Source organism: Mesorhizobium sp. M0496, assembly GCF_040321205.1.
Classification (GTDB): domain Bacteria; phylum Pseudomonadota; class Alphaproteobacteria; order Rhizobiales; family Rhizobiaceae; genus Mesorhizobium.
This window is the reverse complement of record NZ_JAMYRC010000029.1, coordinates 1-57548: the sequence shown is the minus strand read 5'-3', so window position 1 is coordinate 57548 and position 57548 is coordinate 1. Positions and strand designations below refer to the sequence as shown.

At 59.0% G+C, this 57548-nt stretch carries 48 protein-coding genes and 11 pseudogenes (1 of these 59 running past the window's edge); 39 read left to right on the top strand and 20 right to left on the bottom strand.

All coding sequences use genetic code 11. The annotated features are described in order from the left end of the window. The 5 genes and pseudogenes from NKI73_RS22490 to NKI73_RS22470 all read left to right on the top strand — a co-directional run. A pseudogene (locus tag NKI73_RS22490) lies at positions 1-213 on the top strand (transposase); its annotated part reaches 42 nt to the left of the window's first position; the annotation flags it as partial. 235 nt (positions 214-448) lie between these two features. After that, positions 449-1816 carry an IS110 family RNA-guided transposase gene (locus NKI73_RS22485; protein WP_352633031.1) on the top strand — a complete coding sequence of 456 codons (1368 nt, stop codon included), beginning with the start codon at positions 449-451 and terminating at the stop codon, positions 1814-1816. Continuing rightward, a pseudogene (locus NKI73_RS22480) lies at positions 1817-2437 on the top strand (IS3 family transposase); the annotation flags it as partial. It lies immediately after the preceding gene. A 46-nt stretch (positions 2438-2483) separates the two neighbouring features. After that, positions 2484-3857, top strand: coding sequence for an IS30 family transposase (locus NKI73_RS22475; protein WP_352633030.1), 1374 nt, complete (start codon positions 2484-2486; stop codon positions 3855-3857). 34 nt (positions 3858-3891) lie between these two features. Further along, a pseudogene (locus tag NKI73_RS22470) lies at positions 3892-4173 on the top strand (IS3 family transposase); the annotation flags it as partial. Here the strand turns inward: NKI73_RS22470 and NKI73_RS22465 are convergent. Next, entirely contained in the window at positions 4170-5210 is a 1041-nt protein-coding gene (locus NKI73_RS22465) for a hypothetical protein (RefSeq protein ID WP_023785135.1), read from the bottom strand. The pseudogene NKI73_RS22470 and the gene NKI73_RS22465 overlap by 4 nt on opposite strands. Before the next feature lie 34 nt (positions 5211-5244). Further along, a complete protein-coding gene (locus NKI73_RS22460; RefSeq protein WP_352633029.1) occupies positions 5245-6435 on the bottom strand; it encodes a DNA-methyltransferase in 1191 nt (396 codons plus the stop codon). Positions 6436-6502: 67 nt separating this feature from the next. On the opposite strand from NKI73_RS22460, the gene NKI73_RS22455 reads away from it, so the two are divergent. After that, positions 6503-6751 carry a hypothetical protein gene (locus NKI73_RS22455; protein WP_023775552.1) on the top strand — a complete coding sequence of 83 codons (249 nt, stop codon included), beginning with the start codon at positions 6503-6505 and terminating at the stop codon, positions 6749-6751. Between the two features lie 102 nt (positions 6752-6853). On the opposite strand, the pseudogene NKI73_RS22450 reads toward NKI73_RS22455, so the two are convergent. Next, a pseudogene (locus NKI73_RS22450) lies at positions 6854-8044 on the bottom strand (DUF2130 domain-containing protein). Between NKI73_RS22450 and NKI73_RS22445 the strand changes: the two are divergent. Then, a complete protein-coding gene (locus tag NKI73_RS22445; RefSeq protein WP_156942073.1) occupies positions 7947-8459 on the top strand; it encodes a hypothetical protein in 513 nt (170 codons plus the stop codon). The pseudogene NKI73_RS22450 and the gene NKI73_RS22445 overlap by 98 nt on opposite strands. A gap of 92 nt (positions 8460-8551) precedes the next feature. On the opposite strand, the gene NKI73_RS22440 is transcribed toward NKI73_RS22445, so the two are convergent. From NKI73_RS22440 to NKI73_RS22430, 3 genes are read right to left on the bottom strand one after another with little or no spacing between them, the layout of a single operon-like run. Further along, entirely contained in the window at positions 8552-9097 is a 546-nt protein-coding gene (locus tag NKI73_RS22440) for an ImmA/IrrE family metallo-endopeptidase (protein ID WP_352633028.1), read from the bottom strand. A gap of 32 nt (positions 9098-9129) precedes the next feature. Continuing rightward, entirely contained in the window at positions 9130-9360 is a 231-nt protein-coding gene (locus NKI73_RS22435; protein WP_352633027.1) for a hypothetical protein, read from the bottom strand. 2 nt (positions 9361-9362) lie between these two features. After that, positions 9363-9683: a helix-turn-helix domain-containing protein gene (locus NKI73_RS22430; RefSeq protein WP_023785140.1), complete on the bottom strand. Its 321-nt coding sequence runs from the start codon at positions 9681-9683 to the stop codon at positions 9363-9365. Between the two features lie 87 nt (positions 9684-9770). Between NKI73_RS22430 and NKI73_RS22425 the strand changes: the two genes are divergently transcribed. The 5 genes from NKI73_RS22425 to NKI73_RS22405 all read left to right on the top strand — a co-directional run bounded on the left by NKI73_RS22425 (position 9771) and on the right by NKI73_RS22405 (position 11992). After that, entirely contained in the window at positions 9771-10052 is a 282-nt protein-coding gene (locus tag NKI73_RS22425) for a DUF2188 domain-containing protein (RefSeq protein WP_502909586.1), read from the top strand. Positions 10053-10072: 20 nt separating this feature from the next. Beyond that, positions 10073-10375, top strand: a complete 303-nt coding sequence (locus tag NKI73_RS22420) for a multiubiquitin domain-containing protein (RefSeq protein WP_023785142.1) — start codon at positions 10073-10075, stop codon at positions 10373-10375. A gap of 347 nt (positions 10376-10722) precedes the next feature. Next, positions 10723-11256 (top strand): HesA/MoeB/ThiF family protein, encoded by a 534-nt coding sequence (locus NKI73_RS22415; RefSeq protein ID WP_352633026.1) that lies wholly within the window; start codon positions 10723-10725, stop codon positions 11254-11256. A gap of 59 nt (positions 11257-11315) precedes the next feature. Beyond that, on the top strand, positions 11316-11642 hold the full coding sequence (locus NKI73_RS22410; RefSeq protein WP_352633025.1) for a hypothetical protein: 327 nt from the start codon (positions 11316-11318) through the stop codon (positions 11640-11642). Next, a complete protein-coding gene (locus tag NKI73_RS22405; protein WP_084567619.1) occupies positions 11642-11992 on the top strand; it encodes a ubiquitination-like system serine protease family protein in 351 nt (116 codons plus the stop codon). Before NKI73_RS22410 ends, NKI73_RS22405 begins: the two co-directional genes overlap by 1 nt. A 140-nt stretch (positions 11993-12132) precedes the next feature. On the opposite strand, the gene NKI73_RS22400 is transcribed toward NKI73_RS22405, so the two are convergent. Continuing rightward, a complete protein-coding gene (locus tag NKI73_RS22400; protein ID WP_023785144.1) occupies positions 12133-13125 on the bottom strand; it encodes an IS5 family transposase in 993 nt (330 codons plus the stop codon). A 32-nt stretch (positions 13126-13157) separates the two neighbouring features. Between NKI73_RS22400 and NKI73_RS22395 the strand changes: the two genes are divergently transcribed. Together NKI73_RS22395 and NKI73_RS22390 are read left to right on the top strand one after the other, a co-directional pair. After that, complete coding sequence (locus NKI73_RS22395) at positions 13158-13550, top strand: group II intron maturase-specific domain-containing protein (RefSeq protein WP_245275662.1); 393 nt, start codon at positions 13158-13160, stop codon at positions 13548-13550. Positions 13551-13694: 144 nt separating this feature from the next. Further along, positions 13695-14012, top strand: coding sequence for a transposase (locus NKI73_RS22390; RefSeq protein WP_352633024.1), 318 nt, complete (start codon positions 13695-13697; stop codon positions 14010-14012). A gap of 198 nt (positions 14013-14210) precedes the next feature. Here the strand turns inward: NKI73_RS22390 and NKI73_RS22385 are convergent, their stop codons facing one another. Next, a complete protein-coding gene (locus NKI73_RS22385) occupies positions 14211-15221 on the bottom strand; it encodes an IS110 family RNA-guided transposase (RefSeq protein WP_023832783.1) in 1011 nt (336 codons plus the stop codon). A 66-nt stretch (positions 15222-15287) separates the two neighbouring features. On the opposite strand from NKI73_RS22385, the pseudogene NKI73_RS22380 reads away from it, so the two are divergent. Further along, positions 15288-15458 (top strand): annotated as a pseudogene (locus NKI73_RS22380) (IS630 family transposase); the annotation flags it as partial. A gap of 100 nt (positions 15459-15558) precedes the next feature. Here the strand turns inward: NKI73_RS22380 and NKI73_RS22375 are convergent. The 6 genes from NKI73_RS22375 to NKI73_RS22350 form a co-directional block, all read right to left on the bottom strand. After that, on the bottom strand, positions 15559-16572 hold the full coding sequence (locus NKI73_RS22375) for an ABC transporter ATP-binding protein (RefSeq protein ID WP_023783277.1): 1014 nt from the start codon (positions 16570-16572) through the stop codon (positions 15559-15561). Continuing rightward, entirely contained in the window at positions 16569-17576 is a 1008-nt protein-coding gene (locus NKI73_RS22370) for an ABC transporter ATP-binding protein (RefSeq protein ID WP_023783278.1), read from the bottom strand. The genes NKI73_RS22375 and NKI73_RS22370 overlap by 4 nt, the downstream gene beginning before the upstream one ends. 1 nt (position 17577) lies before the next feature. Next, on the bottom strand, positions 17578-18459 hold the full coding sequence (locus tag NKI73_RS22365) for an ABC transporter permease (protein WP_023783279.1): 882 nt from the start codon (positions 18457-18459) through the stop codon (positions 17578-17580). Between the two features lie 3 nt (positions 18460-18462). Further along, entirely contained in the window at positions 18463-19404 is a 942-nt protein-coding gene (locus tag NKI73_RS22360; protein ID WP_023783280.1) for an ABC transporter permease, read from the bottom strand. A 3-nt stretch (positions 19405-19407) separates the two neighbouring features. Beyond that, a complete protein-coding gene (locus NKI73_RS22355) occupies positions 19408-21012 on the bottom strand; it encodes an ABC transporter substrate-binding protein (RefSeq protein WP_031240973.1) in 1605 nt (534 codons plus the stop codon). Between the two features lie 74 nt (positions 21013-21086). Continuing rightward, entirely contained in the window at positions 21087-22868 is a 1782-nt protein-coding gene (locus tag NKI73_RS22350; protein ID WP_023783282.1) for a CocE/NonD family hydrolase, read from the bottom strand. Between the two features lie 130 nt (positions 22869-22998). Between NKI73_RS22350 and NKI73_RS22345 the strand changes: the two genes are divergently transcribed. The 5 genes and pseudogenes from NKI73_RS22345 to NKI73_RS22325 form a co-directional block, all read left to right on the top strand. Then, entirely contained in the window at positions 22999-23199 is a 201-nt protein-coding gene (locus NKI73_RS22345; RefSeq protein WP_084567515.1) for a helix-turn-helix domain-containing protein, read from the top strand. 663 nt (positions 23200-23862) lie between these two features. Next, positions 23863-24012, top strand: a pseudogene (tnpB, locus tag NKI73_RS22340) (IS66 family insertion sequence element accessory protein TnpB); the annotation flags it as partial. A 104-nt stretch (positions 24013-24116) separates the two neighbouring features. Then, a pseudogene (locus NKI73_RS22335) lies at positions 24117-24401 on the top strand (IS66 family transposase); the annotation flags it as partial. 122 nt (positions 24402-24523) lie between these two features. Then, positions 24524-25079, top strand: a pseudogene (locus NKI73_RS22330) (IS110 family transposase); the annotation flags it as partial. A gap of 234 nt (positions 25080-25313) precedes the next feature. Further along, a pseudogene (locus tag NKI73_RS22325) lies at positions 25314-26426 on the top strand (IS110 family RNA-guided transposase); the annotation flags it as partial. A 122-nt stretch (positions 26427-26548) separates the two neighbouring features. Here NKI73_RS22325 and NKI73_RS22320 read toward each other — a convergent pair. After that, on the bottom strand, positions 26549-27781 hold the full coding sequence (locus NKI73_RS22320) for an ATP-grasp domain-containing protein (RefSeq protein WP_352633023.1): 1233 nt from the start codon (positions 27779-27781) through the stop codon (positions 26549-26551). 1506 nt (positions 27782-29287) lie between these two features. Between NKI73_RS22320 and NKI73_RS33695 the strand changes: the two are divergent. From NKI73_RS33695 to NKI73_RS22305, 3 genes and pseudogenes are all read left to right on the top strand, one after another. Then, positions 29288-30670: pseudogene (locus tag NKI73_RS33695) on the top strand (condensation domain-containing protein); the annotation flags it as partial. Positions 30671-30910: 240 nt separating this feature from the next. Continuing rightward, positions 30911-31963 carry a lysine 2,3-aminomutase gene (locus tag NKI73_RS33690; protein ID WP_031240974.1) on the top strand — a complete coding sequence of 351 codons (1053 nt, stop codon included), beginning with the start codon at positions 30911-30913 and terminating at the stop codon, positions 31961-31963. A gap of 141 nt (positions 31964-32104) precedes the next feature. Continuing rightward, positions 32105-33046: a methyltransferase domain-containing protein gene (locus NKI73_RS22305; RefSeq protein ID WP_023783289.1), complete on the top strand. Its 942-nt coding sequence runs from the start codon at positions 32105-32107 to the stop codon at positions 33044-33046. A 172-nt stretch (positions 33047-33218) separates the two neighbouring features. On the opposite strand, the gene NKI73_RS22300 is transcribed toward NKI73_RS22305, so the two are convergent. The 3 genes from NKI73_RS22300 to NKI73_RS22290 all read right to left on the bottom strand — a co-directional run bounded on the left by NKI73_RS22300 (position 33219) and on the right by NKI73_RS22290 (position 36464). Then, positions 33219-34208: a D-alanine--D-alanine ligase family protein gene (locus NKI73_RS22300; RefSeq protein ID WP_023783290.1), complete on the bottom strand. Its 990-nt coding sequence runs from the start codon at positions 34206-34208 to the stop codon at positions 33219-33221. A gap of 273 nt (positions 34209-34481) precedes the next feature. Next, positions 34482-35030 carry a GNAT family N-acetyltransferase gene (locus NKI73_RS22295; protein WP_352633021.1) on the bottom strand — a complete coding sequence of 183 codons (549 nt, stop codon included), beginning with the start codon at positions 35028-35030 and terminating at the stop codon, positions 34482-34484. A gap of 186 nt (positions 35031-35216) precedes the next feature. Further along, the gene (locus NKI73_RS22290) at positions 35217-36464 is read right to left on the bottom strand and encodes an ATP-grasp domain-containing protein (RefSeq protein ID WP_352633020.1); all 1248 of its coding nucleotides are present in this window, start codon (positions 36462-36464) and stop codon (positions 35217-35219) included. A 610-nt stretch (positions 36465-37074) separates the two neighbouring features. Between NKI73_RS22290 and NKI73_RS22285 the strand changes: the two genes are divergently transcribed. The 9 genes from NKI73_RS22285 to NKI73_RS22245 all read left to right on the top strand — a co-directional run bounded on the left by NKI73_RS22285 (position 37075) and on the right by NKI73_RS22245 (position 46563). Continuing rightward, positions 37075-37368, top strand: coding sequence for a LysR family transcriptional regulator (locus NKI73_RS22285; RefSeq protein WP_023783293.1), 294 nt, complete (start codon positions 37075-37077; stop codon positions 37366-37368). A 687-nt stretch (positions 37369-38055) separates the two neighbouring features. Next, a complete protein-coding gene (locus tag NKI73_RS22280) occupies positions 38056-39156 on the top strand; it encodes an ABC transporter ATP-binding protein (RefSeq protein ID WP_023783294.1) in 1101 nt (366 codons plus the stop codon). A 35-nt stretch (positions 39157-39191) separates the two neighbouring features. After that, positions 39192-40229: an extracellular solute-binding protein gene (locus NKI73_RS22275; RefSeq protein WP_023783295.1), complete on the top strand. Its 1038-nt coding sequence runs from the start codon at positions 39192-39194 to the stop codon at positions 40227-40229. 82 nt (positions 40230-40311) lie between these two features. Further along, positions 40312-41136, top strand: a complete 825-nt coding sequence (locus NKI73_RS22270) for an ABC transporter permease (RefSeq protein WP_352633019.1) — start codon at positions 40312-40314, stop codon at positions 41134-41136. A gap of 8 nt (positions 41137-41144) precedes the next feature. Beyond that, positions 41145-42032 (top strand): ABC transporter permease, encoded by an 888-nt coding sequence (locus NKI73_RS22265; RefSeq protein ID WP_023775621.1) that lies wholly within the window; start codon positions 41145-41147, stop codon positions 42030-42032. A gap of 293 nt (positions 42033-42325) precedes the next feature. Beyond that, positions 42326-43387, top strand: a complete 1062-nt coding sequence (locus tag NKI73_RS22260) for a C45 family autoproteolytic acyltransferase/hydrolase (protein WP_031240982.1) — start codon at positions 42326-42328, stop codon at positions 43385-43387. A gap of 216 nt (positions 43388-43603) precedes the next feature. Continuing rightward, positions 43604-44908 (top strand): NAD(P)/FAD-dependent oxidoreductase, encoded by a 1305-nt coding sequence (locus tag NKI73_RS22255; protein WP_023783300.1) that lies wholly within the window; start codon positions 43604-43606, stop codon positions 44906-44908. A 368-nt stretch (positions 44909-45276) separates the two neighbouring features. Next, on the top strand, positions 45277-45918 hold the full coding sequence (locus NKI73_RS22250) for a CoA transferase subunit A (RefSeq protein WP_084569716.1): 642 nt from the start codon (positions 45277-45279) through the stop codon (positions 45916-45918). 15 nt (positions 45919-45933) lie between these two features. Continuing rightward, complete coding sequence (locus tag NKI73_RS22245) at positions 45934-46563, top strand: 3-oxoacid CoA-transferase subunit B (protein ID WP_352633018.1); 630 nt, start codon at positions 45934-45936, stop codon at positions 46561-46563. Between the two features lie 144 nt (positions 46564-46707). Here NKI73_RS22245 and NKI73_RS22240 read toward each other — a convergent pair whose 3' ends face one another. Continuing rightward, positions 46708-47772 (bottom strand): LysR family transcriptional regulator, encoded by a 1065-nt coding sequence (locus NKI73_RS22240; protein ID WP_198030211.1) that lies wholly within the window; start codon positions 47770-47772, stop codon positions 46708-46710. 463 nt (positions 47773-48235) lie between these two features. Here NKI73_RS22240 and NKI73_RS22235 point away from each other — a divergent pair, with 463 nt between their 5' ends. Beyond that, entirely contained in the window at positions 48236-49003 is a 768-nt protein-coding gene (locus tag NKI73_RS22235; RefSeq protein WP_023783304.1) for a class I SAM-dependent DNA methyltransferase, read from the top strand. Between the two features lie 22 nt (positions 49004-49025). On the opposite strand, the gene NKI73_RS22230 is transcribed toward NKI73_RS22235, so the two are convergent. Then, a complete protein-coding gene (locus NKI73_RS22230; RefSeq protein WP_352633017.1) occupies positions 49026-50798 on the bottom strand; it encodes a CocE/NonD family hydrolase in 1773 nt (590 codons plus the stop codon). A 593-nt stretch (positions 50799-51391) separates the two neighbouring features. Between NKI73_RS22230 and NKI73_RS22225 the strand changes: the two genes are divergently transcribed. The 6 genes and pseudogenes from NKI73_RS22225 to NKI73_RS22200 all read left to right on the top strand — a co-directional run. After that, on the top strand, positions 51392-52165 hold the full coding sequence (locus NKI73_RS22225; RefSeq protein WP_352633016.1) for an enoyl-CoA hydratase/isomerase family protein: 774 nt from the start codon (positions 51392-51394) through the stop codon (positions 52163-52165). 2 nt (positions 52166-52167) lie between these two features. Further along, positions 52168-54288: an acetate--CoA ligase family protein gene (locus tag NKI73_RS22220; protein WP_023783307.1), complete on the top strand. Its 2121-nt coding sequence runs from the start codon at positions 52168-52170 to the stop codon at positions 54286-54288. 49 nt (positions 54289-54337) lie between these two features. Then, entirely contained in the window at positions 54338-55198 is an 861-nt protein-coding gene (locus NKI73_RS22215; RefSeq protein WP_023783308.1) for a hydroxymethylglutaryl-CoA lyase, read from the top strand. Beyond that, positions 55195-55980, top strand: coding sequence for a crotonase/enoyl-CoA hydratase family protein (locus NKI73_RS22210; protein WP_023783309.1), 786 nt, complete (start codon positions 55195-55197; stop codon positions 55978-55980). The genes NKI73_RS22215 and NKI73_RS22210 overlap by 4 nt, the downstream gene beginning before the upstream one ends. A gap of 443 nt (positions 55981-56423) precedes the next feature. Further along, a pseudogene (locus tag NKI73_RS22205) lies at positions 56424-56585 on the top strand (helix-turn-helix domain-containing protein); the annotation flags it as partial. Between the two features lie 367 nt (positions 56586-56952). Next, a partial coding sequence (locus tag NKI73_RS22200; protein ID WP_352633015.1) for an aldehyde dehydrogenase family protein occupies positions 56953-57548 on the top strand: 596 nt, incomplete at its 3' end.

Sequence of the window (57548 nt, the reverse complement as noted above, 5' to 3'; positions counted from 1 at the left end):
GTGAGATTGATCAAGGATCGGGGCGTTGCGGTGGCCCAGGCTGCCCGCGACCTCGATCTCCACGAGAATGTGCTGCGCAAATGGGTGCGCGAGCTGTCGACCGATCCGCAGCATGCGTTTCCCGGTCATGGGCAAATGAAGCCGGAGCAGCAGGAGATCGACCGGCTACGCAAGGAAGTGGCGAAGCTGAAGGCGGAGCGCGACATCCTAAAAAACTGTCACGGGCCATGGCCCGCCTGTGCGCGGTAGAAACAGCCCATGCTATCTCGGACCTCGGAGGGTAGCGGCCGTCAGCTTATTGGAGGCACAGTCCCCGTTAAAAAACGTGGTCCATGGGTGCATGCGAACTTGAGAGTGGTGACGCCGTTCCTGCGGTGATCCCGATTAGGAAGATGAAGATTTAGCATGGCCCAGACCCTCCTGCCGACAATCGTATGGAGGATTTGCTATGCCCAAAAGGAAGACCGGTGACCGCCCGGAATTGAAGCCGGTCAATGCTGGTGCCGCTGGCATCGACATCGGATCAAAAATGCACATGGCAGCGGTCGACCCGGGCTGCACTGATACGCCAGTGCGAGCGTTTGGCACATTCACGCAAGACCTGCATGATCTGGCGGACTGGTTCAAAGCGTGCGGCGTGACCAGTGTCGCGATGGAATCCACCGGGGTCTATTGGATCCCGGCCTATGAGATTCTTGAGCAGCACGGGTTCGAGGTCATTCTGGTCAATGCGCGTTACGCCAAGAATGTGCCTGGGCGCAAAACAGATGTCAGCGATGCCGCGTGGCTCCGCCAGCTCCATTCCTACGGATTGTTACGCGGGAGTTTCCGTCCTGATGCCGAGATCGCAACTCTGCGCGCCTATCTGCGTCAGCGAGAGCGGCTAGTGGAATACGCAGCCGCCCATATCCAGCACATGCAGAAGGCCCTGATGGAGATGAATCTGCAACTTCACCACGTTGTCTCCGACATCACCGGCGCGACCGGTATGCGGATCATCCGGGCGATTGTAGCGGGCGAGCGCAATCCCGATGTATTGGCGACCTACCGCGATGTGCGCTGCCATTCCTCTATCGAGACGATCCGCGCTGCACTGGTGGGCAACGACCGGGACGAACATGTCTTCGCCCTGACCCAGTCGCTGGAGCTTTACGACACCTATCAGGCCAAGATGCTCGACTGCGATCGCAAGCTGGAATCCTTGATAGCGGCGCTGACTGACAAAGGGACCAAGCCGGTCGGCAAGCTCCCCAGGCCGCGGGTGAAGACCAAGCAGGTCAATACACCATCGTTCGATGTGAGGACCGCTCTATACGGCGTGCTTGGCGTTGATCTGACCGAGATCCATGGATTGGGTCCGTCACTCGCGTTGAAGCTTATCGGCGAGTGCGGCACGGATCTGAGAGCTTGGCCGAGCGCCAAGCACTTTACCTCCTGGCTGTGTCTCGCGCCGGGGAACAAAATCTCCGGCGGCAAGGTGCTCTCTTCACGCACGCGGAGATCATCCAGCCGGGCAGCAGCGCTGTTGCGGTTGGCGGCCACGACTATCGGGCGGAGCGATACGGCGCTCGGAGCATTCTATCGTCGGCTGTCCTCTCGTGCGGGCAAGGCGAAGGCCGTGACGGCGACCGCCCGCAAAATTGCGGTCCTGTTCTACAACACCCTCAGGCACGGCATGACCTACAGGGATCCGGGCGCCGATCACTATGAGGAACAATATCGCAGCCGTGTCCTCGCCAATCTGAAGCGGCGCGCCAAATCGCTGGGCTTCGTTTTGCAAGCTGTTCCATGCGACACTGAGGCGGCTGTTTCTTAGGAAGGCCGCAGCCTACTTCGCGAGGGAAGTGACGTGAAGTTCGCTTTCATCGCGAGGCACCGGAACATCTGGCCGGTGGCATGGCTTTGCAGTGCGCTGGATGTGTCCCGCTCAGGCTTCCATGCCTGGCTCGACCGCAGCCCCAGCGCTCGCTCCCGGGATGACGAAATCCTCGTTTCCAGGATCGACCGTAGCTTCAAGAGCAGCGACCGCACCTATGGCGCCCGTCGCGTCTGGCACGACGTGCTGGCTGAGGGGCTGTCCTGCGGCCTGCATCGCATCGAGAGGCTTATGCGGGAGAACGGTCTGCGTGCCAGGCCTCGGCGCCGCGGACTGCCGAAGGATATGGGCGAGCGAGCGGTTGTGTCGGACAACCTCCTTGACCGCGCCTTCGAGGCCTCGGCGCCGAACCAGAAATGGGTCGCCGACTTCACCTATATCTGGACCGCCGAAGGATGGCTCTACGTTGCCGCCGTGGTCGACCTGTTCTCCCGGCGGGTCGTCGGCTGGGCGATGAAGGCCGAGATGACAGCACAGCTCGTCACCGACGCCCTCATCATGGCGATCTGGCGCCGGGGCAAGCCCGACAGCCTGCTGCATCATTCCGACCAGGGATCGCAAGGCGGATTCAAGCGGTCGTCGCAACACTCTGAAGTTGGAGGTTGCGATGAGCATTCGAAAGCGGCGATCGGCACGGTCTGGACGAGCGCCATTGCCTTCACCAGGACGGCCGCCTGTGGCGGGGCGCGATGAACAGATTAGATTCTGGCGGGCGATCGCCGCGGGGCTGGGCAGCGAAGATGCTGCGCTCGAAGCCGGAGTGTCGCAGCCTGTAGGAACCAGATGGTTCCGAAAGGCGGGCGGTATGCCACCAGCGATGTTCAGATCCTCGGCGAAGCCGCTCTCTGGGCGGTACCTGTCATTGGTGGAGCGCGAAGAGATCGCACTTCTCAGGGTACAGGGCCATTCCATGCAGGAGATTGGGCGCCGGCTCGGTCGGTCCGCCTCGACAATTTCCCGTGAACTGCGGCGCAACGCGGCCACCCGCAGCGGCGGGTTGGAGTATCGGGCGACGACTGCTCAGTGGCATGCGGATCGATCGGCCCGTCGGCCCAAGCCGACCAAGCTTGCGTTCAACGCAACCTTGCGCACTTATGTGGAGGAGAGACTTGCTGGCGTTGTCGTGGCCCCGAGCGGCGCTCTCGTTCATGGTCCCACCGTTACGTGGAAGGGCCGCCGGCATGGCCCGCGAAAGGATCGGCGATGGGCCAGGGCCTGGAGCCCGGAGCAGATTGCCCGACGCTTGCCGATCGACTTCCCGGACGACAAGACGATGCGCATCAGCCACGAAGCCATCTATCAGGCCCTCTTCGTTCAAGGCCGTGGAGTGCTGCGCCGCGAGCTGACGGCCTGCTTGCGAACAGGACGTGTATTACGGGTCCCCAGGGCGCGCGTACGTAGGCGAGGCAAGGGCTTTGTCTCACCGGAGATCATGATCAGTCAGCGTCCCGCCGAAGCGGCCGATCGAGCGGTGCCGGGACATTGGGAGGGAGACCTCATCCTCGGTCTTGGCAGCTCGGCGATCGGCACGTTGGTCGAGCGCACGACGCGCTTCACGATGCTACTGCATCTTCCCCGGCTCGTGGGGCATGGCGAAGCTCCGCGCACGAAGAACGGACCTGCGCTCGCGGGACATGGAGCTGAGGCCGTGCGTGACGCGATTACGCGCACCATCATCACCTTGCCCGAAGAGCTACGCCGTTCGCTGACCTGGGATCAGGGAGCCGAAATGGCCCAGCACGATCGTCTCACGATCGATGCGGGTGTGCGGGTCTACTTCTGCGATCCGCAAAGCCCATGGCAGCGCGGCACCAACGAGAACACCAATGGGCTGCTGCGTCAGTACTTCCCGAAAGGCACCGACCTGAGCATTCACAGCGCCGACGAGATCGCCGCCGTGGCAGCGGCCCTCAATGCACGGCCGAGAAAGACCCTGGGTTGGAAAACGCCGGCAGAAGCGCTTGACGAGTTGTTGCCATGAGTGAACACAATCGGTGTTGCGACGATCGCTTGAATCCGCCCAATACACGAGCGAGCAGTTCCAGCGCCTGATGGCCGATCACGGCATTACGTGTTCGATGAGCCGGTCGGGCAACGTATGGGACAATGCTGCGATGGAGAGCTTCTTCTCGTCGCTCAAGACCGAGCGGACAGCCCGCAAGGTCTACAGGACGAGGGATGACGCCAGAGCGGATGTGTTCGATTACATCGAATGCTTCTATAACCCCCGGCGGAGGCACTCGACGCTGAGCTATCTTAGCCCCGTGGAGTTCGAGGAACAAGCTATGTTAGCTTAACCTCGTGTCCGAAAAACCGGCAGCAGGCCAGTCAAAGCGACCTTATAGCCGATTTCTACAAGGAACTTGTCTAGACGCTCGATCAGTCCTGGCGACTGCTCAATATGGACGACAACCCATTGGAAGGCGCTGAGCGCTGCACGTTGCTTGAGCGGGTCCCAAAGACGAGCGATCCCCAATAGATCGATCGGTGCGAGCGCAATCAGCCCGTTTTCCTCGATCGCTTCTCGGACGCCGTTCTGGAAGCCTTCCGCTACAATCATGCCCAAGGCGGCGCGCTGACGGACCTCATGGGAGAAATGTTCGAACGTGGCCACCTGGTCCATGCTGACGACGAAGTGCTTCACCTCCGCCGAGATAATCAGCCGGTCACCCTCCCAGGCATCGATGTCACCTATGCCCTTCGTTCGAGCGGACCCTGCACGGACCTTTCTCGCCTCGACTTGGAGGTGAGGCGCGTCAGCCCGAATGAAACCGAACACCATCGCTTGGAAGACGGCCCCGGTCGGCTCGCCTTTCGCTCGCGCTCGGAAATCGAACTGCTCAAGCAGGAGCTTAAATACCGGTGGGTCTACACGAACCAACGAAGGATCGAAGACGACGGCTTCCATTTCATCGAGCACGAACTGCTTTGCCCGCTCGCGGACCTCAACGAGTTGTTCTTCGCTGAACGTGACGAGAGCATCCAGCCAATGCCGATAGTCGCCCCACTTGCCGGTCGCGTAAGGTGGGGACCGCGGGAAGCCAAGGCGCTTTTTCTCGAAGATATAGAAATAATGGATCCGCTCGTACGCCGGTCGGATCGTTTTCTGACCTTTGCCGTATCGCACGGTTAACGTGCTTACACCCTCGGTGATGAGCGGATATTCGGCGAGGAAGGCATCGAAGTTGGAGAAACCACGACCTGGCGTCGGGATTTCGAGGAGGAAATCGCAAAAGGCGGGAAGAAGGCCGCCGACGTATTTTCGGATCCGGCGACCGAGTCCTTCACCCCGGAAGTCCTTGATCATGTCTTCGATGATGTCGTCTGGCGTCACGAATCAGATCTCCCCAATCTGACCGTAGCTGAAATCAGGCCAAAATCGACTCCGACACCTCGATTGCCGCCAATTGCTTGATCGATTTCTTGGCAAGCGTGAAATACTTCTCGTCCAATTCGACACCCAGGCTTTCGTAGCCAATGGCGTTCGCTGCCGCCATCGTTGATCCTCCGCCCATAAATGGATCGCACACGACGCCCTTGCCGAGCGGTAGTGACGCGCGTACGACCTGGCGCATGAAGGCCTGAGGCTTCAAAGACGGGTGGTTCGCGATTTTTCGTTCACTCGACGGGGTCGGGCGCGACTTGATCATGTCGCCGAAGGGCTGGTCGGCCGAAGGCCGACGGAAGCCACCTGTACCCCACTTACGAAGGTTATCCTGGACCCGACCTTCTAGAGGCGTTCGCAAGACCACCCAAGGTTCCCATTGCGAGCGGGGCATGACGGAAACGCCATCAAATTCGTGATGAGCATTTTTCGGCCGGTCGCCGCCGCGCATAGTCATCACCTGGCGCGCGAGGTATCCCCGCAGTTCGAGGCCGGCTTCCGACATGGCGCTGCCGACAATGTGCGCAAGCAAAGGGTTTGCGGCGACGACGACGTTGGCTCCCGGCACGCCAGCACGCAGCATCAGAACGCCGAGGCGTTTGAAGAAGGCGTGAAGATCTTTGCGGTCGTTCTCGCTGAGGATCGTGAACCTGGGAAGTGGGGCGCGGACGTGCCCATCGAACGATGGCGGGAAGCGCCAGACTCCCCCCTTGCCGGTGCGCAATTTTTCCTTCTCCTTTTCGGTATATTCTACCACACCATACGGCGGATCAGTCACAAACGCGTGGATCGAGCGCTCGGGCCGGTTGGCCAACCACTCGAAACAATCCGCCTGGAAAATGAGCGCCTTGCCGATCTTCGCCGAGGCGATTGGCTCCGCTCGCCCGCAATGGCCATTAGCCTTCAGCCGGTAACGCCCGCGCTCGGTACGTTCGAATAAGTCCGGCGTGTTGATGTTAAGGTATGATCGCACCGACGAAACTGGCACTTCGCCCAGGGTTGTTCGGACACCCGACGTGATTTCACTGATTGACGCGTCGTCCACTGCTGTCGCGAGGAACTCCACGATAGAGTCTCTGATTACCCCTGGCGCCAGCGTCATCGAATCGATACCTCTTGAAGGAAGCGAGTCTAGATCGTTTGACGTCTGGACGTCAACTGGGAGGAGGGTCATTCGGTTGCTCCAAAGCATGCGCCACTGACGCCGATTAATCCGCTAATGATTTTCGAAAAGACAAACGATGAAGCAATTTCTTCGAAGTGGTGCCGCGAAAGCCGCGCAACTAGCCAACATACACTCAAAAGAAATAAAGTTGGCGACGAGCGGCGCCGTAGTCGGTGGCGTAGCAGGCATGTCGATCGGCGGTGTTGGTGTCGTTGGGATGGGTGGCGCGACCGGATTCGGTTTCTTGACTGTAGCTCTGATCCTAGCTGCCGCAGGTGCTTTAGTCGGAAGTCGAATAGGCGTCTGGCTCGATCAGAAAGGCTAGCCGGACTGGAGTGTGGAGTTCTCCGCAGCCCAGCGATGGACACGTAGACGGCAAGAGCGGCAGCGGAAGCTGCAGAGGGATTAGCTTCGGCGTCCGCGGATATTATTCGGCATCGGGCTGAGATGCTTCTATTGCCAGCACATCCAAGGCCTCAATCTCCTGCATCACCTTTCCGGCGATGCCTTGCAAGTCGCCATACATCCCGACGGTCGACTCGATTACGCCTTGTATCTGAGCCTCGCGCTTGGCCCATAGGCGTGTTGTGGCCTTGCGTTCCCTGGCCAGGTCCTCCTGCATATCAAGAGAACTTTTCGACGATCGCCTCGACGCGATGGCGGAACCGCGGACCGGTCAGATAGCCATAGACCTGCTCCATTTTGGTAGCCTGGCCGTCCTGGGCGAGGCGAGAGTTCGCCAGCTCGATAAGGGATTGTCGCAGCATGATTGCGATCGGCATCGCGCATTTGGGATGGGCGACATAGACCCCGTCCAGAAGATCGAAGGTTTCCACACCGGGAGGGAGCGCTTCCGAGATCATAAGCGCGATATCCGCTTTGGCGGCTCGTTGATCCGCCCTGAGCTTCCCCAGCCAACCTTGGCTCCGGCTGGCAATGAGGGCTTCCAGTTCGAGCTCCAGAACCTCGCCCTGCAGCTGCTGGGAACCCTGTTCCGCTCGGCGCTTCAGCTCCTCAATCTGACGCTGCATGCCGGCGATCTGTTCTTCCTTTTCCGCAACCTTCATTTTAAGACCGTCTTCGGCTTCCGACCTCGCCTTGACGCGAACGGCGTCCAGCCCCTCCTGGATCTTCCTTTCGATGGTCAGCGCCATCTCGCGCTTTTCGTCGTCGAGCGCACACTGCTTTTTCAGGAATTCCGCCTGTTGCTGCTGGGCCTCGGTGAGCTTTTCGTCGCGCGCCTTCAACGTCGCCTCCAGTTCGGCAAGCTTCCTGTCCTTGTCCTCTAGGTCTACCGAAAGCAGCAGTTTTGCCTTGCGGGCTTCCTCGATCGCGATTCCGGCACGCTCAAGCTTGATTTGCTCAGCCACCTGGTTGTCGATGTCCTCTTTGGCGGCGGCGATCTCGGCCTGCTGGCGCTTAAGCTCCTCTTCTCTGGCAGCCATCGATGCCTTGTTCTGCGCCAGGCGTAATTCGTATTCTCACGCGTGGCGGCAATCAAAGGGGCCGCGAGCGACTCATTGAGCTTGATTTCCGTCTTGCAGCTTGGGCAGCTGATTGTCGGCTCATTGAGAATCCTGTCCCCCTGCAGCATGGTATTGTTCGGCTGGATGGTCATCTGCGCGCTGCTCCCTGAGGAATCTGTTTTAGGACACGCTAGACTATATCTCGCCAGGCGTTTTCGGAAAAGAACAAATAGTGAACTGATGGGGTTTCTCCCGCCGCAAAGCCAGGGGAGGCGCTTCTTAAACTTGTTTTTCGGAATGATCGCCTGCGCGGGCGGCGGCAACCTCAGCCTCGACTCGATTGCCACAGAGGTCGATTACCTCGACGTGTATTTTTCGAAATGTCGAGATCGCATGCAAATGCCGAATTCTGTCTTTTTCGCCTGGACGTGGCTGAAAGTTCGCTGGCCTGATTCTTTCATTGCGCCGGCAATTCCGCCAGCTATTTCAGCTTCGCGTTTCCGTTCGAAACTGAAATTTCTATCCGCGCTGATTGAGACCGTGATGTCGTCAAATTCACGCCTTTGACCCATCGGAGACCTTCATCATCCGCGTTGCGAATGGCAGCAATGCGACGCAAACGTTCCGGCAGAATTCGTGCCAATAGCGTTTTGGAGGAGTTAGCGCCGAAAGGCTTCGAAAGCGTCCAGGATACCGAGGTCTTCTTCCGATCGATCGCGCCATCGGTCGGGTCCGGTGTTCGGGTAGATCAGCAGCGACAGGGTGATGTCGTGGTACTCGGAAAACACGACGGACTCGAACACGGGCTCGGCCGGGTTCCATACGCCTGAAGCATGCTGGATTTCTGTGAGGCCGCTCCCTGGACCGAGCGCCGCAAGCGACGTCGCTGGGATCGGCGTCGTCACCTGCCGGGCCTTGAAGAAAACGCGGGATTTGAACAGCGGCTCGCTGCCCCACGACCAGTCGATGAATCCATCCCGGCTGACCACCAGCATAGCGCGTTGCTTGGTATCCTTCAGCCAATTGAGTACGGCAGCTGTCAAAGATACTTCATACCTCTGCCGAATCGGCTCGAACTGTGCGAGCGTCGGGCGCCGAAATTCCGCAGTTTGCACGCGGAAATCGTCCGGCGGCATGAGCACGAAGGTGGCAAAGGCGTTCGCCTCTACCTCCATCTGCCCATAAGCCGAATCCCGGCTCCACATGTCCCGTCGCGAGCAATAGAACGGTTGTCCGCTCAGGTGGCGGTGGGCAAGATAGTGCCGTTGGGCACGAGGGCACCTTCGTACTTTCCGTGGAAGTCGCGGCCTTGGACCAGGGTGATCGAATCGTCTGGAAAGACGTTTCGCGAATAGTCCAGCGCGATCTCCGCAATGCGGATGGGAAACCTCGGCTGTCCGAGCAGTTCTTTTCCCTGCTTGACGTATGCCGATACACGGGAAGCCCATCCGCTCCATGTGGTCGGCATCCTCACTTCTTTTTGCTCCACGTGTCGATCATGTCCATGATCCTGCCCTTGGTGTCTTCGTCTAAGCGATTGAATTTGCGGAAAAAAGCTTCCTTGACTTGAGCATCGTCAAACTCGGCGTTGTCATCGGTCAAATAGTCGGTCGTGACCCCGAGAACGCGAGCTATGTCCACCAGTTTTTCGGCGGAGGGCTTCCGCTCATCGCGATTCTCGAGCTCCCATAGGTAACTCTTGCTAGCGCCAGAAAGTCGGGCGAGTTCGTCTAGGGAGTACCCCTTGGCGGTTCGCAATTGTTTGAGCTTCTCGCGGAGCGTCGTCGGCATGCCTTGTGGATTCTCCTAGTGTTTTGAAGGGCTTGCGTTGTTCGATGTATACCGCACGATGGCGTACTTGACAACCGAACGCTTTCTATGTTCGATATGCCGAACGAAAGCGCACCACAGGAGCGTATGCCAATGGCCCATAGAAGTCCAGACACTCATCACGTCGTTCCCAATACCTCCGGCGGCTGGGACGTCAAGCGCGGCGGTGGCGAAAGGGCCAGCGGCCATTACGATACCAAGCGGGCGGCGATCGAAGCTGGTCGCGAGATCAGTCGCAATCAGCATACCGAACTGCGCATCCATAATCGCGATGGCCGAATCGCCAGCAGTGACAGCCACGGCGGCGATCCGAGCCCGCCGAAAGGCTAAGCCAAACCAAGGAGAATCAGATGAGCGAGCAGGAGCACGGCCCCGGAGGGGGTAATCAGGGCAACGGCGGCAATCCCGCACCGGGCGGGAGCCAGGGTCACACGTTCGACCTGATCGTCAATCGCAGCGAATACAAGTGGGCGACGGAAACCATTACCGGTGCGCAGATCAAGCAACTGGCGGGTAGCCCGCAGGACTGGGTGGTGAACCAGATCGTCCCGGGCCCCGGTGAAGATCCCGAGATCGGCGAAAATCAGTCGGTGCATCTCGAAGAGAAGGCGCCGCCTCCAGGTCGTAAGCGCCGCCGTTCTTCAATTTGCTGAAACGTGCAGAGGGCAAGGATCTCGCGGTGGCAGTATTTCACTCGCACCCACGTGGCAGCGTGGTCGACCACGTGAATCCATCTGGCTGGCGCTCGTGGTATGCCTCGGGTGGGACGGCCACCACCTCTCTGATGATGAAGCGTTCATACACCTCGCCCGTCCAGGGATTCTGGACCCGTGAGCGGCCGCACAGTGCAAGCGCAGCCGCCTCATTTTCATCGGCAAGCAGTAGATTGCGTAGCTGCCTACGATGGTCTTCAAGCATGCGCAGGCTGTAGGGCGATGGATCCTTTGTCGCGCGTGTCTTTGGACCAGAACTTCGGCCTACTATTTTTTCCGATATCGTGGTGATTGGAGAGCGTTGGGAATTCAAAGCGGCGACCGCCGATTCGAATACTCCGGAACTGGATCGCCAGCGCCGTGCCTTCGGCGTCGAGACGTCACGTCAACTTGCCGAGCTCAAAGTTGGGATCGTTGGTCTTGGTGGCACTGGCTCTGCTGTGGCGGCGCTTGTATCGCGGATCGGTGTGCGGCATCTTGCCTTAATCGATCCTGACCATATTGAAGACACGAACCTTGGCCGCTTGCATTTTGCGACGCGCTTCGATGCCAATCTGAAACGCCCGAAGGTTGATGTAGTCGGAGAAGGAATCGCTGAACTGGGACTTCCCACCAGCATTGTGCGCATCCGACACTACAACACGCAATCCGAGGCTCTGGCTGTCTTGCGCGCTTGCGACGTGGTGTTCGGCTGCACCGACGATCATCTCGGCCGTGAGGTGCTCAACCGGCTTGCCCATTTCTATTACGTTCCTGTGATCGATCTCGGCCTCTTGATCGAACCAAACGACCAGGGTGGGTATGACACCTTCGACGCGTAACTGTGGTTCAACCGGGCTACCCGTGTCAAACGTGCCGCGGCCTTATCAATGAGGAGGAGATGTTCCTGGATAGTCTGCGGCAGGATGCCGAACTTCTGGAGGCACGTCGTCGAGCAGGCTATGTGCCGAACAATCCCGATCCCAATCCGGTGGTGGTGACGTTCACGACAGAGGTCGCCGCGATGGCTGTCAACGAACTCTTTTATCGCCTGAATGGATTTCGCGGTCCCGACGAGCGGGCTTCGGAGCACGTGCGCTCTTGCAAATATATGAAGGATGCGGACACGCTGCCACAAGGCAAGTCCAGGTCGGAATGCAAGCTCTGCGGCCGCCGGCATTATGATGGTCGCGGCGACATGGTACCATTGCTCGATCTGGTGTTGTGATGAAGCTCCGGTTGCCTCTCTCGTGGGTCGAATGGCTTGGCGCACACCGCGTTTTGCGGCGCCCCTATTTTCTGGCATGCGAAGTGCCGGAAGCGCCCGCAACATTGGCGCCAAGGGTGCTCTATCACGAGGTTCGCGACGGGTATCCGAAATGGGCACACCTAACGTGTCCCCATTGCGGCGAACACATCCAGCTGCAGACCGCGCAGGCGCGACAGCGATGGACGCTGAGCGTTGACTGGCTGAATCGTCCGACCGTTTCGCCCTCGATCTGGGAGACACAGGGTTGCGGCGCGCATTTTTTCGTACGGAGGGGTAAGCTTGTTTGGGCTGATGGAGAGCGTCGCTAGGCGGCGGCCCATGTGGGGTAATGTCTGGCTACAAAAGAGCCGCACCTGGTGTTTCGCCGGCCATTGTGACTGAAGGCATTGGCAACGGCGTTGGTGCATGGGTCCGGACTTGAGCGGACGTCGATCTTTGAAGCGGCAGACTATGCCGTGGCCGCCTTGCGGCGGGCGGATTTCGGGCGTGCGCAGGCAAGCATGCGGTTGAGGACGGCGCAGCCGATGGCGACTTCGGTCTTCTGAACGGGAAGCGACCGTGCCCGCAAACGCCGCCCGATGGTGGACTTGTATCGCCCTATGGCGGTCTCGACCAGCGAGCGTTTGCCATAACCGTTGGAGACCTGCCATTTCATCCGGCCGTCTCTGCCGATTGCGGCGATATGCTGGTCCCTTTGGCCGGCAGGTCTATCGTCGAATGGTTCGACCGCGTTGACGCGAGGCGGAATGACGATTGCGGCGGCAGCGCTATGATCGATGACTGCGTCGTAAGTCCGTTTTCCGTCATAGGCGCCGTCAGCAGTAAACTGTCCGATCGGACCGCCAATCTGGTCGAGTAGTGGCTCAACTTGAGAGACATCGCCAGTGTCCTGATCAGTCAGGGTATGGGCAATGATCTCGCCGCTGTCGGCATCCAGTGCCAGATGCAGCTTGCGCCAACTGCGACGGGATCTGGCGCCGTGCTTCTCCTCCAGCCACTGACCCGCGCCGTAGACCTGCAGGCCGGTGCTGTCGACAAGAACATGCACTGGTCCCTCCGGCGGAACCTGGCGATCATGCCGTTTGTTGGGCGATTGCCATGTCCGCGCCCGACGGCTCAGGGTGGTATGATCGGGGACAGCGAGCGCCAGCCCCATCAGTTTCAGCACCGATTCCAGCAAGCCTTCTGCCTGGCGCAGCCGCAGGCCAAACACAAGGCCCAGCGTCAAGGTGGTCTCGATCGCCAGATCAGAATAGCGGTGCTGGTCGCCACGTGTCTTGCGTCTTGGCGCTTGCCACCTGGACAGGGCTTCCGGCATCGACACCCACAGGGTCAAACTGCCGCGATGACGAAGTCCTGCCTCATATTCTGGCCAGTTCGTCACCCTGAACTTCATCTTCTCAATACGATGGCGGCGGCTGGTATTGTGTTTGAAAGGCATGGCTACGCTACAAAGGCTATTGCGGTTACCGCTTGCCTAAACCCACACCAATAAACTATCCGTGCACCAACGCCTTCTTCTGTGGCTACACGCCTGCGGCCAGCCCAACGGCGCTGAAGTCGATGCGAGCCACGATCAAAAGCTTGAACATCCCGCGGCAGACGCCGGGGACGCTGGCTGAAATCGCCCAACAGCTCAATCCACTCCTCCGGGGATGGATAGCCTATTACGGTCGTTACAGCCGTTCGGCCCTGTCCACTCTGGCTGATTACGTCAACCGGAAGCTCAGGGCGTGGATCATGCGTAAGTTCAAGCGCTTTCAGTCCCATAAGACGCGTGCCAGCCTCTTCGTGAGAAAGCTGGCGCGGGAAAATCCAGGACTGTTTGTGCACTGGAAGGCGTTCGGAACGAATACGTTTGCCTGATGGGAGCGGTGTGAATCGAGAGGTTCACGCACCGTTCTGCGAGAGGCCGGCAGGTGAAATCCCTCCGGCCTACTCACCCGTCGACCAACACCAAGCTGACCAAACGCACCGGCTGGGCGCCGAAGGGCGAACGCTTCAGGACGCATGCGCCATTCGGCAAATGGCAGACGCAGACCTTCATCGCCGGGCTGCGATGCCACGATCTTGTCGCGCCGTGGATCGTCAACGCACCCGATGAATGCCGCCATCTTCGAACGCTACGTCGAAACTCAGCTCGCTCCCGAACTGTCGCCCGGCGATGTCGTCATTCTTGACGATGTCGGCTTCCACAGGAACGAGCGTGCCGCACAACTGGTTCGCCAAAGGGGCGCCTGGCTCCTGTTCCTGCCGCCATACTCACCAGATCTCAATCCGTGTATTGATGGCTCCTGCGGGTCAAGGGTATCGGATCGGGTTTGGTGAACAGGTCGGTTGCGGCCATGTATACGGCGTCTGAATGTGCAACGGGATCGCTGCGCGCCCTGATGAATATCCGCTTGGAGAACAGGTCCCACTCAATCGAGCGCGCTCGAGGCGCTTCGGATTAATCGGGGTGTCCTGGTTCTTCGTCTCCGTTTGTTCGCCATCACCTCACTTTGCCCTGACCATTCCGAGAGCCTGTCAGGCTGACTGCGGCTCGTAACGCGATCCGTCCCTCAGGACGGCGAATATTGTTCGTGCCATGCGATGCGCCAAAGCGACGGCGACGATCTTCGTCTTCTTTCGCATCAGCATGCCCGATAGCCAGTCCGAGCTCGGCTCGCGCTTGAGTCTGCATCTGAGCATGATCTGCGCCATGGCGCCCAGATACAGCAAGCGTCGGATATAACGATTGCCCATCTTCGAGATCCGGCCCACCCTCTGCTTGCCTCCGGTGGAGTGCGGCTTGGGAGTGAGGCCGAGCCAGGCGGCATAGTCCCTTGCGCTGCCGAAATTGTCGACATCCGGCGTCGTCGCCGCGATGATCGTCGCCGACAGCATCCCCACACCTGGGATTGTGGCTAGACGCTGGCTTGTCTCGCTTTGCGCGTAGGTCTCTTCGAGCTCGTCGGTCAGCCGCTCGATCCGCTTGTCCGTCTCGGCCAACTGATCGAAGAGCAAACTCACAGGCATTCGAGCTACTTCCGGCAGTTGATCCAGTTGATCCTTCAGTCGATTGACGTTCTGCGCGCCCTTCGCCGCGATGACGCCGAACTCCGTCATGTGGGCCCGGATCGCGTTGCCGATCTGCGTGCGCTGGCGAACCAGAAAGTCTCGCGTGCGGTGAAGAACCAGAACCGACGAGCAGGCTTCGCTCTTGATGGCGACAAACCGCATGGAGGGGCGTGTCACGGCTTCACAGATGGCGGCCGCATCCGCAGCATCCGTCTTCCCGCGCTTCACGTAAGGCTTCACATAGGAGGGCGGCATCAGCCGGACGTCGTGCCCCATCTCCAGAAGCCTGCGCCCCCAATCGTGAGAACCTGCGCAAGCCTCCATGCCGATCAGGCATCGTGGACGCTTCTGGAAAAACACCAGCAACTGGCTGCGGCGAAGCTGACGGCGTACGAGAACCCGACCGTTCCCATCGACACCATGGATCTGGAAGACACTCTTTGCGAGGTCGATGCCAACTGTGGCAAGTTCTGACATGGATGGCTCCTTTGCTCGGGACGACAACATCCCAACTATGGCGCAATGCGACGCCGGGAGCAGGAGCCATCCACACCATCAATCGAGATGGCCTACTCAAAACTCAAGGCACGGCTACGAAAGAAGGCGGCCAGAACCTTCGATACACTCTGCCAGGCTCTCGGCGATATCTGCCACCTGTTCGAGCCAGCCGAATGCTGGAACTTCTTCAAAGCTGCCGGATATGAGGCCAATTAATCGCGACACGCTTTGGAGTTCGCGCCCGAAGCGCCGTGCATGGCCCAGCGCCAAACGGTGCGTTGATCGCTATCGTTGGTTCAGAGGACATGGCAGAGAGCTAAGAATTGGCCGTCGCAGCCTGCGGTGTCAGGACGTCGGTGGCGGGAGCGCGTACATGACAGGCCACCTCACGCCCATCCGCCATTGGCACCAAAGGCGGCAGGTCGATGCGGCAGCGCTCGACCGCGAGCGGGCAGCGCGGGTGGAACGCGCACCCGCTCGGCGGATTGATCGGGCTTGGCACCTCGCCCTCGACGGGCACCTCCAGCCGAGCTCGTGTCGGATCCGGCACCGGGGCTGCCGCGATCAGCGCCTCGGCATAGGGATGGACCGGGTTGGCGAAGAGCGCCTCGCTCGGGGCGAGCTCCACGATCCGCCCTAGGTACATGACCGCCACGCGATGCGCGATATGCTCCACGACGCCGAGGTCATGCGAGATGAAGACGAAGGCGATGCCCATCTGCTGCTGGAGATCCAGAAGCAGATTTAAGATCTGCGCCTGCACGGAGACGTCGAGGGCTGACACCGCCTCGTCGGCGATGATGAGCGAGGGGGTGAGCGACAAGGCGCGTGCAATGCCGAGCCGCTGGCGCTGGCCGCCCGACAATTCTGAAGGGAGCCTGTGCATCATTTCGGGCGACATTCCGACTTTTCGGAGAAGGTCCGCAGAGAGTGCCTGGCGCTTCTTCCGGCTGAGACGCTCAAAGTTCTCGACGGGTTCGGTGATGATTTGCCCGGCTGTGAGGCGTGGGTTCAGCGACGAGTAAGGGTCCTGAAACACCATCTGCATCCGACGGCGCCACGCGTGAAGCGCGTCCTTCTTGAAGTCCGCAATGTCAGTTCCCTCGATCAGCACGCGCCCGCCCGTCGGTTCGACGAGCCGCATCAAGAGCCGCGCGACGGTGGACTTGCCGCAGCCGGATTCGCCGACGATGCAGAGCGTCTCGCCAGCCTCGACGCTGAAGGAAACGTCCTCCACCGCCCGGATCACCGGAATGGTTTTCTTGAATAGGCCCGATCCAAGCGGATAGTGCTTGGTCAGATTCTCGACTTTCAGCAGAGGACCGTTCATGCGCCCATCACCTCTTCGGCGCGCCAGCAAGCCGCGACGTGGCTCGACGCGATCTCACGCAGGTCGGGTGTCTTTTCGCGGCAAATGTCTATAGCGAACGGGCAGCGAGGCGCAAAACTGCAGCCCACAATAGGCTCGCGAAGACTTGGGACAATGCCGGGAATTTCTGGAAGGCGCCGCTGTCGGCCGCGGCGCGGATCAGGCACCGATCGCATGAGGCCCTGAGTGTAGGGATGCGTGGGGCGCGCGAATAGATCGATTACGGGCGCCTGCTCAACGATCCGGCCGGCGTACATGACAATCACGCGCTGGCATGTCTCGGCCACGACGCCAAGATCATGCGTGATGAACATGACGGCCGTTCCCGTGCGCTCCTTCAGATCCACGATGAGCCTCAGGATCTGCGCCTGGATCGTGACGTCAAGCGCGGTCGTCGGCTCGTCGGCGATCAAGAGTTCCGGCGAGCAGGCAAGAGCCATGGCGATCATGGCACGTTGGCGCATGCCGCCTGACATTTCGTGCGGATAGTTGTTGACGCGACGCTCCGGATCCGCGATGCGGACGAGTCGGAGCATCTCTTCGGCCTTTGCCCTGGCCACCGAGCGGGACGTTTTTGTGTGGATCTGCACTGCCTCGGCGATCTGGCGGCCGACCGTATAGACCGGGTTCAGGCTCGTCATCGGCTCCTGGAAGATCATGGCGATCTGGTGGCCGCGGATCTTTCGCATCTGGCCATCGGACAGATCAAGGAGGTCGCGTCCGTGGAAGCGGATCTCGCCGCCAACCGTCCTGGCGGTCATCTTCGGCAGCAGGCGAAGAATGGAGAGAGCGGTGACGCTCTTTCCGCATCCCGATTCGCCGACGACGCCCAGCGTTTCGCCTTTGTTTACGTGAAAACTGATGCCACTTAGGGCTCGCGTGGTACTTTCTTCGCCGTAAAAGTGTGTCTCAAGATCTCGCACCTCGAGAAGCATGTCATCGACAGCGGATTCTCGCATGAGCATGTCAGCGCCTCCGCTTCGTGCGGGGATCGAACATGTCGCGCAGGCCATCCCCGAGCAGGTTGACGGCAAGGACCGTGACGGCAAGGCAGATGCCGGGGGCGAAAATTGTCGACGGGGCGATAGCGAGATACAGTCGAGAGCTCGCGATCATGTTCCCCCAGCTCGGAATCTCGGGCGGCACGCCCACGCCGAGGAAGCTCAGGCCAGCCTCTGTCAGGATCGCATCCGCGCAGACTATAGCGCTCTGCACCATAAGCGGCGGAATGGTGCTCGGCAGGATATGCCGCCACAAAACTTTCGGCAGGCGCGCACCGCCACAGACCGCGGCCTCCACATAAGCACGCTCCCGAACGCTCAGAACCGCCGAACGAACAAGCCGCGCGACGCTCGGCAGCTGGGGGATGGTGACGGCGACGATGAGAATGCCGATTCCGGGGCCTGTCAGAGAAATAAGAGCGATGGCCAGCAGAATCGTTGGGATCGACATCAGGCCGTCCATTAACCGCATGATGACGTTATCAAAGCTGCGCACATAACCGGCGATGACACCGATCAGAAGCCCGCCCACAGCCGCGCCTGCTGCCGACGTCAATCCGACCATGAGTGAGATCCGGGCGCCAAACACTGTTCGTGCAAAGACGTCGCGACCCAAATTGTCTGTCCCGAACCATATCTCGGCGGATGGTGGCTGAAGGCGCTTGAAGGGATCCATGTTCAACGGATCGCCGGCGTAAAGGGGGCCACCGAGCGCCAGAATGATCAATAGCGCCAACAGGCCGCCGCCTATCACGACCAACGGATGCCGCCTTGCCAGACGGGGAAGGTCAGCTACTCGCAGGCGGCCCGTCGGCAGGTATTCAATTGGTGCGGAGAGGAGCGTCATAAATCAGTACCGGATGCGGGGGTCGACCAGAGTGTAGGAAAGATCAACTGAGAGATTAATTAAGACGTACAGACCTGAAACCAGGATGAGCACACCTTGAATGATGGGATAGTCGCGGTTGTTGATCGCATCGACCACCAGACGACCGACACCAGGTATGTTGAACACCGTTTCTGTGATGACGACACCGCCAATTAGACCTGCGAAACTTAGGCCGATCACGGTGAGGATCGGGACCCCCGCATTCTTCAGAGCGTGGTGGAAAAGCATGGCATACGGCGATGCGCCCTTGGCTGCGGCTGTTCGCATATAGTCTTCCGACAGAACTTCGAGCATGCTCGCCCGCGCGATCCGGGCGATGAAGGCAGTGTAGGGAATGCTCAAAGTCACCGTCGGCAGGATCAGGTGCACAAACCATGGCCTAAAGCCATGGTCGATAGGCTTGTATCCTTGGACCGGCAGCCAATGTGTTCTGATCGCGAATAGGTATACGAGAAAGAAGCCGACGACAAACACCGGGACGGAAAAACCAAGTGTCGCGAATACCGTCAGGGTGCGATCAATAAGACGCCCAGCTCGCCACGCGGCAAGGATGCCGAAGGAGACCCCCATCGTCACCGAAACGATCATCGTCAGGATCGACAGGGAAATGGTCGGTTCCAGCCGCTGCGAGATTAGCTCAAGAACGGGGCGCTGAGAAAAAATTGATTTCCCGAAGTCGCCGCCGAGGATGCGCAGGGACCAATTTCCAAACTGAACAGGGACCGGCTCATTGAGTCCTAGCTGCTCCCGGATGCTGGCTATCGTTTCTTCGCGGGCCATTTCGCCGGCGATGAGGGCCGCTGGATCGCCGGGTGCCAGCCTCAGAAGCAGAAAGATAAAGATACCGACCATCGCCATCACGGCGATGGTCGAGACGAGCCTGCGAAGGATGTAGGCAGCCATTGCTCAGACTTTTCGCATGTTCCACATCGGAAGGTATTGGACATGCGTCTCGAGTAGGTCTGTGAGCGCCTTGCGGTGCGCGATTGGCGAGACAATTTGACCCAGCAAAACCATTCCGACGAAATCCCACCAAACGTGTTGTAACTTGCGGGCCAGCGCCTTGCGTTCTTCGAGCGTGTCGACATTTGCCCATTTGGCCCGAAGAGCCTCATATTCGTCGTTTTGCGGCCACCCGTACCAGGCTCTTTCGCCATTCGCGCCTAGGGGAGCTGCCGCGATTGGATTACCGAGGGCGAAATCGGGCCAGTAGGAGATGAAGATGTTCCAGCCGCCATTTTCGATGGGTCCCTTGTTCGCCCGACGCGTGGCAAGTTCGGAGAACGACATTGGCGCAAGATCGGCATTAACGCCGATCTTGCGCAGCGAAGCCGCCAGAAGCTGCGAGGCATTGCTACCCGTCGCCCAATCCGTGGGCTGCAGAATGACGACTTTCGCGCCGGCGTATCCCGCCTCCGCGAATAGCTGCTTTGCCTTTTCCGGGTCGCCTCCTTTCTTAAACCATTCCGTATTTTCGTCATTCGAGTACGAGGTGTTGTTTCCAAACATTGAAGTAATATTGCGGCGGTATTTCTGGTCGGTAGATATAATCTGCAGAAAAGCGTCCTGATCGATCAAGTGAAGCATTGCCTGGCGCGCCTTCACATTGTCAAACGGCGGCTGTAGGAAGTTCATGCGAACAAAATAGGCGTTACCGGCTCTATTTAAAACCTGGAGTTCAAGATTTGGATCATTCTCAATCACAGGGTAAAGATCGGGAGAGGGTCCGGAGAGGAAATCAACCTCGCCGGCCTGCAAAGCTGCCAAAGCGGTCTGCGGATCGGTGATAGTCTCAAAGATCATACGGTCGACATTTACGACTTTGCCACCGGCGTATCCACTGGCTGGTTCGCTGCGTGGCACGTATTTTTCGTTGCGGTCATAAGTGGAGCTTGCGCCGGGCTTGTAAAGAGCATGATTGAATTTGAGCGGCCCCGATCCGATGTTCGCCGTCACCTGCTCGGTTGGAGGGCGGTCTGCATCGTTCTCGCGCATAATAGGTAGATAATACCCGGCCAATGACCCCAGCAGCTCCGTAAGAATCCCCAGCGGCTCGTTCAGTGCGATCGCGAATGTCCTGTCGTCTTTCTTCGAGATATCCTTGGTTCGCTCCATAAGCCGCTGCCCGGCGGAATCCACTTGGGTCCACCGACGGATCGAGGCCACGCAGTCCCCCGCAGTAACGGGTGTGCCGTCGTGCCAGCCCAAGCCGTCACGGAGTTCGAACGTATAGGTCTTCTGGTCGTCGGAAACGCCCCATTTCCCTACCATCTGCGGCTGCGGCGTATGTTCGGAGTCGAGCGCGAACAGCGTGTCGTAAATCGCTAGGGCGTGCTGGTAGGTCATGTTTTCTGTCGATAAGAGCGGATCGAAGATGCGGAGATCTCCCATTGCCATGCGGACCGTCCGAGCGTCGGCTGACGATGTCTGGGCCCGAAGAACCGACGGAATCGAAAAAGCCGTTCCTGCGGCCATGCTTATCTTAAATAGATCGCGCCGAGAGATTGTCATGTTCCACTCCTTCGTTTTGACCGGAGGCTCAGGTCGCGCCGCCAATTTTTGCTGATCCGGATGGGCTTCTTTGCTCAGGGTTCGATGATCGGAAGATCTATGTGACAACCGTCTGGGCCACGATGAAACTTCAGGAAGGGCGGCGCCCCGTCGGCGGGCACATTGGCAAACACCTTCTCACTGCCGGCGAGACATACCCTCAGGCGGTAACCCGCTGGCAGCCGAACGGAGATCGGATGCATCGTGAACTCAAGGATGGCGGGCTCGCCCGGCGTGAGCGGTTCGGCATCGCGTTTCAAATAGCTATGCTGCGGTCCAAGGACGCTGAAAGGTGACTCGGTCCACACCTTCCGGTGTAGGGCGCGCATCTGACCTTCCGTGAGATAACAGCAGATCCCGTCCGGCTTTACGGCTTCGAGGTAGACGAAGAAGCTACCGTCCTCGCGAGTCGAAGTTATCTTCAGATGGATGATAGGATGTCCGGTGATCTCGATGTCACGCGTCAACGGCTCGCTCGTGTAGGCGAGGCGAGAGGCATCGAACTGTCGCCGATCTCCATAATCGACCTTCAGTCCGCCGCTCATCTGGGTTTCCCACCGGGTCGTGTCGACGTCAACGGCCGTCGGGTCGACTTGGAGTGAGTCCAAGCCCGCCTCGTCGGGCGATGTGTTCAGGCGGAAACTACTCGCTATGTACCACCGTCGGCGGGTGGCCGGGACCGGCCAAGAGCTGGTCGACTTCCACGCGCCTTCCCCGAGCGTGTAATAATGCAGGACCTTCCCTTGCTCGCGGGCAGCCTGGCCGTTGACGCACAAGTCCGCGAAGCGGATGTCATTTGCCTCCTGGGTCGCCGGCGTTGGAAGGATCATCTCACCGGGGGCGCGGAGGGGATCGTAAGGATAGTCGCCGCCATGGTTCCAAGGACCGATGATCACGTTCATCGGGTTTGAGAGTCTCACGAAGCACCGGATAGCTCCCTGCGCTGTGCCAGCGTCGAACCAGCCCGCCCAGTTTTGGATCGGCACGCCCGAGCGAGAGACCCGGTCTGCTGCCTCCTGAGGACTCCAGTCGAGCATGGACACTCCGCCCCAAGTGGCGGGACGGTCGTCTTTGAACGTCACCTGCTGGAAACCCTCCCAGCAGGAAGGCACCGGCTCGTGATCGAGCAGGGCCACCTCGAGGTCTGCCTCGCCGTCCGCTCCAACCGGACGAACGCCCGGCGAGGGCTGGCGCACGCCTTCTTTCGAGTTGAATTTCACATTGCGATTCAGCTCTTTTTGCCTGGTGCACGAGCCTTGCGCCAAGCGGCTAAAACAAATCCCACCCGGGAAATAGCAATCTTCATAGAGATCGTAGTCGGCAAACCGCGGGATGATGCCCTTCAGCGCCGGATGATTTCGCTCAGGCATCCACAGCGCAGTGTCGGCGGTATAGGACATGCCGTACCCGACCACACGGCCCGTGGACCAGGGCTGCGCAACGATCCAGTCGAGCACTTCGCTGAAATCCTCCGTTTCGGTGCGCGAAGTGTGATGTCGCCACTCGCCGAAAGAGGCGCCGGTGCCCCGGACATCTCCAACGACCACAGCAAACCCATGTGGTACAAACAGGTCAGCGAACTTGTTGGACGATTCTCCGTTGATGCCGCGCCAGTAGCGCGTCATCACCAGCATGGTGTCGCGCTTCGTGTTGACGCACTCGTCCGCTGGGCGAACGACATCCAAAGCAAGCCTCACCCCATCGCGCATGGTCACGTACGCCGACAGCAGCGGGCCAACCTTATACAGCCCCGCAGCACCGCGAACGAGATCAAAGTGGAGGATAGAATCTGACGTTTCGTGACGAGAGAAGCTCATGCAGTTCTCCTGAAGATAATGTGAAACGCTTGGCCTTCTTGCTTCGTAACGACTTCGTCTATTCTCTTGAGAGGCTGTTCTCGCAAGGTTCCTCAAAAATCATTGCACGTCTAATAATTTTTGGGCATAGATTAATAGCGAGAGAGCAACATTCACCATTTTCCGGGCGTTCGTCGTGACCGCCGGGCGCGGCGGATATATCGCTGCGGCGCGCTCCCTGAACATCGCGCAATCGGCTTTAAGCCGAACAATTGTCGAGGTTGGGGAGGAACTGGGCACCCGCCTGTTCGAGCGCACTAGAAGAGTGGTCCTTACGTCGTCCGGCGAATAGCTATTGATGAATGCGCGCCGTGTTCTTGAGGAATTCGGCAGCGCGCGTCATGGTTTCAGCTTTACCATAGCGGACTAAACGGGGTGGTGAGCCTAGCGGCCCTTTGTTCGGTCGCGTCCATCGTGCTGCCAAAGGTCATTTCCGAATTCCGGAAAAACTAGGTCCAAACGCGGCGCAGATTAGAGCAATATCGCAGGCAGCTGACGTTCAGCGCGACTATCCTCCATCCTTTGCGCGGGGGCCAGCGATTGGCAGCGGGGCAATGGACGCGCCAGCTGTTGACGCATTGCCGCTTTGGCCGCAGTGGTTGCACGGCTCGACATGCGCGCCGAGCGCGGCGATCCGGCATGGTTCAATCGCGGCCAAGACGCGAAACTGGGCGGTCGAAAATCGACGCATTCTGCTGGGCACGATAGGTCTCGCTGGTTGCGGCCCCGAGCCTGCCAACGCGCCTGCTCAGAAGTACTTCAGAAGTACTGAGGCTCGGCGGGCGGCGACAGGGTGGGCGCCGGAATCGGCAAGAGAGGGATTCGACGAGGCGCACATCTTGTTGGCGGCGGTTCGCGGTAATGGGCTGTAGTCGCGAGGCCAGCCGCCTCGTCTTGACGGCTCGGTCGATCCGACCCTGGCGGCCGCCATCGTGGATGCCTTGCGTGTGCGGCGGTGATTGCGCTTAGCGGCGACGTGAAGGTCGTGGTGGCGACGCAGCCGGTCGACTTTCGCCGGGGCATCAATGGGCCTCGTTGCCTTTGTCGCCTCGGCTCTGCAGCCGATCCCTACTGCGGTGACGTCTTTGTCTTCCGCGCCAAGCGCGGCCCTGGCATCTTCCTCTCCATCGTCAGTCGAAGATCTTCTCGGGTTACGGTATCCGTGGCAGGCTTGGCGGCTGGGTCGGACGGGCCGCCTAGTGGTGAGGCCGCCGGCGCAAGAGCAATGTCGCACCTTTGCAGCTTGCCTTTTTGTCTGGCCCATGCTCGGCGCAAGTTTGTCGAGGTGGTCAAGACGACGGGCTCGGGCGAGGGGCTGGCGGAGGTCGCCGCTATTGCCGAGATCTACCGGATCGAGGAATGCATCCGCGGCATGGGCGCCGAGCAGCACCTGTCGGTGCGCAAGGCCGGGAGCGCTCCGCTCATGGCGGCACTGAGGAGCGGCTGAAGATGCTGATCGATGAGGTCTCGGCCAAGTCGTCGCTCGGCAAGGCTTGATGTTTTGATGGGTATTCGGCTTGAGCCCTGTCTGCGACGGCAATGGTTAGGGATGCAGCGTTTCGAGCTGATGATAGCGTGAGAGTATCGCCTCACAAGCATCAGGAAAGGAAGGCTGCATGAAGCATTACGCTGGACTGGACGTCTCTCTCAAAGAGACTTCGATCTGCATCGTGGACGAAACGGGTTCGATCTGCCGGGAGCTGAAGGTGCCCAGCCACCCGGAAGACCTTGCTCGGGCGCTCCAGGCCTCCGCATGGCAACTGGTCCGAATCGGGCTGGAAGCTGGCCGAAGCAGGCTTGCCCGTAGTCTGCATCGAGACCCGCCACACGAAGGCGTTCCTCAAGGCGCAGGTGAACAAGACCGACCGCAACGATGCGCGCGGCATCGCCCAGATGATGCGGGTCAACCTGTTCCGGCCAGTGCACGTCAAGACAGTAACGAGCCAGCAGCGCCGAGCCCTGCTCACCGCTCGAAAGCTGCTGCAGGAGAAGGCCATCGCGATCGAGAACGACATCCGCGGCTTGCTGCGTAACTTCGGCCTCAAGGTGGGCATCACCGGTAAGGTGGGATTTGAGGTCCGGGTACGGGAACTTGCTGACGGTATGCCAGAGCTGGCGGACATCACCGCATTCCTGCTCGCCGCCAGGCAGACACTGCGGGAGGAACTGAGCCCACAAGCGTTCGCCGTTTGCGATGGCCTATTGATCAATGGCACGGCCGAACCGCCGGCGCCGAGCGTCGTGAACTGGATACCGTAGCACCTACGGAATGACGGAGCGGCGGCGACCGGGAGAGCGGTGCGCGCAGCTTTTCGCTGCAGGCGCGCACCGCTGTCGAGGCGGCCATGGCCAGTCAAAGTTTCTCTAGAATGTGAATGTTCACAACCCATTCTGGAGAGACCGACCATGACCACTTTAGATTCTACACCCGCCGCTGCGGTGCTGGTAGCGATCGACATTGCCAAGGTGCGCAATGAAGTTCTGATCGAAGCACCAGGCCACAAGCTCCGGCGTCGTCTTTTGGTCCTCAACACCCGTGCTGAGCACGACCATCTGATAGAGGTGCTGCAGGCGTATGGCCGCCCTGTGGTCTGCGCCTTTGAGGCGACCGGGAACTATCACCGGCCGATAGAATGGCGCCTGGCTGAAGCGGGTTTTGAGGTGCGGCTGGTGTCGTCGCTGACGCTGGCCCGAAGCCGAGAAGCGTTGCACAACAGCTGGGACAAGAACGATCCAAAGGATGCAAAGGTGATCCTGCACATGCTCAGGATCCAGGCAACACAAGTCTACCATGATCCGCTGCGCGCCGGCATCAACGACGTGCAGGAGCTGTCGAAGACCCATGAAGCGATCGCCAGGGCCAAGACCGAGATCCAGCACCGCATCCTGACGCACTATCTGCCGCTGTATTTTCCCGAGATCGATCGTTTCCGGGAGAACAGCCGCAGCGACCGGTTCTTCGCCTTCCTCCATGCCTTTCCGACGCCAGCAGGCATCACGGCGCTGACAAAGGAGGAGTTTGTGACGGTAGCTTGGGATGTCGTCGGCCGCAAGGTCAGCAAGACACAGATTCCGATGGATATTTACGAGACGGCGCGCTCATGGATCGGACTGCTGCTGCCGCTTGATGCGCCTGCCATTCGCATGTTCCGGATGGTCATTGACGAGGTACGAGGCCTGATCCGGCAGCGCAATGAGATCGAAGCGCAAGCCGACGAGCTGTTGCGGCACAGCCAGGACTATCAGCTCCTACGCCAGATCCCCGGCATCGGGCCGATCAATGCGCTGACGATCATTGCCGAAGCCGGCGATCTTCGCCGTTTCGCTCATCATCGCCAGTTTCTGAAGTTCTGCGGGCTGGACCTCTCGACACAACAGTCAGGCCAATATCGCGGCCAGACCCGCCTTTCCAAATTCGGCAATGCTCGGCTGCGCCGTACCCTGTGGATCGCTGGACAAGTCGCCATCCGCCAGCGGGAGAACGGCTTCCGTCATAAGTTCGAACGCTACATCGCGCGGTGATATGGGCTGGTCGGCTCGATGCGAGCGTCAGGCTCTCCCAGTCTCCGGGAATGTCGCTGGCGAAGCGGCGCCTTGGGCCGTCGCTCATGCGGCGTCGAGGATAGTGAACAGGTTGCAGATCATTCGTGTTCGCCCACGGCCGGAAATGGTGTGATTGACCAATCGATTAAGTCGATGGCACGCTGAAGTATCGCCTTAGTCCGATCATGGCTGGGTGAAGTGGCGATCACATGTCCGATGCAGTCTCGGGCATCACCTTTCCTGACGATCGGGGTATTGGGTTCAGCATACATTCTGACCTCGGCGACACCTGAAATGGCAGCCGCCCGACCATCGCCATCGATCCGTTGGAGGATGCCATCGCGATCAGCAACCAGGAACCGCGCGGCCGCAGTGTGCGAATGCCTTATACGCAAATCACATTCGTCACCGATGGCAAGCTTAATGTGCTGGGTGGCGAGATCGACACCATAAGCCAGCTGAACTAGTCTAGTAGTGGGCCCACCTGCAAGGCGCGGATTTACCTCAATGACGACCGGGCCACGCTTCGTCCAGCGGAGTTCAATGTTCGTTGGCCCCCAGCCAAGGCCGAGAGCTCGCAAACAGCTCAGCGAAACATCGGCGATACTCTCACGCGCGTAGTCAGTCAGCTGGGCCGGAACGTTCCACTCACGATAGACGAAATGCGGTGGTGGGCCGTATTCAGCGGAGCCAATTGCGATGACCGCATTTCCCATTGTGTTCGCGCCATACTGGGGGCCTTGTGCGAATTCTTCAACCAGTATCCTCGGCGAAGACCGCCATATGTGTCCCCCGCCCAAAAGGTGGGTCGTATGTTCGGTCAATTCATCGACATCGCGGCACAATCGGACACCGCTGCTGCCGATGCCTACCGCTGGCTTAACAATCACCGGCAGGCCGATCTCCGCGGCAGAGCTTTTTGCGTCCGCCGCGTCCGTTGCCAAGCGATAAGCAGGTATTGAAACGCCGGCCTCCGCGAGGAGCTGACGTTGACTGAATTTGTCGCAGCATCGTTCAATGGATGCGGCGTTCGGTCCCGGCAGATCGAAATACCGGCAGAGCTTGCCAACTGTGGCATAGAACGAATCCCCGGCGCACGTAATGCCAGCAATGTCATAGCTCGCACCGAGCCGAGAACATTCGGAGATCAGCGCATCGAGATCGTCTGTATCGACACGGATTGCCTCAATGCTTTCCGCCGCAAGATAGTCGTACTGATCTGGATCAGACGACAGGATAATTGGATGAAGATTAAGCGCCCGGGCCGCTTGGACGTATAGCAGACTAGTCCTAACGAGGCCGTCAAGCAGGATGAGCACTCTTTTTGCCATTGGCGTTTACCTCCGTTGCGTGCTGCTGGCGGCCCGAGGATAAGTTGGCATCAGCTTTCCTAGCCGTGCCTGACCCCAGACGTTGTGGCGAAGGTAGCATCGTTAACCAGTTGCGGTTGCAAAGGTTCTGTAAATTTTATATGAACGATCTGTTGCAACGACTGAAGTACGACGCAAGACGATTCGGGACCCGAGGCCGGAAGTGTGTGTCAGGCGAGGATTTACTTTTTTTTAACGGTATCAAGATGCGGAGCGATACCCGACATTATAAGCACAAGTGCTTCACGCAGTGCTGTTTCTACGACACTTCGAGATCAAAAGCTTCAGGGCTCTTGTCGTGGCGAAGAGAGTCAGCGCGCTTTCACACTGCCAATTTAGACAACCAACTGCAACAACGCCTGGAAGGCTAGATCTTTGGCTCCCGAACCGCGTTTAGAATGCGGTCTCGCCACCAACAAGATACCTAGGAGGATTAGCCAGAGCACGGGCAGCAGCATATCGGTTCGGCTAGCTCGCCGCCGACAGCACCCGCGCCGCCGGGGGCGATTGCTTGTTTGTTGAGAACCGCGCCTGATCGCCTGATCGTCCCACCAGTCCGATCCTGTAGAAGTTTGCACTTGATCGGAATGCTCCCATCTGAGATTGGTCAGCACCGCTGACGGCCTCTGGCACGCGGTCGCATTTGAGAGCATGGGATAGCGCCGACCCACGATCGCGGGTGAAACAATCGCGCAGCAATAGACGAGGGCAGACCGGTGCCAAAGAGCTTCACCACGTTTGAACTGACCCGTAAGTTCGGCCTCGCGGGTCTAGCCGCCGTGCACCTCACGTAGCCGCCGCTATAGCCGACGTCCTTCAGTTCGCGGAAAGACCGGCTGCCGGTGAGCCCGGGATATCGCGTGACGCGTTCGCGAAGATAGGCTGTGAAGGGATCGATCACCGCCTGACGCGGCTTGCGCGGTCCATAGGCCGGAGCCTCAAGCCCGCGAGCAATGTATTTGCGCACCGTCTTGCGGTCGGTCCCGCTCTCCCTGTCGATCGCCGTACAGGCCCTGCCGATGCAAATCCAGTATCATCATCATCTCCCCGATCTTGGTCACCGAAACCCCTCTCCCGACCATCAGGAGAAGCATCAACGATCACGCGCCGCCGGTCTCCCGGAGCGCGCTCCGGAAGACCCGCGACAGCGCTAAACTGGGGAAGACTCAAACGGCACTTCTGGGGGTATTGAGCCGGCATCGACACACACCGGAAACAGCTGATGACCAGTGTGCTGCCGAGCTACCGCCCGTCGCGGGACGGCACCTCTGTGCCAGCCGTCCGGTTGAAGACATTCCTGTTCGGACCCCGACACAATGAGGTGTATGCCCTCCGCGTTGCGGCATGAAACGTGTGGTTTTGCCCCTCTTGCTCGCTCAGCTTTTCCGGTGGCACGCCGATTGCATGAAACACGGCGAAGATCGATTACGACCGTAGGCAACGCACTCTCCGACCGAGGAGGTCTACATGAAGCTTGCTCGAACAATCCAAATCAATCCGACAGACGCTGCACTGGGTGCGAACGCGGCAATTGAAGCTCTGCCGCGTCGGTCGCGGGTGCCGCTGTCATTCCCCCAGCAGCGGCTTTGGCTCCTGTCACATCTGAAGGGCGGCAGTTTGGCCGATCTCATCTATGTGGGGCTTCGGCTCCGCGGCGAGTTGGACGAGGCGGCCCTGCAATCGGCCTTGAACGGATTGGTGGCGCGTCATGAGGTGCTGCGCACCACCTTCGGGGTGGAAGGCGGCGAGCCGTTCCAAAGGATTGGACCGGCGGACATCGGCCTGCCGCTGAAACGATACGATCTGACGGCGGTAGCGGATGTGGAGGCGACCCTCGCGGAGCTCATGCGTTTTGAAGGGCAGGCGGTGTTCGACCTGGAAGCGGGGCCGCTGATCCGTACACGACTGGCGCGCTTGGCGGAGGACGATCATATACTGCTGATCATCATGCACCGCATGGTCTCGGACGGCCGGTCGCGGGAGATTCTGGTCTGCGAGCTTAGCGAGCTCTACGCCGCGGCCCGGGAAGGCCGCGCGGATCGGCTGAGGCCATTGCCGGTGCAGTATGCGGACTACGCGATTTGGCAGCGAGGTCGGCTGGCAAAGGAACTCCTGCAGCGGCAGTCGGAATACTGGCTCCGAATGCTGGACAGCACGCCAGAAGTGCTGGAGCTGCCGACAGACCGGCCGCGGCCGGCGCAGCGAGACTACAGTGGCAGTTATGTCGAGTTCGTGTTGGACGAGCGGCTGAGTGCACAGCTCAAGGAACTGAGCCAGCATCATGGGACGACGCTGTTCGTGACCCTGCTGGCGGGCTGGGCGCTGGTACTGGCGCGGCTGTCGGGTCGAAACGAGCTGGTGATCGGCACACCTCGCGCCAACCGCCCCCGCTCCGAGATCGAGGGGCTGATCGGCTGCTTCGTCAGGACCCTGGCGTTGCGCATTGATCTGTCGGGAGATCCGACACTGGAGACATTGCTAGAACGGGCGAATGCCGTCGCGCCTGGGGCGCAGGATGATCAGGACCTGCCATTTGAGCAGGCGGTGGAACTCATCGATCCGCCCCACAAACCGGAGGTTATATTTACATGGCAAAACAATCCTGGGGAGCCGGCCGAACTGCCGGGGCTCGAGCTTGAATATGTAGGCGTTGGCGATCGTGTCGCGCAACATGATCTCGTTCTTAACCTTTCCGAGGTTGGCGACGCGATCTGTGGAAGGCTGGTCTATCCGACGTCTCTGTTTGAGCGGAGCACGGTGAAGCGGTTTGTGAGCTATTTGCAGCAGGCGCTGAGCCAGATGGCGGCCGGTCCCGGGCAGCGAGTCTGGTCGGTACCGCTTCTGTTGGCGGAGGAGCGTCGATTTGCGATTGAATCAGACTCAGCGGAAGAAGCCTGTCTTCAGGAACGCTGGGTTCACGAACTGCTTGGGGCGCAGACGGAGCGGGATCCGAAAACGATCGCGGTCGTCTACAAGGACCAGAGCCTTAGCGATGGAGAGCTGAAGGCGCGGGCGACCGCTGCGGCGCCTCTCGTTTGCCCTCCTCAAGCACCACCCGCCAACTCGGCCCCGCGACCCGACACAACGGTGATGAATTTCATCGAGGGGCCGCGCGTCGTTACCGCGGGGGAACTGCAAGCCAGTAGCATCATGCGCTATCATGTCACAAAGTCTTATCGTGAGCAGATCACCAACAGCGGTTATTACGAACAGCTCAAGTACATCGTGGAGCCTTCATTCCAAGAGTTCGAAAGTCCCGGAACCCTGGACACGAGCGGCGAGCTAGTTAACACGGTCTTTCCCGGGTTTCAGCACAAGTACGCCCAGACCGGGTTGGTGATGGCAACGGACCGTTGCGCCTCATATTGCCGCTATTGCCTTCGCAAACGCCTTGTCGGAAAGGATTCCGATGAAATCGCAGCTGATTTCGCGCAAATTGGCCAATATATTCGCGGCCATCCCGAGATTACGAACGTGCTGATAACAGGGGGCGATCCGCTGGTACTCAGCACGGCCAAGCTCGACAAGATGCTTGATCATCTGCTGCCAATCCGACATCTGGATTCGATTCGATTCGGTACAAAAACACTAGCCTATCAGCCCAAACGGTTCGAGGATCCCGCGTTACCGGCTTTGTTCAAACGGATCGATGAAGCGTGTAAAGCCGCTGTGATCGTCACGCACTTCGACCACATTGGCGAAATCTCGGTTGAGGCGGAGCACAAGATTCGCTCCTTGCGCGCACAGGGCGTGCAGTTCCTGAACCAAACCGTGCTTCTCGCGAAAGTCAACGATGATCCTGAGATCTTGGCTGCCACATTCGCCAAATGTCACCAAATGGGTATCCGCCCGTACTATCTCTTTCAGGCCAGACCGGTGAAAGGCGCTTCCCATTTTCAGGTTTCACTGCGGCGCGGAATAGAGATTGCTCGCGGCATCAACCAACGCCTCAGCGGCATCCAAAAAACCTTCAAATACATCATGTCCCATCACACAGGAAAGATCGAAGTCCTCGACCTTGGAGCCGATGGCCGTATCTACATGCGGTATCATCAAAACAAGAGTCCCGAAAAGATCGGAAAGATCTTTTCCCGGCCGCACCTTGAGGGCGCCTGCTGGTTGGACGATCTGCCCGAAGGATGAGATCCAAAGGCGCCCATGAAATACGGCGTGCTCTAGGCTCCCACGGCCGCAACAATCTCTCCAAGGCCGGTGTCCGTAAACTCAACCAAGAACAGGTTCTATCGCTCTACCCGCCGGCACCTGATCACCATGGAGAACGCTATGTTTCCCAATAGTATAGATTCGCATCTCTCCCAGTTGGAAAAAATAAATCCGGTGGCCTTCAAGGCTATCGAGCCCAAAATCGCTAGAGAGTCATTCGACTGCCTTGCCAAACTGTCGCGCAACGAGTTCACCCCGGAAGGGCGTGGTTCGGATTACCTCGACAGCATCCAACTGTCCCTGCTGGCACGATCGGAGGGTGTGATGGATCTACTGGGAAAAATGCACCCCAATGGTCGCGACGGACTGTGTTCATCACTGATCTTCTGCGATCTTCTCGCCGGTGACGGCTACGTGAACAAGGTAGCGCACCAACTCTTGGGTGAGGCGCGCTGCCCAAGTTTCATCAACTCTGACGTCTCACAGTTCATGGTGGACCGTTGCATCCGAGATGGCCTGTTTGCGACCTGGCAGGGCGCGACCGATCCGTTCTGGATAAAAGATGGATCGGTGGATGGTGTGCTGATGGCTTACGGCACGCACCACATCCCGCGCGCTGAGCGCGCCACTGCTGTCCGGGCGGCTGCACGAATTCTCCGGCCCGGTGGCATCTTTGTTCTTCATGACTTTGAAGAGGGCTCCCCCACTGCTCGCTGGTTCGCTGACGTGGTGTCAACTCATTCCGTGACCCCGCATGACTATCCTCATTTTACCGCAGGCGAGGTGCTCGATCTGTTCGCTGCTGCGCAGTTCGATGACGTGACTGTCCAGCGAATCACAGACCCATTCGTCTTCCACGGAGAAGACGAAGAGAGCGCTCTCCAACTGTTAGCCGAATACGTCGTGAAGATGTATGGGCTAGAGAAGCTCCGGAGCCACACGCAGCGCGTGCTCGCGCTCCTTGATGAGTATTTCGGGCTCGTCGTGACACAAACCTCTCACAGTGACTTCGAAGCGCGTATAGTGCGCAACGCCTTGGTAGGCAGCGGGCGACGGGTTTGAAACACAATTCGTCGGCCCATCAAGGGCCGACTTCTGCTTCCCTGCCTAGTCGTAGCCGTCTGCTTTGAATTCGACTACCATCCGATTATCGTTTTGGTTGCATACCTAACTGTAAGTGCCGGCGTTCGACGGACATGCGAAGAAGCCTCTCGCTTGGTGGGATGTCTGCATGTCAGGGGAATGCGGATCCGAAATACCGCGCGTGAGCGACATCCAGGATGCGATTGACCAAGCCTGAGAAGCTGTATCCGGCGGTCATCGCGGCTAAGGTGTAAGCGTTGCCCGTATCAAACCCCGGCATGGTATTGATCTCCAGGACAAGCGGCTGGCCGGAGCGGTCGATCCGGAAGTCGATGCGAGCGTAATCACGGCATTGGCAGGCACGGAAAGTCGCAACCGAAATATCTCGCAGCACCGTCGCAAGGCTGCTTCCGATCTGAGCCGGGCAAATCTTCGGCGGCGGCGCGACCGCCATGTGCTTCGCTTCCCAAGTCACAAGACGGGTTTCGCAATCGCCGAAGTCCTGCTCCACCAGAGGCAACACTTCAAGCTCTCCGTTTCCCAGCAGCGCGACGCAGATTTCTCTCCCTTCGATGTACTCTTCCACGAGCGCATCCTGCGCATACTGCGTGACGATCACTTCTACAGCGTGCCTTAACTGAGCGGGCTCATGTACGAGTTGCACTCCGCAGCTGTCGGATTCGTGGCGCGGCTTCACTACCAATGGGAATTGCAGGTCGCCAGTACTCTGCGTGCCGCGACGCATAACGCGAAAGTTCGGCGTCGGCATCCCACGATCGCGGATGAGACTCTTGGTGATAACCTTGTCGAGCGCCAGCCCATGCCCGAGCGGGCCGGATCCGGTGTACGGTACGCCAGCCATCTCGAGCATGGCCGGAACGTGGGTGAGACGGCTCTCGCCCTGAATTCCGTATGCCAGGTTGAAAACGATTCCCGAGGGGCAGGTTTGGGAAGGCATGAACCGCTCAAGCGTAGCAAGCAGCCCTTTATCGCCTTCGCACAGCAGCGTCTCGTGCCCGCCCTCTTGCAGTGCCGCCGCCAGGCGGTTGCCTGCATCGCGGCCGAATTTCTCGGGACAAGGCTGACCAAGCCGGTTGATCACACCCGTGTTTTCATCATTCCGCACAATAGCTATTCGCATGTGCTTACTCCTTGGATGTTTGCTCCGCTGTCATCTTCATTCGTTCGGATTTGATCGACCGAAGACAACACTCGTCTGGCGCCGCGTGCCCCGCCGGTATCGGTTGGCCAAGCGGCGAGCGAGCTTGGGCCGGACCTCCTCGGTCGGAGCATGCGACACCGCTATGGGAATGGGTCCTGCACCGTGTCCAAGCAATCGGCGTGCCACCGAGGAGGTTGTGCGAGCAGAGGGGCGATCCACGTGTTTTACGCCGCGACAGCGGAATGCTGCGCGTCATTGTGTCGGGTTCCGTTTCCGATAGACCACGCCCGGCCGCAACCAATGACCCTCGCCGAATGTCCGGTTTTTGTAGTCGCCCGTTGGATCGTAGATCATGCCGATCTTCTGCATGACCCTTTGGCTCGGCGCGTTCTCCCTCGCCGTGCAGGCAGCGACCTCAGGCAGACCGATTGACCAAGCGTAGTCAAGCCATGCCCGCGCGCCTTCCGGCGCGAGTCCTTTGCCCCAATGCTCCTTTGCGAGCACCCATCCGATTTCGACGCGCGGATGGTTGGGAATTGCCGCCTGCACCGTCTCCGAGAGGACGCCAAGCCCTATCAGACCAACAAGCTCGCCGCTGCATTTCAGCTCCGCCGCCTGATAGTGAAACCCGTTGGTCCGGGCGCGCTCGATCGCAAGGTCAATCCTGACATTCGCGTCCTCGACCGTCAGCACTTTGGGAGAGAACCGTCTGACATGCGCATCACCGTAAATTCTTGCCATTGGGCCCCGGTCTTTGTCCTCCCAGGGACGTAATATTAGACGTTCGGTCGTCAGCCTCATCGGTACAACTCATCGATATTTCGAGATGGATGTCGGCAAGCTTGTCCAACCTCAATTTCACTTGACGACGGCTTTCATGCGGGCTCGACCGAACCTTTCCACGAGCTGAGAACAGAGGACGTCCTCCGCCCGCCCGCCTGTGTTTCTTCCGTCCCATCAATACATCAAGCTCGGCGCCCATCGCCTTTACGGGACTCCCCCTGCTGGTGGCCGCCAATTCTTCCTGTTCGCCAGGTCCGGGAATGGTGAGATCGACCAATCGATTGAGTCGACGGCACGCTGAAGTATTGCCTCTGTCCCAGCACGGCTGGGTGAAACTGCGATGACATATCCGATCCAATCGCGGAAATCGCCGTTCCTGACGATCGGCATGTTGGGTTTGGCATACAATTTAACCTCGACGACACCTGGCATAGCAGCCGCCCTACGCGCACCATCGATCCAATCGAGGATGCCATCCCGATCAGGAACCAGGATCCGCGCGGCCGCAGTCTGCGATTGCTTTGTTCGCAAATCCCATTCGTCGCCGATGACGAGCTTGATGTGCTCGGTGACGAGATCGACACCGCAAGCCAGCTGAACCAGTTGAGGAGTAGGCACGCCACCAAGGCGCGGATTGACCTCAATGACGACGGGGCCACGCTTCGTCCATCGGAATTCGATGTTCATGGGCCCCCAGCCAACGCCGAGAGCTCGCATACAACCAAGCGCAATACCGACGATACGCGAATGCTCCTCATCAGTAAACGTCTCCGGGAACGTGAACTGACGAAGCACAAAATGCGGTGGGGGACCGAAGTCAGCGGCGGCAATCCCAATGACCTCATTTCCCATGGTTTCAATGCTATACTGGGGGCCTTGTGCGAATTCTTCGACCAATATCCTCGGCGAAGACCGCCATTTGTGCTTCCCGCCCAACAGATAGGTCGTATGTTCGGCCACCTCATCTGCGTTGCGGCACAATCGGACACCTTTGCTGCCTGCGCCCACGGCTGGCTTAAGAACCACCGGCAGGCCGAATTCCGCGGCAGCGCTTTCCACCTCCGCCGCATTTGCGGCGACGCGAAAAGCAGGTACTGGAACGCCGGCATCCGCGAGGAGCTGACGTTGAGCGGGTTTGTCGCAGCATCGTTCAATCGATTCGGGATTCGGTCCCGGTAGATCGAAATGCCGGCAAAGCTTGCCAACGGTTGCGTAGTAATCCTCCAGGGACGACGTGATGCCAGCAATGTCACAAGTAGCCCCTAAATGGGAACATTCGCGGATCAGCGCGTCGAGATTGGCGGTATCGACACAGATTGCCTCATAGTCGTACTGAGATGGATCAGCCGATAGGGTAATTGGATGAAGACCAAGACGCCGGGCCGCTTGGACGTATAGAAGACCAGTACCCGTCGTATCGCCTTCGACCAGGATGAGCGCTCTGCTTGCCATTGGCGGGGTCTCCGTTACGTTCTGTGCGGCGGTTGAGCCTAAACAGGCCTCAAACTTTCAGTTGGGCTCAAAGCTTTGCAGATAAGCTATCATTGCCAGTGGTCGGCGGTCGTAAAGGTTCTGTAAATTTAGTTGAAGGATCTGTTGCGACGTTGAACCGCCTAGTGTGGGGCGGGTTCTAATGGTCGTCGCAACACCGCGTCAGCGCTCTGCAGGCGTTTTCCAGTCGAGCCCGTTCTCGGGCGGGGATTGAGGGCTGCTACCACTGGAAGGCCCCCATCCACCGGACCTCCAGTTCGCCTATGAGGGATTGATACAGCTGGCAAGATGGCGATGGCTCAGTTCGTGGCAAACTGATCGCGGCCCGATCCCGCGCATCTCCGTCCACAAACCTTGTGTCCTAAGCTGGACAAGAATGTCGGAAACCTGACGAAACCGTCACCAGGGCCGGCCATCGGTACGGGTGAGTGGATGCATGCTGCCAGAACGCCCCAATCGGCACGCAACTTGCGGGGGTTAAGGCCGACGGCCGCAATCCGACACTCGGCCAGTGGTGACACGTAATAGAAAGTCGTGCGGTTCGCGATCGCCAATCCTATTGGAGTGCTAATTGGTTCGCCGCTATTATGATCTCCCGTCCTTGACTGCCCTTGAGATATTCGAGGCATCGGCACGCCATCTCTCGTTCAAGCTTGCGGCTTCCGAGCTAGAATTGACATCGGAAGAGATCCGTCGGCAGATCAAAGCCATTGAGGGGGAGCTTGGCGTTCGGCTGATTGAGGGGTCAGGAGCTGACGTCGTGCTTACCAGCACTGGCGAAGACCTCTATAGGTTGCTGGCAAGCAGCTTTTTACGGGCGTCGGAAGTCTTGAGGATCATGAAACGCCGCGATTGGACCCGGTAGGTCACGATTGGCTCCGCCGATGCTTTCCCGTCGATGTGGCTGATAACCCATATGCGCGTTGCCGTGGGCTGGCATCACGGGCCCGCGATGGCGTTTGCTTTCAATGCTGAGTGCCGTGCCCCAGCATTAGCGAGTCCGCAAGTCCACATCCAGGGGGCAGAAAGCGCTGGAACTGGCCAGACGCTGTGAAGGCGCGGATCGCGAGGGAGGGCTTTGATTTGGGCGTCGCGTGGGCGGAGGCGGCTGCCGTCATAGAATTCTGGCGCAGCAACTGACTGTTTGCGCGCGGTGCGGGGGGGCACGGAACGAGGAAGGCTCTGGCCTTGTTCCATTTTTGTGGCGGGATGACGCCCGCCCGAGCCGCCATACTGGCAATGGTAAAGCTGGAACCGTGATAGCGCGCTGTTGAATCCTCGAGAACACGGCGCGCATTGTGGTGCGTTCGAACAGGCTGGTGGCAGGGTTCTCCTCAACCTCGACGTTCGTCCGGCTTCGATTGCACGATGTTCAGGGAGAGGGCCGCAGCGGTATGTTCGTCGCGTTCTGCGATCACGACGAACTCGCGCGATGCTTGAGAGTTGGTATTATTGCCCATTCGCGATTGATCTATGTCTAAAAAATGTTAGACGCGCAATGGTTTTTAACGAAGATACAGGGAGCAGAGGCAACAAGGGAGGCGCCCGGGCGATGGCATCGATCAGTCTTGAGGGGCTTTCGAAGCAATACGGCCAGTTCCGCGCGCTGGAGCGGCTCGACTTCGTGGCCCAGCAGGGCGAGTTCGTCACCATTCTCGGACCCAGCGGGTCGGGAAAAACGACGGTCCTCTCGCTGATTGCCGGCCTGACGGAGCCAACCACCGGTCGTATCGTCCTCGGTGGGCGCGACGTTACGGCAACCCGACCGGCGCAACGCAATATCGGGCTGGTGTTCCAAAGCTACGCGTTGTTTCCGCATATGTCAGTGTTCGATAACGTAGCTTTTCCGTTGAAGGTCCGGGGCGTGACGGCAGAGGATGCGCGGCGGCGGGTGGGCGATGCGCTGGACCTGGTGCGACTACGCGGTTTCGAAGCCCGGCGCCCTACCCAGCTTTCCGGCGGCCAGCAGCAGCGCGTTGCGTTTGCGCGGGCCATCGTGTTTCAGCCCGATATCCTGCTGCTCGATGAACCGCTTGCGGCTCTGGACCGAATGCTGCGCGAGCAGTTGCAAGTTGAGCTGAAACAATTGCAGCGCAAACTCGGAATTACCACGATCCTGGTCACCCACGATCAGGAGGAAGCGCTTTCCCTCTCGGATCGCGTGCTGGTCCTGGCCGACGGCGCGGTTCAGCAGATCGCCGAGCCCCTGGAAGCCTATACCCGACCCGCCAACCGGTTTGTCGCAGGCTTTCTCGGCACTACCAATTGCCTTGACGGCGAAGCGATCCGGCACGGTGCCGGGAATTGGGTCGTCCGGCTCCGCTCCGGCGAGGAATTGCCCTACCGCGCTTCGGACGAGCCGTCCGGTTCGCTGGTTACCATCAGCATACGGCCTGAACATGTTCGCGTGCTCGGGCCGAATTCGGAGCGGGGTGTCCCCGCGACCGTCATCGAATCCGTCTATCTCGGACAGACCGTTCGTTATCATGTCGAGACAGTGCGCGGCACACCATTGATCGCCGCTTGCATGCAAACGGGGCGGCCATATCCGCCTGGGGCATCCGTTCGCCTCGATTGGGATGCCGAAGCCGTGTGGCTCATTCCCGATGGCGCCGCGGTACGTAGTGAGCGCCCCGTATTACTACCAGTCTAAGTTAACATAACAAAAAGTCTGAGAGGAACTTGACCATGAAAATGAAAAGGACGCTTTCCGCGTTCGCATTGCTTGCGGGGGCAACAGTCTTTGCTGGTGCTTCCTTCGACGCCAAGGCGGATGATGCGGTAACTGAACTCCGCATGGTCGAAGCCGGCGGTCAATCCGGTGACTCGATCCAGAAAGGCTACATCGAGCCGTTCACGCAAAAGACTGGCGTAAAGGTGGTCCGCGAGAACCCGAACGGGATCGGAAAGCTGCAGGCGATGGTCGCGTCCGGCAGCATCTCGGCAGTGCTTTTCGAGCTCGTTGGCACTGAGGTCCAGCAGGCCAAGGCTTTGAACCTGATTGAGCCGCTCGATTGGGGTGCGATCGCTCCCTTGCCGATGTTTCCCGAGGCGCGCGATGATTACGCACTGGGATATGAGTATTATTCAACAATCATGACGTGGCGTAAGGACGCCAAGGCGCCAAAGACCTTGGCCGATTTCTGGAATGTCAAAGATTTCCCGGGTAAGCGCGCCCTCCCGGACATTGCATTTTATGCTATTCCGATGGCCTTGTTGGCCGACGGCGTTAAGCCTGAACAGCTCTATCCACTCGATCTTGACCGAGCCTTCAAGAGTTTGAAAAAGCTTAGCCCCGAGGTTGCCGTCTGGTGGTCCACCGGTGCCCAGCCGCCCCAACTCCTGAATGACAATGAAGTTCAGTATGCTATCGCATGGTCAGGGCGGGTCACCACCGAGCCGAAGCTGGACTACTCATTCAACCAAGGTCTGATCGATCTCAGCTTCTTCGCCGTCCCGCGCGGCGCCAACCCGGCGCAAAAGGCTGCCGCGATGAAGCTGCTGCACGAGATGACTATGCCGGAGAATCAGGCTGTGGCGGCGACCGTCATTTCGTATACCGGAACCAGCCCGGATCTTAGTGCCCTCTTGCCAAAGGATAAGATCGGTCAGTTCCCGACCGCGAAGCAGAACAAGGATGTCCAGGTCGGTTACGACTACAAATGGTGGGTCGATCACGGCAAGGAAGTCGAAGAGCGCTGGCAGGAATTCAAGTTGGGACTTTGAAAGTATATTGAGTCCTCTGGTTCGCTGCCTGGAAGTGAATAGGGCAGCGAGCCGGAATTAAAACAGCTGGCGGAATTAGGACATGGGACGTACCGGGCTCAATCGCAACGGCTTTGCATACGTGCTTCCGTTAGCTGTGATCATGTTGGTCGCATTCGACGTTCCGATTTTGCTAATGTTGCGTACCAGCTTCGCGCCCTCATGGACGCTGGCAAACTACCAACACCTGATTGAGCAAGAGGTTTATCTCAAAGTCCTGCTGAACACCTTCAAGGTGGCCGCAATTACCACCTTTTGCTCCGCTTTGCTTGGATATCCAGTTGCCTATTGGATGACCCGGCTATCGCCAACTGGGCGGTTGGTCGCGATGGCTTTCGTAGTCATACCCTTCTGGGTCAGCGTCCTGGTGCGGAGTTATGCTTGGATCGTACTCCTCGGAAATGCTGGCATCGTCAATCGGGCGCTGCTGTCTCTGGGTGTTATAGATCAACCAATCGCTCTGATGTACAACGAACTCGGGGTGATCATCGGCATGACGAACATTCTCATCCCGTTCATGGTCCTACCCCTCTATGCCGCGATGACGAAGCTCGACCGACGCCTGCTGCAGGCCGCAGCGACCTTAGGCGGATCGGACGTCCAGACATTCTGGATGGTTTTCTTTCCCTTGACTCTGCCAGCTCTTGCCGCGAGCACTCTCCTGGTCTTCATCTCAGCAATCGGGTTCTACATCACTCCGGCACTCCTTGGCGGCGGGCGCGTCTCAATGATAGCAAATGTCCTCGACGTCTTGATCAATAAGATGCCGAGCTGGGAACTTGCCGCAGCAATTTCTACCGTATTACTTGCGGCCAGCCTCGCTCTCTACGCGCTTTATCGCCGCGTCGCGCCGCATTCGGGCATGTGAGGAGCATCATGAGCAATCGACAAGGCCGAAACGACCGCCACGACATGCCGATCACCCCGAGTGCATTTGAGGCTGTGCCGATCGTGGTGCACCAGCGCAAGATTGCCCTCGACCGCGTGATCTTGGGTGCGGCGGCGGTCTCAATCCTCCTTTTCCTGTCTCTGCCGATCCTTGTTGTCGTGCCAATGTCGTTCTCGAGCGCGAGCGCACTCCAATTTCCACCACCTGGATTATCGCTTCGCTGGTATGCAGCATTCTTCACGGATCCACGCTGGATCGACGATCTATGGACCTCGCTAGAAGTGGCGGTTGCTGCAAGCACTCTGGCGCTACTGCTTGGAGGCTCGGCCGCATACGGCCTGGTGCGTGGGAGGTTTGCCGGACGGCTGGTTATCGAGGCTAATTTCATCGTGCCGATCGTGATTCCATCCATCATCACCGCGCTGGCGCTATATCTTGTGTTCGCGCGTACCGGTCTGCTGGGAACCTTGCCGGCGCTTATCATCGGCCACATGGTCCTTGGGGTTCCGGTAGTAGTCCTCGTGATGACCGTCGCCTTCCGGAGTTTCGACGTCAGATTAGAGCAAGTGGCCTTCACCTTAGGGGCTTCTACGCGAGTTATGCTGTGGCGAGTCCTGCTTCCTAACGTTCTTCCCAGTATCGGAGCCGCCTGGATCTTCGCTTTTATCACCAGCTTCGACGAGGTCATCGTCACGACCTTCATCTCAGGAACCTATGAAACCGTTCCGAAGCGGATGTTTAATGAGCTGGCACTCCAGATCAATCCGACGATCACGGCCATCGCCTCTTTGCTTACCGGAATCAGTATTTTTCTGCTCGTGGTATCGGCCCTGCTGATGAGGTTCGGAGAGCGGGCTAAATCGGGATCTGACTAGCTCGAATCTAGAGGGATGGCTGAACCAGCGGACTTTATCCATGCATGGACGTGAATGAGTGAGGGTCTGTCATGCGTCTGGCGAAGAGGCGCCGCTTGGTCGGGGGTTCCGGAGCGAGCTCTCCGAATGGGTCATGGCCGCTGGAATGGCTGTATCGATCCCGCCGGTCCAGAGGGAGCGGATGGGCCTGCCCGGGCCGGCCATACAGTTGGTATGGCCTCGCCGAATGCCCAATGTTGCGCCGGCTCACTCCGGTAGATTCATAGTAACGTCAGAGAAAGCCGAGGCCGCATATGTCCAGAAATCCCATCTCCCGCGTTCGCGCTAAGGGCGACGCCTTTTCCATCGGTGTCACGCTCGGGCGGGCCACCGCCTCTGGCTTCCGCCAGCGGGTTCTGGGCACCGAGGAATTCCAGGCTCTCTACGCTCGCTGGCGTGGATCGGAATATCTTCGTGCGCTCGAATCAGCAGCCTGGGCGGCCTATCCTCACATTGTGCGTGAGATCGAGGGCATCGCCGAGGGCGCCGGGCAAGATTTCGAAACGGTCTTCCTCTGGAACTGCCGGGGCGACCTACGGCTTCCCGAGCACGTCTCTTCAGTAACGAAAGCAGTAGCCGCCGCCGGCTGCACGACTCTTCTCATTCCGGCGGAAGGCGACGCTCCGGCGATAATCGCCCATAACGAGGACGGTGCCGCGGGGTTTCTGGGCGGTTGTATGTGGGTTGAGGTCGAGCCCGACGAGGGCCTCGCCTGGAGCAGTTTCATGTACCCCGGCATGCTTCCGGGGCACACATTTGGGTTAAACGAAGCTGGGGTCGTTCAGACTGTCAACCATATCAGCGCTCAGGACTATCAGGCTGGCGTGCCAAGGCAGGTCATTTGCCGCGCAATCCTGAACGCGGGAAGCATGGACGAAGCGGTCGAAATACTAAAGAGTACGGACCGCGCCAGCGGCTTCCATCACAACCTCGGCGACGCGAAGACGCGTAGACTCGCATCGGTAGAGGCGCCGGCCTCAGGCTGCGCCGTTCGGGAGGTCGCCTCACCGCGTGCCCACGCCAACCACCTGCTCTTCGAGGAATTCGACGGGCTGGAGCAGACGATCACCCTCTCTTCCCGCAACCGGCAGGATGCGGCGGACCGGATGATCGCGGAAGGCGCGCTCGTGAGGGGCGCGGAGGCGGTGCTGTTCGACAAGACCACCCCGATCTTTTGCGACAACAATCGGCAGGATGATACCGTCCAGACCCTCGCCACGAGCGTCTTCGCGCTTTTACCTGATCGCGTCGAATGGCGCGTGCACGCCACGCCGGCCGAACTCGACGAGCTAAGCGGAACGATGCGTGTCGTCTAAATCAAAGCATCCCTATGATTCTATAAGACAATTACCAAGGCCTTGATGGCAGAATTGGCGGAGATGGTGTTACTCGGCCGCCTCGTACGTGCGCGCCTCCGAAATCTTCGATCGGTGCTGCTTTCGATGCTGATCGCCAGAAAACGCCGGCAGATCGCCGCTTCGCTGTGATGCCGGAGTACAAACTCGGCGCTTATTTGGGAATTGTGTGATGTGATGAGCCAGAAATCGTATGCCGCCGACGGCAGCTATCCGAACAGTTACTACGCCTCCTCCCGCAACATACTCCGCACCCCAGTGCGGGTTCAGGGCCGGGTAGAAACCGACATTTGTGTTGTCGGCGCCGGATATTCCGGGATGGCAACGGCAATCCACCTGGCGGAGAAGGGCTATAAGGTCGTTGTCGTCGAGGGGGCGCAGGTTGGCTGGGGTGCTTCCGGACGCAATGGTGGCCAGGTCATCAACGGCCTCGGTGCTAGCCTCGCGACGATCCAGCGCCGCTACGGCGAGGGCGCGGCGCGGTTCATCGGTGGTCTGGTCCAGGAAGGCGGAAAGATCATTCGCCGCCTCGTCAGCCAATATCAAATCGAGTGCGACCTGAAGCCGGGAAACATCTATGCGGCCTATACCCCGGCGCATATGAAGGAGCTCGTATCCAAGCAGGCGCTCTGGCGAAAATACGGCATGGACGACCATCAACTGCTCGACCGCGAGGCACTTCGCAAGCTGGTCAATTCGGGCGCCTATTGCGGGGGCATGCTCGATTCCAGCGGCGGCCATATGCATCCGCTGAATCTCGTGCTCGGCGAGGCGCGCGCCTTCGAAGGCCTCGGTGGCACCATATATGAGATGTCGCCGGTAATCCGCATCCGTAATACAGGTGGCCGGCCGATTGTCCAAACCACAGAGGGTGAAGTATCGGCTCGCGTCGTGGTGCTTTGTGGCAATGCCTATCTGGGCGACACCGTGCCCGAGCTCGTTTCCCGCGTCATGCCGGTCTCGACCCAAATGATCACCACCGTACCGCTCGGCGAAGAGGTTGCTCGTTCGCTGATTCCGAGCGACATGTGCGTCGAGGATGCCCGCTATATCCTCGATTACTTCCGACTCTCGGCCGACAAGCGGATGATCTTTGGGGGCGGCTCCGTCTATGGTGGCACGGATCCAGCCGACGTAGTGGCTAAGCTGCGGCCGAACCTCGAAAAGGTCTTCCCGCAACTCAAGGGCATCGCAATCGACTATGCTTGGAGCGGCAATTTTGCGCTGTCCTTCACGCGCGTGCCGCAAATGGGGCGAATCGGAGCGAACACCTATTTCACCCACGGCTGTAGTGGTCATGGCGTCACCGGATCCCACCTTTTTGGCCGCATCCTGGCCGAGGCAATCGACGGTGATACGACGCGCTTCGATTTCTTCGAGAAGCTACCATGGTATCCGTTCCCAGGCGGTCGAATGTTCCGGGCGCAATATTCGACGCTGGGGTCCTGGTGGTATATGTTTAGGGATGCGGTCGGCTGGTAGCGGTAGCTCTCCGGGGATTGTGGTATCGAGCCGTTCTATCTGCCATCCGTTTGGTGACTTTCGATACGCAAAGCAACAGCCTGCCGCCGTTGTCCGGTCGTCACGCGACCGAGATCTACGCGCGGCGCGCCCTGCCGGTGTCCTCCCCATCGGCAGGGCGGTATATCCACGCGCTGGACGGGGCATTTGGGGCGCGTCTGGACGATCTGTGAGCAGGCTCTGGCTTTCAAGTCCTCGTTAAGAAATGCCAATTCTAACGGCGAACGTCGGTCCGCCGATCGGCTCAGCACTATCCATGTTGGAGGCGTGACGTGAACAAAATTTATACCGACGCGGGCTCGGCGCTTGATGGTTTGTTGTTCGACGGGATGTTCGTTGCCGCGGGCGGGTTTGGGCTTTGTGGCATACCCGAACTCTTGATCACCGCGATCCGGGAGGCATGCACCAAGGACCTGACGATTGCTTCGAACAATTGCGGCGTCGACGATTTCGGTCTCGGTGTGCTGTTGAAGTCGAAACAGATCAAAAAGATGATTTCCTCTTACGTCGGCGAGAACGCCGAGTTCATGCGCCAGTACCTGAGCGGTGAACTGGAACTCGAATTCAATCCGCAGGGGACGCTCGCCGAGCGCATGCGCGCCGGCGGCGCCGGCATCGCCGGCTTCTATACCAAGACCGGCGTGGGCACCTTGGTCGCGGAGGGCAAGGAGCACAAGAGCTTCAACGGCGAGACCTATGTGCTTGAAACCGGCATTGTCGCGGACCTGTCGATCGTCAAAGCCTGGAAAGCGGACCCATCAGGCAATCTCGTTTTCCGTAAAACAGCACGCAACTTCAACCCGCCGGCCGCAACCTGCGGAAGAGTTTGTGTGGCAGAGGTCGAGGAGATCGTACCTGCCGGCACCCTCGATCCCGATCAGATCCACCTGCCGGGGATCTATGTGCATCGCCTTATCCAGGGCGAGCATGAGAAACGCATCGAACAGCGCACGACCCGCGCGGCAGCTTGAGGGCAGGAGAAACGAATGGCTTGGGACAGGAACCAGATGGCGGCACGGGCCGCGCGCGAACTTGAAGACGGCACCTACGTCAATCTCGGCATTGGCATTCCGACCCTGGTCGCCAATCATATTCCCGAGGGAGTTCGGGTAACGCTGCAATCGGAGAACGGGCTTTTGGGTATCGGCCCGTTTCCGACTGACGATCAGGTCGATGCCGATCTCATCAATGCCGGCAAGCAGACGGTGACCGCACTGCCCCATTCGGCTTTCTTCGACTCGGCGCAGAGCTTCGCGATGATCCGCGGCGGCAAGATCGCCATGGCCATCCTCGGCGCGATGGAGGTTGCCGAAAACGGCGATCTGGCAAATTGGATGATCCCCGGCAAGCTGGTCAAGGGCATGGGCGGCGCAATGGATCTGGTTGCCGGCGTGAAGCGGGTGGTCGTCGTCATGGACCATACCAACAAGGCAGGGGAGTCGAAGGTGCTAAAGGCCTGCACGCTGCCGCTGACGGGCCAGGGCGTGGTCGATCGGATCATCACCAACCTTGGCGTGCTCGACGTCGTCGAAGGCGGTTTAAAGCTCGTTGAACTTGCCGACGGCATCACTGACAGCGAGCTGCGCAGCGCAACCGAAGCAACGATGGTTGACTGATCTACCACGGCCTTTAGTGCAGGCTAGACGTTACCGAGCCCTATCGACATCGGAGGTGCTACCCTGAGCACTCCATCCATCAGCAGCAATCAAGGACGGATTTCTCCGAAATTTGCAATAGTGGGTGCGCTTTCGCTCGGTTTCCTATTTCTTTCTCGTCGGATCAGGTTGCGACTTGTCTAACCATCTGGCTCCGGTCGGAATTCTGAATTCCTGCTTTGCTCCCTGCCGCAGCATTTCCATGAGAATTCCGGCAGCCGGAGGCATAGGTGTCTGTGGGTCGTGGATAAGATAGATCTCGCGTTCGACTACCGGATTCACCAACTCTTTTTCGGCAAATTCACAAAACTGCATCATGGGCAGGACAAGGCTGGGCACTGCGGACACGCCTAGATCGGCGGATACGAGGCCCGCAACCGCGCCGACGTCACGAACCTCTGTGACGGTCCCGAGTTGAATTTCGGCAATTTGCAGAGCGCGATCCACACACGTGCGAATGCTGCTCAAAGGATCGAATGCGACGAAGTCTTCCCCGGCCAAGTCGTTCCAGGACACTGTTTCCATGTTCGCAAATCTGTGAGATTTCGAGCATATGCAGATCAGTCTATCCGCCACGATCCGTTCGCAGACCAGCCGTCCTTTCGCCTTTGGAAAGGAAGTGATGCCAAAATCGACTTGTCCGTTGGATACGTAATTAACAACCTCCTCCGCAAAACCGTCCTTTACCGACATTCTAACGTTGGGCCTGGCTTTCCGGAATTCGGAAATGACCGTCGGCAGAATGATGGACGCGACCGACGATAGTGCCGCCAGGCTCACGACCCCATTCAGTCCGCTATGGTAAAGCTGGAATCGTGACATCGCGCTGTCGAATTCCTCAAGGACACGGCGCGCGTTCATCAAAAGCTGTTCGCCGGATGCTGTGACAACGACCCGCCTTGTAGTGCGCTCGAATAGGCGGGTGTCCAGTTCCTCCTCAATCTCCACAATTGTTCGGCTTAAAGCCGACTGCGAGATGTTCAGAAACTGGGCTGCAGCGGTATACCCGCCCCGCTCCGCGATCGCGACGAACGCACGCAAATGCCTGAGAGTGATATTATTCCTCATTCGTGATCGATCTATACTTAAATCATGTTGGATGCGCAATAGTTGTGTGACGAATGTATCGGTATCAGTGCGCGCGAAGCTGATGCCGTTCAGCGCGGGCAATTCCCCCGTCAGGGTGACCTCTTAATCTTCTGGGCCGTCAAGCTCTACCCCGCCACCTTCCGTGCTCAAAACCGCCCGACGACGGACCATCAATCCACTCAACGGTTTAACCTCAACCCTCAGCGCCCACTCACTGCCCAGCGCTAGCGGAAAGGTGAGCAATTACCGATTCCGTCTGTTTGCAACGGCGCAATTTTGTGCGGTTACCGACAATCGCCAACTGTCGGTCCTGAACTGACCGCGCCTGCGGCGGATGCAGCAGGCGCCTCCGTAAAGCTCGTCTCGCATCACCACCGGCTGGATCCGACTAGTTGGCATAGCGCTTGCTCTTTGAACTGCGAGGTTCGCCCAGGAAAGGGAGCCGGTCATTGTCCGTCCTGGTGACACGCTTGAAACCCTGACCACGTCGCCGCCCTTCGGCCAGTTGCTGGGACGGATATACGCAAATACAGGAGTATCGAATATGTCTAATGAGTATAGCTATGACGAGAATTCGGCTCCGACCTATGAACAAATTACCAGAATGCTAGGTAAAGACGCTGAGGCAGACGAAACGGCCGCCTTTCTCGAGCGATTTTCCGGCGGAAGGAGTGCTCTTGAACTTGGCATAGGCAGCGGGCGCGTGGCGGTGCCATTGAGCGAGCGCGGCGTCAAGGTCGAAGGTATCGACAATTCGGACAGTATGTTGAAACTTCTCGCCAAGCGTACCGGTCTGATCAAGGCCTGGAACGAGGACATAGCCGATTTCAGTCCAGAGCAACGCTACGATCTGGTGTATTGCGTTTATAATACGTTTACGCTGCTCTCCACGCGCGAAGAGCAAATAGCTTGCCTCAGATCTGCTGCACAGGCGTTACATGAGGGGGGAGTTTTTGTGATAGAACTGCGTGTTCCAGTCTTGGCTGGTTTCGTCAACGGCCAGAAAATTTCTACTACACTCGTTGATCACGATAACACATTCATCAATGCGGCAATCCATGAACCACTTAAACAGAACTTGATTTCAACCCTCCTCTGGTTTTCTGGCACATCGGTCAGACGTTTCCCACAGCGTAGTCGTTACGTTTTTCACCAGGAGCTCGATACCATGGCCGAATACGGAGGACTTGAGTTAGCGGAGCGTTGGGGAGATTGGGCGAGAGGTGCGTTCACCGATGCATCCAACCGTCATATCTCGGTTTACCGCCGAACAGGATCGCCCAAGACCTCTCCCCATTCGGCAGATCCCTAGTTTGTAACAATATGGCTTCTGCTCAAGGCTCGATAATCGGCAGGTCGATGTAACAACCGGCCGGGCCTCGATGAAGTTGGAGGATGGGCGGCTCGCCGTCGACGGGAACATTTGCAAAGGTGGTCTTGTCGCTACCAGCGAGACACACCCTCAGACGGTAGCCGGCCGGGACACGGGCGGAAATCGGATGCAACGTGAAAGTCAGGATCGCGGCCTCGCCCGGTATAAGCGGTTCGGCGTCGCGTCTCAGGTAGCTGTGCTGTGGTCCCAGCGCGCTGAATGGTGAGTCCGCCCACACCTTTCGGTGCAAGGCGCGAAGCTGGCCGTCGGTGAGGTAGCAGGACACTCCGTCGGGCTTCACGGCTTCCAGATAGGCGAAAAAGTTACCGTCCTCTCGGGTCGAAGTGATGTTCAAATGGACCACGACGTGTCCTGTTATCTCAACATCGCTGGTCAACGGCTCGCTCGTGTAGGCAAGGCGATCGGCGTCGAACTGTCGCCGATCTCCATAATCTACCTTGCCCGCGTCGTTATTAGTGGCCCACCGATTCGATCTGACATCTCCCAAGGTAGGGTCGACCTGGAGCATGTCGAAGCCCATCTCCCCAGGCGACGCGCTTAGTCCGAAGTTATTTGCCATGTGCCACCGACGGCGGGTCGCGCGGGGTGGCCATGAGCGCGTCGATTTCCAAACGCCTTCCCCGAGCGTGTAGTAATGGACAACTTTTCCCTGCTCTTGGGCGGCCTGACCGCTAAAGCACGCGTCCGCGAAACGGATGTCGTTTGCCTGCTGCGTTGGTGTCGTGGGAAGGATCGTCTTACCGGGGCCGAGGAGGGGGTCGTAAGGTATCTCGCCGCCATGGTTCCACGGACCTATAATCACATTCATCGGATATGACTGTCGTAGGAAACGACGAATAGCCCCTTGCGCCGTGCCGGCATCGAACCAGCCCGCCCAGGTCTGGGTTGGGGTCGCTGAGCTATCCAGTGTGTCCGCTACTTCCTGAATACTCCAGTCAAGCATGGAGGCCCCGCCCCAGGACGGGGGACGATCGTCCTTGAACGCCACCTGTCGAAATCCCTCCCAGACAGACGGAACCCGCTCGTGATCGCGCAGAGCCGCGTCGAGCTCCGGCTCGCCGTTCGAGCCGACTGGACGCACGCCCGGCGATTTCTCGCCGTCCGCGAGCGTCAACAGATTGTGGTCGAGATCTTTGACCCGATTGCCCCACGTCTGCCCTATGAAGGCATTCGGCACTCCTCCAGGAAAGTAGTCATCTTCATAAGGATCGTAGTCTGGAAAGCGCGGAATGATGCCCTTGAGCGCAACGTGGTTTCGTTCCGCCATCCAGTCGGCAGTGATGGCGGTGTAAGAAAAGCCGTAGCCCACGACGCCACCGGTGGACCAAGGCTGCGCGACGATCCAGTCAAGCACCTCGCCGAAATCCAATGTCTCATCGCGCGCGCGATGATAAGGCCACACTCCGAAAGAGGCTCCGGTTCCGCGAACATCTCCAACAACAACGGCATAACCGTGCGGCACAAATTGGTCGGCAAGGTGGTTGGACGGACGGCCTTTGATCCCGCGCCAATAGCGGGTCATGATCAGAATAGTATCTAGACCAGTACTGGAATCCTTGTCTAACGGGCGAGAAACATCCAAGGCCAGTTTCACGCCGTCGCGCATCGTCACGTATGTCGATACCACATGTCCGATCTCAAAGGGCATCGCAGCAGCACCATCGAGATCGAATCGGAAAATCGAATTTGGCGTCCCCTGACGAGAGCGACTCATACAAGTCTCCTTATTCTCTAATCTTTCCCAAATGCCATTATCGCGTACGATCCGCAGATGAGGCTCGTTCTGACGATCGGAATCATTGGCGCGTACTACAGCACTGCGTCCAACATTATTTGGGTATAGATTGATCGCAAAAGGACACTAATAAACCTGGCTGGTCAGGTATTTGCGTGTTGGTTGCGATTGTGGGGCGAGGCGACACAGGGCCGCGGCCCCGTCTTTGAACATCGCTCATCGGCTAGTGGCACGAAGGCGATTACATCGCCGGATGTTCGTTCAAGGAAGGATGAGAACCCCAACTGCTTGACCGCCGATCGCTAAGCTCGTGACCGACATTTCGATATTGTTTTTGTCGGCGTCACCGTCCGGATTTTGCGCGCGACCTGCCGTCGACCATCGATTCAAAGCTGGGCACGACGGTCTTGCAACCAGCAGTGCGCGTTGCTCCCTCCGCGATCCGCGCCAGCAACGAATGTCCGGAGTGCCTACCGATTATTGCGCTCTAACGATCAATCTATGTGCAAAAAATGTTAGACGCGCAATATTTTTTGGCGACACTGGAGGGATCAGCCGCAAAGAGAATATCCATGAACGAAGTTGTTACGAAGCAAGAAAATCAAGCGTTTCACATTACCTTCAACCGCCCAGAGCGGCTGAATGCCGTCAACGAAGTCCTCTATCAACAAACGTTGGATGCCCTCCAGTATGCAGATAACGACCCAAATATACGCTGTGTGGTCCTTTCCGGAAACGGTCGGGCATTCTGTGCGGGTGCCGATCTAAAGGCCCACAAATCTGGCGTCCGGACGCGCGATGAGCGCGAGGCCTATATCACGCTTGGGCAGCGCGTTTGCGAACAGATTCAGACGATGAAAACGCCCGTTATCGCCCAAGTGCATGGTTATGCCGTCGGGGGCGGAGCGGAAATCGCGACCTCTGCTGATTTTCTGATCATATCCGAGGATGCCCAGCTCGGGTTTCCGGAAGTTGCTATTGGCACCTATGTAGGGGGAGGTGTAACGGTCCGCCTCCCTAGCCTTATTGGATTAAGAAATGCGGCAAGTCTTTTGCTGCTGGGCAACAGGATAACCGGCGCGAAATGCTTGGAGATTGGCCTGGCAACCGAGGCTCCGGCAGCGGATCAGCTGGTGGAGCGTACCACCGCGCTGGTGGAGCGACTCGTAAAGAACGCGCCGTTGCCGATGGCCCGCCTTAAGGCGGCGATCAATTTCCCGAAAAGCCCTGAAAGCCTATTCCGTGCCGAGGCCGAAGACGTGCTGGCGATCATGGAAACGAAGGATTGGGCTGAGGGAGTCGCAGCTTTTGCCGAACGCCGCTCCCCCAAGTTTGAAGGAAAATAGGAATGGACGCCCTCAATAAAGCAACAGCGGTGAGCCGAATACTTCAGCCGCATTCCGTCGCGGTCATTGGCGCATCTGCAAGTCCCTCCAAGCGCGGATATCAGATCATCAACGCGTTGCAAAAGGCCGGCTACAGTTATTCAATCCTTCCGGTCAACCCAAAGGGGGGGGCGATCCTGGGTTTGCCCGTAGTCACCGAAATTGATGCCCTTCCGGAGGGCGTTGATATTGCGGTGATAGTTCGGCCGGCTGAGGAGGTGCCAGATCTTCTTCTCCAGTGCGGCAAAAAGGGCATCGCGGGTGCCATTATTGTCGCACATGGGTTTGGCGAGCGGGGAGACCAAGCAGCAAGCACGGAAAAGAGATTGCGTGTCGCCTTAGCAGAAAGCGGGGTCCGCATTATTGGGCCCAACACGTCAGGGATGGTAAACTGTACCGTGCAGGCGGACCTAATCGGCCTGCCGGAACTGCCGCCATTGGGACCGGTCAGTGTCTTAACGCAAAGCGGCAACATGATCCTGACCGTACTCGAGGATAGCCGCGCGATTAATGGTCCCGGCTTCGACATCATCGCTGGATTGGGTAACCAGGCTGATGTTGGATATGACGAACTGATCGAAGAGCTTTGCCTGCGCAAGAGCACTCGTTCAATTGCAATCTACAATGAAGGTTTCATTGATGGGCGGCGCTTTCTGAATTCGGCCGCACGAGTAGCGGAGAACTGTCCGATTGTAATGCTCCGAGGAGTGCGGTCCCACGAAGGTGGAAAGGCGGCGCTTTCTCATACGGGTTCAATTGCTGGCGCTGACGATATCGCTCTGAGGGTGCTGCCGCAAATGGGCGTTACGCTGGTCGACCGCTCGGACGAATTGCTTCCGATAGCTGCGCTTCTGGCAACCACTCCTCTTCCCAGACCAGGGGCTGGGATTGTGGTTCTGGCTGACGGTGGTGGACATGCCACGCTGGCGGTTGATGCTCTATCTCGCGCGGGGGTACCTTTTGCATCTCTTTCTGGGGAAACCAGAGCTAAGTTGAGAAAGGTGCTCGGGGAGGAAGCCAGTGTTGAAAATCCGATCGACGTTTACAGCGCCATAGATGCCCATCCAGATGTCTTTCCGGAATGCATCGAGATCTTGGCGGCAGATCCAGAGGTAGGGCTCATTCTGACATCCGGGATGTTTGGAGCGTACCATTTGAGGTTCGAAGCTTCTCTCGTGACAGCTGAGAATTCGGCCGCCGAGCGTATCGTTGCATTGCAAAAGACCTCTGGCCTTCCTCTGGTTTTCCATAGTTGCTATGCCAGCCGAATGCCTGAGAACCACCAGATCTTGCGAAACGGCGGCATGCAAGTCTTTACCTCGTTGGATTGGGCTGTTGCAGGCGCGAGAGCGCTCATCGAGAGGGCAACCTGGCTTTCAAAGCACAGCAGCCCCAACGCAACGTTGGCAACTGGGGGGCCGAGCGTGGTCGTGCCCAACGGCTTGTCGGCAGAGACGACGGCTCGCGAGATACTGCAGAAATTGGGCGTGGACACTGGTCAATGGTTGGCTGCTGTCGATGCGGAATCCGTCGAGGCAGCCGTTTCCGGGTTCGCAACTTCTTGTGCGGTGAAGGTTGATTCGGCGGCGGTTAGCCATAAGTCTGACGTAGGCGGCGTGCGTCTCGGAGTGAGGAGAGAGGCGGCGCAGGCTGCAGCCGCCGATATCACAAAGGCCGTGAAATCACACGCCGGTCCAGGAACAACCTTCGGTTTCATCGTCACGCCGATGGTGGATCGCGGCACAGAACTATTTGTGGGTGCTACGAACGATCCTGTTTTCGGTCCGGTGATCTTGTTCGGCTCAGGGGGCGTGTTGGTTGAGGCGGCCAAAGACGTGACCTTCCGCGCGGCACCGGTCTCTCCAGACGAAGCCTTGAACATGATTGAGGAAACGCGTGTTGCGAAGATCCTCGACGGTTTCAGGCGCTTTCCGAGAGTCGACAAGCTATCTCTCGCCAAGTTCATCTCGTCCTTGTCTATGGCGGTCTTGAGAATGGAAAATCTTGCGGAGCTCGACATCAACCCGATTATCGCTAACGAAAGCGGTATCTATCCGGTGGATGTGAGGTTGGTCGGAAAATAATAGCCGCCGCGATGATTAAATCGCTTATTTTCAGCCAAAGGCCTAGCTGATGGGCGAATTCGTTCGCATTTTCGAGATGTCGGCACGCGACGGGCTCCAAAACGAGGGGCGCCTCGTGCCGGCTGCTGAAAAGATTCGACTTATTGACATGCTGTCGGACTGCGGCTTGCAGAAGATCGAGGCAACCTCCTTCGTGTCGCCGAGGTGGGTGCCGCAGATGGCTGACGCTGTGGGGGTTATGGCCGGTATTCGCCGTGCGCCCGGCGTCGTCTACGCGGTGCTGGTCCCCAACTTGAAGGGCTACGAAGCGGCGCGGGCGGCCAACGCTGACGAGATCGCCGTGTTCGCATCGGCCTCCGAAACCTTCAGCCATAAGAACATTAACTGCTCGATTGCCTTGAGCCTCGAGCGGTTCCGCCCCGTGCTCGCTGCGGCTTCCGCCGACGGCACTCCGGTGCGGGGCTATGTCTCCTGCGTCACCGACTGTCCTTACGAAGGGCCGGTATCACCCGCTGCCGCCATGAGAGTTGCGGCCGAACTCCTTGCGATGGGCTGCTATGAGATTTCGCTTGGCGACACAATCGGGCAAGGGACCCCTGCCACCATCGCGGCCATGCTTGATGCCGTGTCGGAAGAGGTGCCGGCCGAGAGGCTTGCCGGACATTACCACGACACGGGGGGGCGGGCCCTCGATAACATCCTTGTAAGCATAGAGAAGGGCTTGCGCACCTTCGACGCCGCGGTCGGTGGCCTTGGCGGCTGCCCTTTCGCCCCTGGTGCGCAGGGCAATGTGGACACCCTCGCCGTCGCCGCAATGCTAGCCGACAAAGGCTATGAGACGGGTCTCCATATAGAGCGACTGAGGGCGGCGGCCCGCTTCGCGGACAGCCTGAGGGAGGAGCGGCCATGAACTTCGAGACCATCCGTGTCACTACTGACGAGATCGGCGTCTCTACGTTGACTCTCGCCCGCCCGGACAAGCACAACGCCATGTCGGGACAGATGATCGCCGAACTTGCGGCCGCCGCCGAACTGCTCGCCAATGACGACAAGGTGCGAGCGGTGGTGCTGACGGGCAAGGGGGACAGCTTCTGTGCCGGTGCCGACCTCGCCTGGATGCGGGCGCAGGCCTCCGCCGCTCGTGACGAGCGAATCGCCGAGGCCAGGAAGCTGGCGCTGGCTCTGCGCGCGCTCAACGAACTACCGAAGCCGCTGATCGGCCGCATCAACGGCCAAGCATTCGGCGGCGGTCTCGGCCTAATGAGCGTCTGCGACGTCGCGATAGCAGTCGACACCGCGAAGTTCGGCTTCACCGAGGTCAGGCTAGGCCTCATCCCCGCGACGATCTCTCCGTATGTCCTGGCTCGGATGGGGGAGGGCCGGGCGCGGCGGGTCTTCATGTCAGCCAGGATATTCAACGCCAATGAAGCCCGCGAACTCGGACTGCTTTCCAACGCCGTGTCCCCGGCCGACCTAGAGGCGGCGGTCGAGGCCGAGGTCCGGCCCTATCACTCGGCCTCGCCGCAGGCCGTCGCCGCCTCCAAGGCGCTTGCGCGCCGACTTGGGCCGGCAATCGACGACGCGGTCATCGGAGAGACGGTCGCTCTGCTGGCCAATGCATGGGAAACGACCGACGCCGCCGAAGGAATCGCGGCCTTCTTCGATCGCCGCAGGCCGCGTTGGCAGGCGTGAGGCTAGCCGGGAGCCGTTCGATGGTCGCCGCTCGAACAGGCAGAGCGGCGAACGACGAATTGCCGTAACAATCTAACAATCACGGTCATCTCCCACAGAGTTGTATCGCAACCTCGCTCTGTCACATCGCCGGCTGCTATCCGCATGGGATCTGGATGTCGGCGGCGTGAACGAGGGCCATGCATCAAGAGGCTTTGGGTGCATAGGAGAGTATGCCGCTCTTGCCCATGATCTTCTTGCCCAGATCATATGTGGCTCTATCGAGCGCGGCCCATTCCGCACTTTTCACGCTCTGCTGACGATGATGGATGCCGTAGGGGGATCCTCACGCCCCCGTATGTTCCAGGAAGGCGACTTAGATGTGAGCTTTCGGGAGGTTGTCCATTCGAACCGGAGGGAGGAGACTGGAGTTACCAGGCTTCAGCATCCACCGGAGGGTCCGAATGAACATCCACAAGAATGCCCGTCTGACGCCTTTGCGTCGAGAGGAGATGGCGCTTTCGATGATAGAAGGTGCTTTTTCCCAAGCCCATGCGGCGCGCGTCTACGGCGTGTCGGCCAAGATCGTGGCGCGTTGGGTCGAGCGCTATAAGGCCGAAGGGCGCGCAGTGTCGGCCGTTCCTCGCGGGCCGCCCATATGTGCTTCAGATCTTGTCTATCGATTGTGCGAGCAGATGTTGGTGGTCGAAACCTTGTAGAAACGGGCTGGAAAAGCAGCGCGCCCACCGCTGCTACTTTCCGCGCACCTGCGCTATGAAAAATCTTGCTGAATTGCTTGAAATTTACCGAGCGCTCACGCTCATTTTGCGTAAAATTGTGCGCACATTATTCGGACATGCTTGCAATCAGTGACCTGTACTCACTTGTTGAAATGTTACTCTTGTTGGGGCCCGCCCCGCCATCGGCTTGCCAGCCGATCGCACTGCGAAGGAAATTGTTGCCCAGGCCAATGAATGACCGGTTGTCCGTTCCGTGCCGTGCCGTGCCGTGCCGTGCCGTGCCGTGCCGTGCCGTGCCGTGCCCGCCCGCGCTGGGCTCGTAGAGAAGGCCCGGCTGGCGTTTGAATCCGGCGCCTGGTCGCGGGCGCATCCGAGCGAGCGCAAGCGCGTTCTGCGGCGGCTCGTGAAACTGATAGAGCGAAACGCCCATGAGCTTGCGGTGCTTGAGACGCTCGAAAGCGGCAAGCCGATCTATGACGTCGCAACCATAGACATTCCCGAGGCGCTGCATTGCCTGGAATGGCACGCGGAAGCCACCGACAAACTATACGGCCAGACATCGCCGTCCGGCGATGATGTCGTTTCGATGATCGTGCGCCAGCCGCTGGGCGTGGTCGCCTGCGTTTTGCCCTGGAATTTCCCGATCCTGATGCTGGCCTGGAAGATCGGGCCGGCGCTCGCGACCGGAAACTCGGTCATTGTGAAGCCGGCCGAGCACTTCCAAGTAATTGCTACGGGCCCGGGGGGGGGGGGGGGGGGGGCGGCGGGGGGGGGGGAGGGGGGGGGCGGGGGGGGGGGGGGGGGGGGGGGGGGGGCGGGGGGGGGGGGGGGGCGGCCGGGCGGGGGGGG

What these genes read in the sequence shown, in the direction of transcription:
- NKI73_RS22235 (WP_023783304.1), top strand. Translation starts at nt 48,236, where the DNA reads ATGTCTAATGAGTATAGCTATGACGAGAATTCGGCTCCGACCTATGAA.
- NKI73_RS22460 (WP_352633029.1), bottom strand. Translation starts at nt 6,435, where the DNA reads ATGACCCTCCTCCCAGTTGACGTCCAGACGTCAAACGATCTAGACTCG.
- NKI73_RS22215 (WP_023783308.1), top strand. Translation starts at nt 54,338, where the DNA reads ATGGGCGAATTCGTTCGCATTTTCGAGATGTCGGCACGCGACGGGCTC.
- NKI73_RS22365 (WP_023783279.1), bottom strand. Translation starts at nt 18,459, where the DNA reads ATGACGCTCCTCTCCGCACCAATTGAATACCTGCCGACGGGCCGCCTG.
- NKI73_RS22290 (WP_352633020.1), bottom strand. Translation starts at nt 36,464, where the DNA reads ATGGCAAGCAGAGCGCTCATCCTGGTCGAAGGCGATACGACGGGTACT.
- NKI73_RS22420 (WP_023785142.1), top strand. Translation starts at nt 10,073, where the DNA reads ATGAGCGAGCAGGAGCACGGCCCCGGAGGGGGTAATCAGGGCAACGGC.
- NKI73_RS22440 (WP_352633028.1), bottom strand. Translation starts at nt 9,097, where the DNA reads ATGTGGAGCCGGGATTCGGCTTATGGGCAGATGGAGGTAGAGGCGAAC.
- NKI73_RS22425 (WP_502909586.1), top strand. Translation starts at nt 9,771, where the DNA reads ATGTTCGATATGCCGAACGAAAGCGCACCACAGGAGCGTATGCCAATG.
- NKI73_RS22385 (WP_023832783.1), bottom strand. Translation starts at nt 15,221, where the DNA reads ATGTCAGAACTTGCCACAGTTGGCATCGACCTCGCAAAGAGTGTCTTC.
- NKI73_RS22375 (WP_023783277.1), bottom strand. Translation starts at nt 16,572, where the DNA reads ATGAACGGTCCTCTGCTGAAAGTCGAGAATCTGACCAAGCACTATCCG.
- NKI73_RS33690 (WP_031240974.1), top strand. Translation starts at nt 30,911, where the DNA reads ATGAATTTCATCGAGGGGCCGCGCGTCGTTACCGCGGGGGAACTGCAA.
- NKI73_RS22400 (WP_023785144.1), bottom strand. Translation starts at nt 13,125, where the DNA reads ATGCCTTTCAAACACAATACCAGCCGCCGCCATCGTATTGAGAAGATG.
- NKI73_RS22455 (WP_023775552.1), top strand. Translation starts at nt 6,503, where the DNA reads ATGAAGCAATTTCTTCGAAGTGGTGCCGCGAAAGCCGCGCAACTAGCC.
- NKI73_RS22410 (WP_352633025.1), top strand. Translation starts at nt 11,316, where the DNA reads ATGTTCCTGGATAGTCTGCGGCAGGATGCCGAACTTCTGGAGGCACGT.
- NKI73_RS22350 (WP_023783282.1), bottom strand. Translation starts at nt 22,868, where the DNA reads ATGAGCTTCTCTCGTCACGAAACGTCAGATTCTATCCTCCACTTTGAT.
- NKI73_RS22405 (WP_084567619.1), top strand. Translation starts at nt 11,642, where the DNA reads ATGAAGCTCCGGTTGCCTCTCTCGTGGGTCGAATGGCTTGGCGCACAC.
- NKI73_RS22435 (WP_352633027.1), bottom strand. Translation starts at nt 9,360, where the DNA reads ATGCCGACCACATGGAGCGGATGGGCTTCCCGTGTATCGGCATACGTC.
- NKI73_RS22320 (WP_352633023.1), bottom strand. Translation starts at nt 27,781, where the DNA reads ATGGCAAAAAGAGTGCTCATCCTGCTTGACGGCCTCGTTAGGACTAGT.
- NKI73_RS22265 (WP_023775621.1), top strand. Translation starts at nt 41,145, where the DNA reads ATGAGCAATCGACAAGGCCGAAACGACCGCCACGACATGCCGATCACC.
- NKI73_RS22230 (WP_352633017.1), bottom strand. Translation starts at nt 50,798, where the DNA reads ATGAGTCGCTCTCGTCAGGGGACGCCAAATTCGATTTTCCGATTCGAT.
- NKI73_RS22475 (WP_352633030.1), top strand. Translation starts at nt 2,484, where the DNA reads ATGAGCATTCGAAAGCGGCGATCGGCACGGTCTGGACGAGCGCCATTG.
- NKI73_RS22295 (WP_352633021.1), bottom strand. Translation starts at nt 35,030, where the DNA reads ATGAGGCTGACGACCGAACGTCTAATATTACGTCCCTGGGAGGACAAA.
- NKI73_RS22260 (WP_031240982.1), top strand. Translation starts at nt 42,326, where the DNA reads ATGTCCAGAAATCCCATCTCCCGCGTTCGCGCTAAGGGCGACGCCTTT.
- NKI73_RS22245 (WP_352633018.1), top strand. Translation starts at nt 45,934, where the DNA reads ATGGCTTGGGACAGGAACCAGATGGCGGCACGGGCCGCGCGCGAACTT.
- NKI73_RS22220 (WP_023783307.1), top strand. Translation starts at nt 52,168, where the DNA reads ATGGACGCCCTCAATAAAGCAACAGCGGTGAGCCGAATACTTCAGCCG.
- NKI73_RS22390 (WP_352633024.1), top strand. Translation starts at nt 13,695, where the DNA reads ATGCGCCATTCGGCAAATGGCAGACGCAGACCTTCATCGCCGGGCTGC.
- NKI73_RS22360 (WP_023783280.1), bottom strand. Translation starts at nt 19,404, where the DNA reads ATGGCTGCCTACATCCTTCGCAGGCTCGTCTCGACCATCGCCGTGATG.
- NKI73_RS22370 (WP_023783278.1), bottom strand. Translation starts at nt 17,576, where the DNA reads ATGCTCATGCGAGAATCCGCTGTCGATGACATGCTTCTCGAGGTGCGA.
- NKI73_RS22255 (WP_023783300.1), top strand. Translation starts at nt 43,604, where the DNA reads ATGAGCCAGAAATCGTATGCCGCCGACGGCAGCTATCCGAACAGTTAC.
- NKI73_RS22225 (WP_352633016.1), top strand. Translation starts at nt 51,392, where the DNA reads ATGAACGAAGTTGTTACGAAGCAAGAAAATCAAGCGTTTCACATTACC.
- NKI73_RS22210 (WP_023783309.1), top strand. Translation starts at nt 55,195, where the DNA reads ATGAACTTCGAGACCATCCGTGTCACTACTGACGAGATCGGCGTCTCT.
- NKI73_RS22250 (WP_084569716.1), top strand. Translation starts at nt 45,277, where the DNA reads ATGTTCGTTGCCGCGGGCGGGTTTGGGCTTTGTGGCATACCCGAACTC.
- NKI73_RS22300 (WP_023783290.1), bottom strand. Translation starts at nt 34,208, where the DNA reads ATGCGAATAGCTATTGTGCGGAATGATGAAAACACGGGTGTGATCAAC.
- NKI73_RS22355 (WP_031240973.1), bottom strand. Translation starts at nt 21,012, where the DNA reads ATGACAATCTCTCGGCGCGATCTATTTAAGATAAGCATGGCCGCAGGA.
- NKI73_RS22275 (WP_023783295.1), top strand. Translation starts at nt 39,192, where the DNA reads ATGAAAATGAAAAGGACGCTTTCCGCGTTCGCATTGCTTGCGGGGGCA.
- NKI73_RS22305 (WP_023783289.1), top strand. Translation starts at nt 32,105, where the DNA reads ATGTTTCCCAATAGTATAGATTCGCATCTCTCCCAGTTGGAAAAAATA.
- NKI73_RS22270 (WP_352633019.1), top strand. Translation starts at nt 40,312, where the DNA reads ATGGGACGTACCGGGCTCAATCGCAACGGCTTTGCATACGTGCTTCCG.
- NKI73_RS22485 (WP_352633031.1), top strand. Translation starts at nt 449, where the DNA reads ATGCCCAAAAGGAAGACCGGTGACCGCCCGGAATTGAAGCCGGTCAAT.
- NKI73_RS22430 (WP_023785140.1), bottom strand. Translation starts at nt 9,683, where the DNA reads ATGCCGACGACGCTCCGCGAGAAGCTCAAACAATTGCGAACCGCCAAG.
- NKI73_RS22280 (WP_023783294.1), top strand. Translation starts at nt 38,056, where the DNA reads ATGGCATCGATCAGTCTTGAGGGGCTTTCGAAGCAATACGGCCAGTTC.